56 protein-coding genes (2 of these 56 running past the window's edge) are annotated in these 55,524 nt (G+C 64.9%); 32 read left to right on the top strand and 24 right to left on the bottom strand.

Translation table 11 applies throughout. The features are described from left to right. Positions 1-849: the 5' portion of an ABC transporter permease gene (locus GR303_RS08000; RefSeq protein WP_161722619.1), read on the bottom strand. It extends 261 nt beyond the left edge of the window; the window shows 849 of its 1,110 coding nt (coding positions 1-849); it begins with the start codon at positions 847-849; its stop codon lies beyond the left edge, outside the window. A 119-nt stretch (positions 850-968) separates the two neighbouring features. Here GR303_RS08000 and dgcA point away from each other — a divergent pair, with 119 nt between their 5' ends. After that, positions 969-1,952, top strand: a complete 984-nt coding sequence (gene dgcA / locus GR303_RS07995; protein ID WP_161722464.1) for an N-acetyl-D-Glu racemase DgcA — start codon at positions 969-971, stop codon at positions 1,950-1,952. Here the strand turns inward: dgcA and GR303_RS07990 are convergent. Beyond that, positions 1,922-3,103 carry an MFS transporter gene (locus tag GR303_RS07990; RefSeq protein WP_161722465.1) on the bottom strand — a complete coding sequence of 394 codons (1,182 nt, stop codon included), beginning with the start codon at positions 3,101-3,103 and terminating at the stop codon, positions 1,922-1,924. The two genes, dgcA and GR303_RS07990, sit on opposite strands and share 31 nt — an antisense overlap. A gap of 161 nt (positions 3,104-3,264) precedes the next feature. Here GR303_RS07990 and GR303_RS07985 point away from each other — a divergent pair, with 161 nt between their 5' ends. Continuing rightward, positions 3,265-3,765: a hypothetical protein gene (locus GR303_RS07985; RefSeq protein ID WP_161722466.1), complete on the top strand. Its 501-nt coding sequence runs from the start codon at positions 3,265-3,267 to the stop codon at positions 3,763-3,765. A gap of 7 nt (positions 3,766-3,772) precedes the next feature. On the opposite strand, the gene GR303_RS07980 is transcribed toward GR303_RS07985, so the two are convergent. Further along, entirely contained in the window at positions 3,773-4,780 is a 1,008-nt protein-coding gene (locus tag GR303_RS07980) for a glycosyltransferase family 4 protein (protein ID WP_161722467.1), read from the bottom strand. Then, positions 4,780-5,592, bottom strand: a complete 813-nt coding sequence (locus GR303_RS07975) for a UDP-2,3-diacylglucosamine diphosphatase (RefSeq protein WP_161722468.1) — start codon at positions 5,590-5,592, stop codon at positions 4,780-4,782. The genes GR303_RS07980 and GR303_RS07975 overlap by 1 nt, the downstream gene beginning before the upstream one ends. A gap of 210 nt (positions 5,593-5,802) precedes the next feature. On the opposite strand from GR303_RS07975, the gene GR303_RS07970 reads away from it, so the two are divergent. The 3 genes from GR303_RS07970 (at position 5,803) to GR303_RS07960 (ending at position 7,843) form a co-directional block, all read left to right on the top strand. Then, a complete protein-coding gene (locus tag GR303_RS07970; protein WP_161722469.1) occupies positions 5,803-6,060 on the top strand; it encodes a CBU_0592 family membrane protein in 258 nt (85 codons plus the stop codon). Positions 6,061-6,175: 115 nt separating this feature from the next. Beyond that, entirely contained in the window at positions 6,176-7,108 is a 933-nt protein-coding gene (locus GR303_RS07965; RefSeq protein ID WP_161722470.1) for an EamA family transporter, read from the top strand. Positions 7,109-7,225: 117 nt separating this feature from the next. After that, positions 7,226-7,843: a helix-turn-helix domain-containing protein gene (locus tag GR303_RS07960; protein WP_161722471.1), complete on the top strand. Its 618-nt coding sequence runs from the start codon at positions 7,226-7,228 to the stop codon at positions 7,841-7,843. 34 nt (positions 7,844-7,877) lie between these two features. Here GR303_RS07960 and GR303_RS07955 read toward each other — a convergent pair whose 3' ends face one another. From GR303_RS07955 to uraH, 6 genes are all read right to left on the bottom strand, one after another. Next, complete coding sequence (locus GR303_RS07955) at positions 7,878-8,810, bottom strand: c-type cytochrome (RefSeq protein WP_161722472.1); 933 nt, start codon at positions 8,808-8,810, stop codon at positions 7,878-7,880. A 60-nt stretch (positions 8,811-8,870) separates the two neighbouring features. Then, the gene (locus GR303_RS07950; RefSeq protein WP_161722473.1) at positions 8,871-9,308 is read right to left on the bottom strand and encodes a c-type cytochrome; all 438 of its coding nucleotides are present in this window, start codon (positions 9,306-9,308) and stop codon (positions 8,871-8,873) included. Between the two features lie 134 nt (positions 9,309-9,442). Continuing rightward, positions 9,443-9,760: a rhodanese-like domain-containing protein gene (locus tag GR303_RS07945; RefSeq protein WP_161722474.1), complete on the bottom strand. Its 318-nt coding sequence runs from the start codon at positions 9,758-9,760 to the stop codon at positions 9,443-9,445. A 67-nt stretch (positions 9,761-9,827) separates the two neighbouring features. After that, on the bottom strand, positions 9,828-10,274 hold the full coding sequence (gene lysM / locus GR303_RS07940) for a peptidoglycan-binding protein LysM (protein ID WP_161722475.1): 447 nt from the start codon (positions 10,272-10,274) through the stop codon (positions 9,828-9,830). A gap of 77 nt (positions 10,275-10,351) precedes the next feature. Next, positions 10,352-11,794, bottom strand: coding sequence for an allantoinase PuuE (gene puuE / locus GR303_RS07935; protein ID WP_161722476.1), 1,443 nt, complete (start codon positions 11,792-11,794; stop codon positions 10,352-10,354). Between the two features lie 3 nt (positions 11,795-11,797). Continuing rightward, the gene (gene uraH, locus GR303_RS07930; RefSeq protein ID WP_161722477.1) at positions 11,798-12,151 is read right to left on the bottom strand and encodes a hydroxyisourate hydrolase; all 354 of its coding nucleotides are present in this window, start codon (positions 12,149-12,151) and stop codon (positions 11,798-11,800) included. Between the two features lie 204 nt (positions 12,152-12,355). Between uraH and GR303_RS07925 the strand changes: the two genes are divergently transcribed. The 7 genes from GR303_RS07925 (at position 12,356) to ligD (ending at position 21,263) form a co-directional block, all read left to right on the top strand. Beyond that, entirely contained in the window at positions 12,356-13,582 is a 1,227-nt protein-coding gene (locus tag GR303_RS07925) for a urate hydroxylase PuuD (protein WP_161722478.1), read from the top strand. A 45-nt stretch (positions 13,583-13,627) separates the two neighbouring features. Beyond that, positions 13,628-14,062 (top strand): heme-binding protein, encoded by a 435-nt coding sequence (locus GR303_RS07920; RefSeq protein WP_161722479.1) that lies wholly within the window; start codon positions 13,628-13,630, stop codon positions 14,060-14,062. Between the two features lie 169 nt (positions 14,063-14,231). Next, the gene (locus GR303_RS07915; protein WP_161722480.1) at positions 14,232-15,824 is read left to right on the top strand and encodes a peptide ABC transporter substrate-binding protein; all 1,593 of its coding nucleotides are present in this window, start codon (positions 14,232-14,234) and stop codon (positions 15,822-15,824) included. Between the two features lie 109 nt (positions 15,825-15,933). Further along, positions 15,934-16,854, top strand: coding sequence for an ABC transporter permease subunit (locus GR303_RS07910; RefSeq protein ID WP_161722481.1), 921 nt, complete (start codon positions 15,934-15,936; stop codon positions 16,852-16,854). A gap of 9 nt (positions 16,855-16,863) precedes the next feature. Next, entirely contained in the window at positions 16,864-18,006 is a 1,143-nt protein-coding gene (locus tag GR303_RS07905; RefSeq protein ID WP_161722482.1) for an ABC transporter permease subunit, read from the top strand. Between the two features lie 2 nt (positions 18,007-18,008). Further along, positions 18,009-19,643 (top strand): ABC transporter ATP-binding protein, encoded by a 1,635-nt coding sequence (locus GR303_RS07900; protein ID WP_161722483.1) that lies wholly within the window; start codon positions 18,009-18,011, stop codon positions 19,641-19,643. A 42-nt stretch (positions 19,644-19,685) separates the two neighbouring features. Continuing rightward, the gene (ligD, locus tag GR303_RS07895; RefSeq protein ID WP_161722484.1) at positions 19,686-21,263 is read left to right on the top strand and encodes a non-homologous end-joining DNA ligase; all 1,578 of its coding nucleotides are present in this window, start codon (positions 19,686-19,688) and stop codon (positions 21,261-21,263) included. A 3-nt stretch (positions 21,264-21,266) separates the two neighbouring features. Here the strand turns inward: ligD and GR303_RS07890 are convergent, their stop codons facing one another. Continuing rightward, positions 21,267-21,902 (bottom strand): glutathione S-transferase family protein, encoded by a 636-nt coding sequence (locus GR303_RS07890; RefSeq protein ID WP_161722485.1) that lies wholly within the window; start codon positions 21,900-21,902, stop codon positions 21,267-21,269. Positions 21,903-22,042: 140 nt separating this feature from the next. Between GR303_RS07890 and GR303_RS07885 the strand changes: the two genes are divergently transcribed. The 3 genes from GR303_RS07885 to GR303_RS07875 all read left to right on the top strand — a co-directional run bounded on the left by GR303_RS07885 (position 22,043) and on the right by GR303_RS07875 (position 24,703). After that, entirely contained in the window at positions 22,043-22,867 is an 825-nt protein-coding gene (locus GR303_RS07885) for a polyphosphate kinase 2 family protein (protein ID WP_161722486.1), read from the top strand. Positions 22,868-22,935: 68 nt separating this feature from the next. After that, a complete protein-coding gene (locus GR303_RS07880) occupies positions 22,936-23,772 on the top strand; it encodes a universal stress protein (RefSeq protein WP_161722487.1) in 837 nt (278 codons plus the stop codon). 16 nt (positions 23,773-23,788) lie between these two features. After that, positions 23,789-24,703: an SMP-30/gluconolactonase/LRE family protein gene (locus tag GR303_RS07875; protein WP_161722488.1), complete on the top strand. Its 915-nt coding sequence runs from the start codon at positions 23,789-23,791 to the stop codon at positions 24,701-24,703. On the opposite strand, the gene GR303_RS07870 is transcribed toward GR303_RS07875, so the two are convergent. After that, the gene (locus GR303_RS07870) at positions 24,700-25,155 is read right to left on the bottom strand and encodes a PaaI family thioesterase (protein WP_161722489.1); all 456 of its coding nucleotides are present in this window, start codon (positions 25,153-25,155) and stop codon (positions 24,700-24,702) included. The two genes, GR303_RS07875 and GR303_RS07870, sit on opposite strands and share 4 nt — an antisense overlap. Before the next feature lie 84 nt (positions 25,156-25,239). Here GR303_RS07870 and GR303_RS07865 point away from each other — a divergent pair, with 84 nt between their 5' ends. The 7 genes from GR303_RS07865 (at position 25,240) to greA (ending at position 31,643) form a co-directional block, all read left to right on the top strand. Continuing rightward, positions 25,240-26,175 carry a DMT family transporter gene (locus tag GR303_RS07865; RefSeq protein ID WP_161722490.1) on the top strand — a complete coding sequence of 312 codons (936 nt, stop codon included), beginning with the start codon at positions 25,240-25,242 and terminating at the stop codon, positions 26,173-26,175. Positions 26,176-26,281: 106 nt separating this feature from the next. Then, positions 26,282-27,472: a substrate-binding domain-containing protein gene (locus GR303_RS07860; RefSeq protein ID WP_161722491.1), complete on the top strand. Its 1,191-nt coding sequence runs from the start codon at positions 26,282-26,284 to the stop codon at positions 27,470-27,472. Positions 27,473-27,498: 26 nt separating this feature from the next. Further along, complete coding sequence (locus tag GR303_RS07855) at positions 27,499-28,260, top strand: ABC transporter ATP-binding protein (protein WP_161722492.1); 762 nt, start codon at positions 27,499-27,501, stop codon at positions 28,258-28,260. Continuing rightward, positions 28,253-28,978, top strand: coding sequence for an ATP-binding cassette domain-containing protein (locus GR303_RS07850; RefSeq protein WP_161722493.1), 726 nt, complete (start codon positions 28,253-28,255; stop codon positions 28,976-28,978). The genes GR303_RS07855 and GR303_RS07850 overlap by 8 nt, the downstream gene beginning before the upstream one ends. Next, entirely contained in the window at positions 28,975-30,000 is a 1,026-nt protein-coding gene (locus tag GR303_RS07845) for a branched-chain amino acid ABC transporter permease (RefSeq protein WP_201751945.1), read from the top strand. Before GR303_RS07850 ends, GR303_RS07845 begins: the two co-directional genes overlap by 4 nt. Next, the gene (locus GR303_RS07840) at positions 29,997-31,115 is read left to right on the top strand and encodes a branched-chain amino acid ABC transporter permease (protein ID WP_425487098.1); all 1,119 of its coding nucleotides are present in this window, start codon (positions 29,997-29,999) and stop codon (positions 31,113-31,115) included. The genes GR303_RS07845 and GR303_RS07840 overlap by 4 nt, the downstream gene beginning before the upstream one ends. A gap of 60 nt (positions 31,116-31,175) precedes the next feature. After that, the gene (greA, locus tag GR303_RS07835) at positions 31,176-31,643 is read left to right on the top strand and encodes a transcription elongation factor GreA (protein WP_161722495.1); all 468 of its coding nucleotides are present in this window, start codon (positions 31,176-31,178) and stop codon (positions 31,641-31,643) included. A 9-nt stretch (positions 31,644-31,652) separates the two neighbouring features. Here greA and GR303_RS07830 read toward each other — a convergent pair whose 3' ends face one another. The 7 genes from GR303_RS07830 to GR303_RS07800 all read right to left on the bottom strand — a co-directional run bounded on the left by GR303_RS07830 (position 31,653) and on the right by GR303_RS07800 (position 39,466). Beyond that, the gene (locus tag GR303_RS07830) at positions 31,653-32,090 is read right to left on the bottom strand and encodes a RidA family protein (RefSeq protein ID WP_161722496.1); all 438 of its coding nucleotides are present in this window, start codon (positions 32,088-32,090) and stop codon (positions 31,653-31,655) included. Positions 32,091-32,093: 3 nt separating this feature from the next. Further along, on the bottom strand, positions 32,094-33,287 hold the full coding sequence (locus tag GR303_RS07825; RefSeq protein WP_161722497.1) for an acyl-CoA dehydrogenase family protein: 1,194 nt from the start codon (positions 33,285-33,287) through the stop codon (positions 32,094-32,096). Position 33,288: 1 nt separating this feature from the next. After that, entirely contained in the window at positions 33,289-34,122 is an 834-nt protein-coding gene (locus tag GR303_RS07820; protein ID WP_161722498.1) for an enoyl-CoA hydratase family protein, read from the bottom strand. Then, a complete protein-coding gene (locus GR303_RS07815) occupies positions 34,122-34,631 on the bottom strand; it encodes a MarR family winged helix-turn-helix transcriptional regulator (protein WP_161722499.1) in 510 nt (169 codons plus the stop codon). The genes GR303_RS07820 and GR303_RS07815 overlap by 1 nt, the downstream gene beginning before the upstream one ends. Before the next feature lie 2 nt (positions 34,632-34,633). Continuing rightward, the gene (locus GR303_RS07810; protein ID WP_425487099.1) at positions 34,634-35,398 is read right to left on the bottom strand and encodes an SDR family NAD(P)-dependent oxidoreductase; all 765 of its coding nucleotides are present in this window, start codon (positions 35,396-35,398) and stop codon (positions 34,634-34,636) included. 1 nt (position 35,399) lies between these two features. Beyond that, entirely contained in the window at positions 35,400-37,754 is a 2,355-nt protein-coding gene (locus GR303_RS07805) for a bifunctional salicylyl-CoA 5-hydroxylase/oxidoreductase (protein WP_161722500.1), read from the bottom strand. Between the two features lie 62 nt (positions 37,755-37,816). After that, positions 37,817-39,466 (bottom strand): benzoate-CoA ligase family protein, encoded by a 1,650-nt coding sequence (locus GR303_RS07800; RefSeq protein ID WP_161722501.1) that lies wholly within the window; start codon positions 39,464-39,466, stop codon positions 37,817-37,819. Positions 39,467-39,834: 368 nt separating this feature from the next. Between GR303_RS07800 and GR303_RS07795 the strand changes: the two genes are divergently transcribed. The 7 genes from GR303_RS07795 to GR303_RS07765 all read left to right on the top strand — a co-directional run bounded on the left by GR303_RS07795 (position 39,835) and on the right by GR303_RS07765 (position 46,002). Next, on the top strand, positions 39,835-41,010 hold the full coding sequence (locus GR303_RS07795) for an ABC transporter substrate-binding protein (protein WP_161722622.1): 1,176 nt from the start codon (positions 39,835-39,837) through the stop codon (positions 41,008-41,010). Between the two features lie 132 nt (positions 41,011-41,142). After that, the gene (locus GR303_RS07790; RefSeq protein WP_161722502.1) at positions 41,143-42,063 is read left to right on the top strand and encodes a branched-chain amino acid ABC transporter permease; all 921 of its coding nucleotides are present in this window, start codon (positions 41,143-41,145) and stop codon (positions 42,061-42,063) included. A 9-nt stretch (positions 42,064-42,072) separates the two neighbouring features. Then, positions 42,073-43,104, top strand: coding sequence for a branched-chain amino acid ABC transporter permease (locus GR303_RS07785; protein WP_343038418.1), 1,032 nt, complete (start codon positions 42,073-42,075; stop codon positions 43,102-43,104). Continuing rightward, positions 43,097-43,852 (top strand): ABC transporter ATP-binding protein, encoded by a 756-nt coding sequence (locus GR303_RS07780; protein WP_161722503.1) that lies wholly within the window; start codon positions 43,097-43,099, stop codon positions 43,850-43,852. The genes GR303_RS07785 and GR303_RS07780 overlap by 8 nt, the downstream gene beginning before the upstream one ends. Then, complete coding sequence (locus GR303_RS07775; RefSeq protein ID WP_161722504.1) at positions 43,852-44,550, top strand: ABC transporter ATP-binding protein; 699 nt, start codon at positions 43,852-43,854, stop codon at positions 44,548-44,550. The genes GR303_RS07780 and GR303_RS07775 overlap by 1 nt, the downstream gene beginning before the upstream one ends. A gap of 10 nt (positions 44,551-44,560) precedes the next feature. Further along, positions 44,561-45,382, top strand: coding sequence for an alpha/beta hydrolase (locus GR303_RS07770; RefSeq protein WP_161722505.1), 822 nt, complete (start codon positions 44,561-44,563; stop codon positions 45,380-45,382). 62 nt (positions 45,383-45,444) lie between these two features. Next, complete coding sequence (locus GR303_RS07765; RefSeq protein ID WP_161722506.1) at positions 45,445-46,002, top strand: histidine phosphatase family protein; 558 nt, start codon at positions 45,445-45,447, stop codon at positions 46,000-46,002. A gap of 5 nt (positions 46,003-46,007) precedes the next feature. Here GR303_RS07765 and GR303_RS07760 read toward each other — a convergent pair whose 3' ends face one another. Then, complete coding sequence (locus GR303_RS07760) at positions 46,008-46,235, bottom strand: hypothetical protein (RefSeq protein WP_161722507.1); 228 nt, start codon at positions 46,233-46,235, stop codon at positions 46,008-46,010. Positions 46,236-46,301: 66 nt separating this feature from the next. After that, positions 46,302-49,634 (bottom strand): transcription-repair coupling factor, encoded by a 3,333-nt coding sequence (locus GR303_RS07755; protein WP_161722508.1) that lies wholly within the window; start codon positions 49,632-49,634, stop codon positions 46,302-46,304. A gap of 122 nt (positions 49,635-49,756) precedes the next feature. On the opposite strand from GR303_RS07755, the gene GR303_RS07750 reads away from it, so the two are divergent. Continuing rightward, positions 49,757-51,127 (top strand): L,D-transpeptidase family protein, encoded by a 1,371-nt coding sequence (locus GR303_RS07750; protein ID WP_161722509.1) that lies wholly within the window; start codon positions 49,757-49,759, stop codon positions 51,125-51,127. A 1-nt stretch (position 51,128) separates the two neighbouring features. Here GR303_RS07750 and GR303_RS07745 read toward each other — a convergent pair whose 3' ends face one another. Both GR303_RS07745 and GR303_RS07740 read right to left on the bottom strand, forming a co-directional pair. Next, complete coding sequence (locus GR303_RS07745) at positions 51,129-51,503, bottom strand: hypothetical protein (RefSeq protein ID WP_161722510.1); 375 nt, start codon at positions 51,501-51,503, stop codon at positions 51,129-51,131. Between the two features lie 79 nt (positions 51,504-51,582). After that, positions 51,583-51,777 carry a hypothetical protein gene (locus GR303_RS07740; protein WP_161722511.1) on the bottom strand — a complete coding sequence of 65 codons (195 nt, stop codon included), beginning with the start codon at positions 51,775-51,777 and terminating at the stop codon, positions 51,583-51,585. A gap of 353 nt (positions 51,778-52,130) precedes the next feature. On the opposite strand from GR303_RS07740, the gene GR303_RS07735 reads away from it, so the two are divergent. Both GR303_RS07735 and GR303_RS07730 read left to right on the top strand, forming a co-directional pair. Continuing rightward, a complete protein-coding gene (locus GR303_RS07735; protein ID WP_161722512.1) occupies positions 52,131-53,561 on the top strand; it encodes a protein adenylyltransferase SelO in 1,431 nt (476 codons plus the stop codon). Between the two features lie 243 nt (positions 53,562-53,804). After that, positions 53,805-54,506: a hypothetical protein gene (locus tag GR303_RS07730; protein WP_161722513.1), complete on the top strand. Its 702-nt coding sequence runs from the start codon at positions 53,805-53,807 to the stop codon at positions 54,504-54,506. A 115-nt stretch (positions 54,507-54,621) separates the two neighbouring features. On the opposite strand, the gene glgA is transcribed toward GR303_RS07730, so the two are convergent. Further along, a protein-coding gene (glgA, locus tag GR303_RS07725; protein WP_246205475.1) for a glycogen synthase GlgA crosses the window boundary here: on the bottom strand, positions 54,622-55,524 show its 3' portion. It continues 579 nt past the right edge of the window; the window shows 903 of its 1,482 coding nt (coding positions 580-1,482); its start codon lies off the right edge, out of view; the stop codon is at positions 54,622-54,624.

Below are 55,524 nucleotides of genomic sequence, written 5' to 3'. Positions count from 1 at the left end.
CCAGGTGGTCAGGCCGCCGCCCACGAGCGCCGCGATGGAGGAGATGAAGGTCAGGAGCGGCAGGCCGATGATGAGCGCCAGGATGCGCGGGACGATCAGAACCTCGATGGGGTCGAGCCCCATGACCCGCAGGGCGTCGATCTCCTCCCGCATCTTCATGGAACCGATCTCGGCGGTGAAGGCCGAGCCGGACCGGCCTGCGACCATGATCGAGGTGAGCAGGACCCCGAGCTCCCGCAGAACCAGGATGCCGATGAGGTCGATCACGAAGGGGGTCGCCCCGAACTTAACCAGCTGGAAGATGCCCTGCTGCGAGACGATGCAGCCCACCAGGAACGAGATGAGGACGATGATCGGCACGCCCCGGTAGGCGATCTGCTCGAGCTGGTTGATCACCGCCGAGCCCCGGAAGCGGCGGGGGTGGGTGACCACCCGCACGAGGGCGGCGACCAGCTCGCCCAGGAACCCGACTCCGCCGACGAGGTCCTTGCCGGCGCCGGCCACGCTCTGCCCCACATCGACCAGGAAATCCATCGCGCGGGACTGGCGCGGCTTGGGCTCCTCCCGGAAATCCCGATAGGCGGCCTCCTCGAGGAGGATCTTCTGTTCCGGCGAGGCATGGGCGAACGCCGCCTGCCCCCTCGCCGACAGCTCGTGCCGCGCCCGGTCCAGGGTCCAGGCCCCGAGGGTGTCGAGCCGCTCGACCCCGCTCAGATCGAGATAGAGCGGAAAGCGGTCGGCCTCGGCCGCGATCTCGCCGGCGAGGATCTCCACTTGCTCGGCATGCGGCGCCGTCCAGGGACCCGACAGACGAACGATCGTCTGCTCCCCGGTGCGCTCGATTGCCATGTGCGGCCCTTGAGTCAGGGTGCCCTGCGCCACGATGATCCCTTCGGCACTGATTCCGCTTGGTGATAGCGTGTCATTGCGCCACAAGTCGAGCCGAAGTTCAGCAGAGAAGCCCAAGAATGCGCCAGCTCACCGTTTCCATCGACCGGTTTCCCATTGCCGGAAAGTTCACCATCGCCCGCGGCTCCCGAACCGAAGCCGTGGTGGTCACGGCCACGATCAGGGAAGGCGAAGCCGTCGGCCATGGGGAATGCGTGCCCTATCCCCGCTACGGCGAGACGGTGGAAGGCGTGGCGGCGGCCGTCGAGGCCGTCCGGCCGCAGATCGAGGCGGGACTGACCCGCGAGGCGCTCCAGGCGCTGATGCCCGCAGGCGCTGCCCGCAACGCGGTGGACTGCGCCCTGTGGGACCTGGACGCCAAGCGCTCGGGCATCCGCGCCCATGTGACCGCCGGCCTCACCCGCTGGCCGCCGGCAACCACCGCCTACACGATCAGCCTCGACACGCCGGAAGGCATGGCGGAGGCGGCGGCCAAGGCCTCCGAGAGGCCGATCCTCAAGGTGAAGTTCGGCGCGCCCGACGGCGACATCGAGCGGATCAGGGCCGTGCGCCGCGCGGCTCCGCAGGCCACCCTGATCGCGGACGCCAACGAGGGCTGGACCGAGGAGAACATCGAGCGGCACCTCGCCGCCTGCGCCGAGGAGGGCTATGCCCTGGTGGAGCAGCCCCTGCCCGCCAAGACGGATGGTGCTTTAAGCCGGGTTTCGCGTCCCATTCCCATCCTCGCCGACGAAAGCGTGCATGACCGTGCAAGCCTCGACCGGCTGGTGGGCCTCTACGACGTCGTCAACATCAAGCTCGACAAGACCGGCGGCCTGACCGAAGCCCTCGCCTTGGCCGATGCGGCGGAGGCCAGGGGCTTCTCCCTCATGATCGGCTGCATGGTGGGAACGTCGCTCGCCATGGCGCCGGCCCTGGTGCTCGCGCCCCGCGCCCGCTTCGTGGACCTCGACGGCCCCCTCCTTCTGGCCAGGGACCGGGAACCGGGCCTTCGCTATGAGGGCAGCCTGGTCTATCCGCCGGAGCCCGCCCTCTGGGGCTGATCCTTCTGCAGGCGGAGCACCAGCAGGGCCAGGACGACGCCGACGGCTCCGAGGGGAGCCATCGCCGCGAAGACCCCTGCCCCCGCCTCGCTGTAGATGAGGCCGCTCAGCATGGTGGAGACGGCGGTGGTCAGGGCTGCGAGGGAGCCATAGATGCCCTGGGCCCTGCCCCTCGCCTGCATCGGCGCGAGAGCGGTGAGCGCCGCAATGGTGCCGATATGGGTGGCGGCGAAGGACAGGGCGTGCATGGCCTGCAGCGCGAGCATCACGCCCGTGCCCGGCTGAAGGGACATGAGGCTGAAGCGGATCACCGCTGCCGCCGAGCCGATCAGGATCAGGTCCACGCCCGATCCGCGCCCGACCGCCCGGCCGAGCACGATGAAGATCAGGATCTCCGCGATGACGCCGATGGCCCAGAAATAGCCGATCACCTCGTCCGAGAAGCCGATGGAACGCCAGTGGATGCTGGCAAAGGCATTGAGCGCACCGTGGCTGCCCTGGGTCACGGCCCCGGCGATCAGCACGAGCCACAGGATCCTCGACAGCTTCGGAGCGGCGGATCCTTCCGTCGATGCCGTAGGGGCCGAGGGCTCGGGCACCTCGTGCGGGACGACGATCAGCGTCGCCGCTATCCCGAGAAGCGGGATGAGCGTGAGGGCCAGGATCACCACATCGGCCCCGAAGGCGCCGACCAGATAGCCGCCGACGATGTTGGTGACGAAGAACGCCACCGAGCCCGCACCCCTGATCCGCCCGTAGTTCAGGCCGGGATCGCGCTGGATCGCATTGGTCGAGACGAGATCGTTGCCGGGGATGATGCAGGATTGCGCCACGGCGACGAGAGCCACCAGGACGATGATGGCGAGGCTGCTGTCCGTGAGCAGGAAGAGCGGGAACCCGACGAGCTGGCCCAGATGGCTCGCGAGCAGCAGGCGCCGTGCGCCGAAGGAGCGGTCGGCGAGGCTCAGGAGCGGGGCGGTGGCCAGGATCCGCACGACGATGGGAATGGCGACCACGAACCCGATCAGCGTCGGCGACAAGGCCTTGCTCTGCAGCCAGAGCGGAAAGAAGGGCAGATACATTCCGTGGCTGGTGAAGCTTGCGGCCTGCAGGGCACCGAGCCGGAATTCGAGAGCTTTGATGGGACGCATCGGGAATGGGGGCTTCCGGGATCCAAAAACGAGGCGGGAGCGCAAGAACGCAGTGCAAGACTCCCTCTCCAAAGGGTAAGAGGGGTTGAGCGAGCACCGGCTTTGCACACATCTGATGAAGGAGCGGAATCGCACCCCTGGCATCGATGGACACCGGCACCATGCCCGATGAAGAGACAAAGGTCACCTTCGGCGATCTGGACTTCGACACGATCGAAGCCGCGGTGATGGAAACCGCGCGGGGCCGCTGGTTCCTGAAGGAATACGCCCGGCGCAACCGCAATGCCGACACGCAGCTCGTCCTCGAAGCCCTCGAGCGCCTCAGGCGCGAGCCCCCGGATGCCAGGGACGTCGTTCCGTTCCGCACGGTTCTGGAAGGCATGGCCGCCGCGATCCGGCACACCAGGGAAGAGGTCCGCTCCTTTCCCGGCGTGAGCGCCGGCGCTTCCTCGACCACCCTGTCCGAGGAGGAGATGCAGGCGGCAGCCGAGCAGCGGATCCGGCTCATGATCGCCACGCTGCAGGGCCTCGAGCGGCAAATCCACGAGATGCTGGCCCTGTGCAGGGACGAGGCGCCCTCGGCGCAGCCTGCCGATGGGGCAAGCCCTTTCGAGGGTGAGAAGGCCAGGCCTCTCCACCGGCATCCTGCCTTCCTGATGTAGAGCCGGCCTAGGAGCCGGAATGCGCAGACGCGATGTTGGAAAAGAACTGCCTGGCGCTCTCCCGCCAGGTGAAGGTCTCGCCATAAGCCCGGCATCTGCCCTTCGGGATCTCCAAGGCTTCGAGGGCCGCCTCCCGCAGGTCGGATCCCAGCACGCCGCAGCCCGAGGTCCCGATCACGTCCATCGGGCCTGTCACCGGAAAGGCTGCGACCGGAAGGCCGGAGGCGAGCGCCTCGATCAGCACGATCCCGAACGTGTCCGTGAGGCTCGGGAAGACGAACACGTCCGCCGAGGCATAGACCCGCGCCAGATCCTCACCTGCCAGGGTGCCGAGGAAGCGGACCTCGGGATATCGGCCCTCGAGCTCTCCTCGCAAGGGACCGTCCCCCACGACGACCTTCGTGCCCGGAAGGTCGAGTTGCAGAAAGGCCTCCAGATTCTTCTCCACCGCAATGCGCCCCACATAGAGAAAGACCGGCGCGGCCGCATCCAGGATGCGCTCGTTCCTCGGCCGGAAGAGAGCGGTGTCGACGCCCCGTGTCCAGCGCATGATGTTCCGGAAGCCGCGACCGGCCAGTTCCCGCTCGAGGGAGGGCGTGCTGACCATCATGGCTCGTGCCTTCCCGTGGAAGCGCCTCAGCGCCGCATAGGACCAGGCCTCGGGGATGGCTGCTCGGGCCGCGACATATTCGGGAAAGCGCGTGTGGTAGCTCGTGGTGAAGGCCCTGCCCTGACGTGTGCAGGCCGCGCGCGTGGCGAGCCCGATGGGGCCTTCCGTCGCGATGTGGACATGGGTGGGCGCGACGTCATCGAGGATCCGCGCGACGGCGCCCGGTCCCGCCAGGGCCAGCCGGATCTCCGGATAGGTGGGCATCGGAAAGGAGCGGAACCGCTCCGGCGTGAGAAAGGTCACCTCGGCTCCGAAGCCCGGCGCCTCCCCGGCCATGTGCTCCAGCGAGCGCACGACCCCGTTCACCTGAGGACGCCAGGCATCCGTTGCGATGAGCAGGCGCATCAGGCGGCCCTTTCGCTGGCGTGAGGCTCATCGAAAGCCGGGCCGATGACCCAATCCCGCTGAACCTCCGTCCAGCGAACCAGCTGAAGGGAGCCGTCGTAATGCTCCACCACCGCGGTGCAGGATTCCACCCAGTCGCCCGTGTTCACGTAGGCCACGCCGAACCCGTCATGGATGGCGGCATGGTGAATGTGCCCGCAGATCACGCCGTCGGCCTCCTGGCGCCGGGCCTCGGCGGCGAGAAGCTCCTCGAACCGGCTGATGTAGTTCACCGCGTTCTTCACCCTCAGCTTCGCCCAGGCCGAAAGCGACCAGTAGGTGAGCCCGAGGCGCCGCCGCACGATGTTGAGATAGGTGTTGACGAAGAGGGCTGCGCTGTAGGCCCCGTCCCCGAGCAGGGCGAGCCAGCGGGCGTGCCGCACCACGAGGTCGAACTGATCGCCGTGGATCACGAGGTAGCGCCGTCCGTCGGCCGCCTCGTGCAGGGCATGATCCGCCAGTTCGATCCCACCGAGATTCACGCCGATGTAGTCGCGCAGGAACTCGTCGTGGTTCCCGGGCAGATAGACGAGGCGCGCGCCCTTGCGGACCTTGCGCAGGAGCTTCTGCACCACGTCGTTGTGGGCCTGGGGCCAGTACCAGCCAGATCTCAGCTTCCATCCATCGACGATGTCGCCCACCAGATAGATCGTGTCGGCCTCATAGGCCCTGAGGAAGTCCAGCAGGGCTCCGGCCTGACACCCCTTCGTTCCGAGGTGGAGATCGGAGAGAAACAGGGTGCGCACCCGAATTGCGTTCATGTCCTGGGCCATGGGTCCCCCCGGAGAGCTGTCGGCACTCAGCCATCCGGGATTCGCGTCTCGCTCTCATGACGCTCTTCTTGCAGATTTGTGACGCCGGGCCGCAGCGGGCAGGGCGATGTCCCCCTTCACCCCTCGACATCCGTGGGTTAGGCAGAGATCCGGTTCCATGACGGATCGATTTCCCATTCAGGCCCAGTTCGACTCGGGCGGAGATCACTGATGAATGTATCTGATCTGGTCGGACTGATCGGGGTTGCGGCCTATCTTTCGGCATACGGGCTGTTGCAGCTCGGCCTTCTGAGCGTAGAGGACGGCCGCTATGCGCTTCTCAATGCGCTCGGCGCGCTCCTTATTCTCTATTCACTGCTCTTCGACTTCAATTTGGCCTCCTTCATCACTCAGGCGGCCTGGCTCGCACTCACTGCCATCGGTTATGTTCGTTCGCACGTGAAACGCTCGCGGACGGCGCGATCCTGAACCCATGCATCCGGCGCAGGGGCTTCCGCGCCGATTGGGCCTTCACGCGGGAGCGTCATCGTGATTGTCTTTCCTCCCCTCCCGCCGCGATCCCGCTCCTGACGATGCGCCTCCTGTGAAACCTCTCCTGGGGATCTCCCTCAAAGTCCTGTCCGCCCTCGTTTTCACGATGATGTCGGCGACGCTCAAGACGCTCATGACCCGCTATCCCGTGGGAGAGGTCGTGTTCTTCCGCTCGTCCTTCGCCCTCCTGCCGCTCCTGATCTGGCTCAGGTGGCAGGGCGACCTCGTCAACGCGGTCAGAACGCGGAACGTGGCCGGGCATTTCAAGCGCGGCCTGATCGGCACGAGCGGCATGTATCTGGGCTTCGCCGCCCTTTCGTACCTGCCCCTGCACGATGCCATCGCCATCGGCTACGCCTCGCCCCTGATCGTCGTGATCCTGGCGGCCCTTCTCCTCAACGAGAAGGTCCGGGCCTATCGCTGGACGGCCGTGGCCATCGGCTTCGTGGGCGTTCTGATCATGCTCTCGCCCTATCTGAGGGTCGAGACGTTCTCCGGAGGCTTGAGCGCCGGGCCGACGCTAGGGGCACTCTGCGCCTTCGCCGGGGCCTTCTGCTCCGCAGGCGCCATGATCCAGGTGCGCCGCCTCACCGCGACCGAGAAGACGGGCGCCATCGTCTTCTACTTCTTCATCCTGGCCTCGCTCCTCTCCCTCCTGACCATGATCTTCGGGTGGCGCATGCCCGATGCCATGGACTGGGGCCTGTTCGTGATCGGCGGCATCCTCGGCGGGATCGGCCAGATCCTGCTGACCCAGAGCTACCGGTTTGCGGACACGTCGGTGATCGCGCCCTTCGAATACACCACTATGATCTGGGCGCTCCTGTTCGGCTGGTTCATGTTCGGGGACCTGCCCACGCCGACCGTTCTCACCGGCGGCGCCATCGTGGCAGCGACCGGCCTGTTCATCGTCTGGCGGGAGCACCGGATCGGCTTGCTGCGCACCAAGGAATTCCAGGCTTCGCCCCAGCGCCCGGGTGTCTGAAAAGGCGTCCGCAGGGAAAAGGGCGACCGTGGCCGCGCCGGTGCTTGACCCGGTCTGCCGATTACCCCACAACCGTTTTGAGAAACGGGCGTACGGTTTTTCAGAACAGAGGCAGCGATGGGCGTCGAGGGCAAAGAACGGAACCGGGACCTGGAATCGGGCGCGCATGTCATCTCGGGCAACATGGGCAAGACGATCCAGCGCCTGCGCAAGGCCTACAACCTGTCCCTGTCCGAACTTGCCGAGCAGTCCGGCGTCGCCAAGTCGATCATCAGCCAGATCGAGCGCAACGAGACCAATCCGACGCTGGCCACCATCTGGCGCCTGAGCCAGGCCCTCGACGTCTCCATCGAGCGCGTCCTCGCCTCCGGCGACGAGGAGCCCTTCATCGAGAAGTCGTCCAAGGCGGACACGCCGATCCTCGTCTCCGAGGACGGCAAGATGCGGCTCGCCATCATCGGCTGGCTCAAGACCATCGAATGGCTGCAATGGTACGACGTGCAGTCGGAGCCGGGCGGCGTGCTCGATTCCGACAGCCACCAGCGCGGCTCCGTCGAGTGCCTTTCGGTGCTCGAGGGCGAGTTCGAGGTCGAGGTCGGCGGCGTCGTCCAGCAGGCGAAAGCCGGGGAGAGCCTGCGCTATCGCTGCGACCGGCCCCACTCCGTGCGCTGCATCGGCGACAGGCCCGGCCGCGCCACGATGGTGTGCATCCTCAAAGCCGCGGTGATGGACTGAGCGATCCCCAGCCCGTCCACAGCCGCTCCACAGCTTATTCCGGCCTCTTGAAGCCCGGCCTCGGCGGCAGGGACAGCAGGTATTCCGCCATGGCCCGGCGGTCGGCCTCGGGCAGTTGGGCCGTGTTGGCGACGACGGCGCCCATGGGCCCGCCGACCGTGTCGAAGAGGGGCGTCTCGCCGGTCTTCAGCAGCGTCGCCACCTCGTCGGGGCTCCAGCCGCCGATCCCGGTCTGATGCGGCGTGATGTTCGGCACGATCCCCCTGCCCTCCGGATCGGGACCGCCCGCGAGGCGGCGCTCCTCGATGATGGCGCCGGCGAGGTTGCGCTCGCTGTGGCACTCGGCGCAATGACCAGGTCCGTTCACCAGGTAGTCTCCCCGGTTCAGGCTCGCCGACTTGGACGGATCGGGCGCGAAAACCCGTCCATCGAGGAAAGCGAGCTTCCAGAGGCCGACGCCTCGACGGATGTTGAACGGGAACGGCAGGTCGTGATCCCGCGTGCGGCCTTCGACGGCGGGAAGGGTCAGCATGAAGGCGAAGAGATCCGAGAGGTCCTCGGGGCTCATGCGCTGGTAGCTCGTGTATGGAAAGGCCGGGTAGTAGTGCCGCCCATCGGGGGACACTCCTTCGCGCATGGCGCGGACGAAATCCGCCGTCGTCCAGGAGCCGATCCCGTCCTGTTTATGAGGGGAGATGTTCGGGACGTAGAAGGTTCCGAAGGGGGACTTCAGGGCGTAGCCCCCGCCGAGCCTCAGCTTGTCGCTCTGCTCGGGCACGGCATGGCACGAGGTGCACCCCCCCGCGAAGAACAGGACCCGGCCGTTCTCGACGTTCGGGGGCCGGCTGCTGTCGGGAAGCGGCGTCTGCGCGCGGACGAGGCGATAGGCCGATGGCGAGGTCAGGGCCAGGAAGCCGAGTACACCGATGATCGCCAGGGCGAACAGCCCCAAGAGCGCCTTGCGCATTGCCGCGTCTCCAAATGAAACGGGCGGCCCGATGGGCCGCCCGTCATGAGCTTCGTGAAATCAGGAGGTCTTCTTGCGGAACTCGTTGTGGCAGGCGCCGCAGTTCTGCAGGACCTTCGGCATCTCCGCCTTGAAGGAGGCCTCGTCCTTGATCGCCGTCATGGCGGCCTGGGCGTCCTGACTCATCTTGTTCCCGAGCGACTCGAACTTCGCCTTGCTCTCCCAGATGGCCGGCAGGGCTTCGGTCTTCTCCGCGGTCTTGGAACTTTCCGGGAAGAGGGTCACGAACTTCTTGGGGTTCTCGGCAAACACCTTCAGGCCGGCCTGGACCTTGGCGAGATCGAAGGGCTCCTGCCCGCGCATCATGGCGCCGATCGGACGCGTCTGGGCTCCCATCTCCTTCATGAGAGCCTGGCGCTGCTCGACGACATTGCTCTGCGCGATGGCGGCAGTCACTCCCAGCGCCAGCAGGCCGGCAACGAAAACACTACGCTTCATCTATTGTTCCCCCATGGGTGCGACGGGCGGTCTCCCTACGAACCACCCTCGTCTGGCCGGCATTAGGGCACATCCTGGAAAGCTTGAGCACTCTACTTTAGAACACATCTATGTGAACTGACCCTGCGCCAGCATCATTCCACAGGCTCTCCGGCCGCGGCCCAGTCCTTGAAGCCGCCCTTGTAGTGCTCGCGGATGTCGCGACCGGCGGCCTGCGCGAACTCGATCGCCCTTACCGACCGGACGCCGGCGGCGCAGGAGAAGACGATTCGCTTGCCTTCCGGCAGAGCCGCCGGGTCGAAGGACGAGAGCGGGTGAGAGACCGCGCCGGGAATGTGCCCGGCGGCGAACTCGTGCGGCTCGCGGACGTCGATCAGGACGAGGGTGCCGCTGTGCAGCCCCTCCTTGACCGCCTCGCGGTCGAGATCGACGACTTTCGGCTCTTGGCTCATCAGATATCCTCCTTGGGTCACAAGTCTCATACCGGCACCGCAGGGAGGAGCGCAATCGGCAGAAGTCCTACGGGAGAGGCGGGATCCGCAGCACCCAGCCGGGCTGGATCATGTCCGGGTCCTTGACCGGCGGCGAATTGGCCTTGACGATCTCCGTGTACTTCGCGCCCTTGCCCTTGCCGTAATGCTTCTCGGCGATCTCCCAGAGGGTGTCGCCCTTCTGGACCGTGTACATGGTCGAGGGTGCCGACGGCTGCTGAACCTGAAGATCCGACGTGTCCACTTCGGCGACGCCGTAGGTGTTGCCGAGGGACAGGATGATCTTCTCGGCCTCCTCCTGGTTCGTCGCCTGCCCCGAGAGCTTCACCCGGTCGCCCTCGACCTGAATCCCGAGCTTGCTGGCGTCGAAGCCATGGCCCTGGACCTCCTGCTGCAGCTTCTCCGGGGTGGCGGCGGCAGCGCTGCCGCCAAAGATCTTTGCGCCCGCATCCTTGATGAACTTGAACAGACCCATGTCGTCCTCCTCTCGTCTGGCCGGTTGGCGATGGCCAAGCTGAGACGAAGACGCACGATTGCCTGGAACGGTTCCGCTTAAGCCAGGCTCGAGAAGACATCCGCGAGCGAGGGCAGCCGGTCCTTGAGCCGCAGAAGCGCGATCAGCTCGATCTGGACCACCGCAGCATCGAACTCGCGTTCGGGATCGTGCTCCAGCCGCTCCTCGAAGGCGGCCAGGATCTCGTCCTTCGAGCGTCCCTTGACCGCCATGATGAAGGGGAAGCCGAATTTCTCCTTGTAGAGGTCGTTGAGGGCGAGGAAGCGGTCGCGCTCCTCCTCCGTCAGGCTGTCGAGCCCCGCCGAGGATTGCTCGTTTCGGGAATCCGCGGTGAGGTCGGCAAGCTTCAGGCGCCCGGCGAGATCGGGATGCGCGTTGATGAGTGCGAGCTTCTGCCCGCGGCTCACCTCGGACAGCACGTGAACCATGGCGGCATGCAGCCCCTCCGCCGTGTCCTGCCCGGAGGTCAGGCCGGCATCGTAGGCACGCTCGGCAATCCAGGGCGAATGCTCGAAGATGTCGCCGAAGAGTTCCACGAACATCGCGCGGCTCATGGCGCTGGGCTTCAGGCTCGCCGAGCGGTGATGGCGGATCCAGTGCCGGGCGATGTCGATGCGCTTGGCCACCCAGACATGGTCGTGGGAGGCCACGTAGTCCAGGAACCGCGCGAGCGCCGCGGCCCGTCCGGGGCGGCCGACGAGACGGCAATGGAGGCCGATCGAGAGCATCTTCGGCACCGTCTCGCCCTCCGCATAGAGGGTGTCGAACGAATCCTTGAGATAGGCGAAGAACTGGTCGCCTGCGTTGAAGCCCTGCGGGGTCGCAAAGCGCATGTCGTTGGCATCGAGCGTATAGGGCACGATGAGCTGATGCCGGTCGCCGTGCTGCTCCCAATAGGGCAGCTCGTCGGCATAGGAATCGGCGCTGTAGAGGAAGCCGCCCTCCTCCGCCACAAGGCGGTTGGTGTGCTCCGAGGTGCGTCCCGTATACCAGCCGAGCGGCCGCTCGCCCGTCACTTCGGTGTGGATCCGGATCGCCTCCTTCATGTGCGCCCGCTCCTCCTCGGAGGAGAAATCCCGGTAATCGATCCACTTGAGCCCGTGGCTCGCGATTTCCCACCCGGCCTCCTTCATGGCCGCGACCGCCTCGGGATTGCGCATCAGGGCGGTGGCGACGCCATAGACCGTGACCGGCATCCTGCGCTCGGTGAACATCCGCCAGAGGCGCCAGAAGCCGGCGCGGGAGCCGTACTCGTAGATCGACTCCATGCTCATGTGCCGCTGCCCGGGCCAGGGCTGCGCACCCACGATCTCGGACAGGAAGGCCTCGGAGGCGCGGTCGCCGTGGAGGATATTGTTCTCACCGCCCTCCTCGTAATTGATTACGAACTGGACGCAGATGCGGGCGCCGTTCGGCCACCGCGGATGGGGCGGATTGCGGCCATAGCCGACGAGGTCGCGGGGATAGGAGGTCTGCGGCACTTTTTAGCTTCCTCGATAGGTGGAGTAGCTCCAGGGCGAGACGAGGAGCGGAACGTGGTAATGCCCGTCGGGCTCGGCGATGGTGAAGCGGATCGGAACGACATCCAGGAACGGCGGATCGGCCGTGGCCGTGCCGAGGGCCTTGAAGTAGGCGCCGACCTCGAAGACGAGCTCGTAGGTGCCCGTCCGGAAGGCGTCGCCGATCATCAGGGGCGAGTCCGTGCGCCCGTCCGCATTGGTGAGGGTGCGCACGACGGAGCGGCGCTGTGCGCCTTCAATGGCGAAAAGCTCGACGGCGATGCCGCGCGCCGGCTTGCCGTTGGCGGTGTCGAGAACGTGAGTGGACAGGCGCCCCATGGGACCTCGCGGGTGGAGAACGGTGTCTTTCAGCCTGAATCTTTTGAGGCCGAGCCTTCGGCGTCAAGCCGCAGTGCACGCCCCTTCTGCGGAAAAGGCCAGATTCGGGGACAGGGTTCCTGTTGAAAAAGCCGGAGCCTCGGCCTATCGCAAACGGGGATGCCGCCCTAGGCTATGCCTTTCTCCCACTCTTCAAGTGACTGCATGATCGACCCGCAAATCTCCGAATGGATCAGCCAGATCATCCGCTGGGTTCACGTGATTACGGCCATCGCATGGATCGGCTCGTCCTTCTACTTCATCCACTTGGACCTCAGCTTGAAGAAGCGGGAGGGTCTGCCGGAGGGTGTCGGCGGCGAGGCTTGGCAGGTCCATGGCGGCGGGTTCTACAACATGCGCAAGTATCTGGTTGCGCCGCCGGAACTGCCGAAGGAGCTGACCTGGTTCAAGTGGGAGAGCTACTCGACCTGGATCAGCGGGTTCTTCCTGATCGTGTGGGTCTATTATCTTCAGGCCGACATCTACACCATCGATCCGGCCGTGCGCGCCCTGACCCCCTGGCAGGCCGCCGCCATCGGCATCGGCGGCCTCGCCCTGAGCTGGCTCGTCTATGAAGGCCTGTGCCGCTCCCCTCTCGGCGGGAACGGGGTGGCGCTTGGTGTGGTGCTCTTCCTCTACATCCTCCTGGCCGCCTTCGCCTTCACGCAGGTCTTCAACGGCCGCGCCGCCTTCCTGCATACGGGCGCGATGATCGCCACCTGGATGTCGGCCAGTGTGTTCTTCGTGATCATCCCGAACCAGAAGAAGGTGGTAGCCACCCTGCTGGCCGGGGGCTCGCCCGATCCCAAGCTCGGCAAGGAAGCCAAGCTGCGCTCGACCCACAACAACTACCTGACGCTGCCTGTCATCTTCCTGATGCTGTCGAACCACTACCCCCTGGCGTGGTCCTCGGCTTATTCGGTCGGCATTGTCGGGCTGATCGTGATCGCTGGGGCCGCGATCCGGCATTTCTTCAACTCCCAGCATGCCGGGAAGGGCTCGCCCTGGTGGACCTGGGGGGTGGCCGCGGCCTCCATCGCGCTGGCGATCTGGCTGTCCATCCTCGGCAAGCCCGGCAACGCCAACATGGCCCAGGCGCCGGCCAACCCAACGGCCGAGACGGTCTCGGCCTCCTTCGACGAGGCCGTTCTGGCCATTCAGTCCCGCTGCTCCATGTGCCACGCGGCCGAGCCCGTCTGGGACGGCATTCCCGCCGCCCCGAAGGGGGTGCGCCTCGACACGCCCGAGGAGATCGCCCGCCATGCGGAGATCATCCGCGTGCAGAGCGTGCTCACCCACGCCATGCCGCCCAACAACATCACGGAAATGACCGTGGACGAGCGCAGGGCTGTGGCAACCTGGCTGGCAACACGGGATGTTGCAGCCCGCTGATTTTGTGCTACCGCACCGTCAACCTTGATCGAGTGGAGCAGCCGCGTGACCGATCTCACCCTTGAAGCCGCCCAGACCATCGCCACCGCCACCCTCAAGACCGCGCGCGAGCAGTCCTTCAAGCCGCTCGCGGTGGTGGTCTACGATGCGCGCGGCGCCCTCAAGGCCCTTCTCGCGGAGGATGGCACCAGCCTCAAGCGCGCGGAGATCGCCATGGGCAAGGCCTACGGCGCCCTGGCGCTCGGCGTCGGCTCCCGCGCTCTTCACAAGATGGCGGTGGACCGCCCCTACTTCATCGCCTCGGCCACCGAAGCGGTGGGCGGGCAGCTCGTTCCCGTGCCGGGCGGCGTGCTGATCAAGGACGGCCAGGGCCGGATTCTGGGCGCCGTCGGCGTCTCCGGCGACACCTCCGACAACGACGAAATCGCCGCGGCGGGCGGCATCAAAGCGGCCGGACTGGTGTTCGACACGGGCGCCTGAAGTTTCTCCACAAAGCTAAGCCTTTGCGATTTCAGAAAATTCTTAATTTTTTGGATAGTACTGGACATAAACAGTTGATTGATCAACAAATAGGGCAAGGTTACTGCCCTACCGGCTCTGACCGAAGACATTCAAAAACCCTGAGATAATCAGAAAGGGAACGCGTCCAATGTCATCATGGCTGAAACGTACCGCTCTGGCGGCTGCCGCAACGGTAGCTTTCTCGAGCTTCGCCGTCGCGCAGGTGGTCTACCATCGCGGCAATGACGGCGAGCCGGAAACGCTCGACGTCCACAAGACCTCTACCGTGGGCGAGTCCCACGTTCTGCGCGACCTCTACGAAGGTCTCGTGATCAAGAACAACAAGGGCGAAGTGGTGCCCGGCGTTGCCGAGAAGTGGGAGATGTCCGACGACGGCAAGACCTACCGCTTCACCCTGCGGGCGAACGCCAAGTGGTCCAACGGCGACCCCTTGAAGGCATCGGACTTCGTGTTCGCCTATCGCCGGATCATGAATCCGGAAACCGGCGCCAAGTACGCCAACATTCTCTACCCGATCCTGAACGCCGAAAAGGTCAACAAGGGCCAGGCCAAGCCTGAGGAGCTCGGCGTGAAGGCGGTGGACGACCGCACCCTCGAGATCCGCCTCGAGCAGCCGACCCCCTACTTCATCGAGCAGCTGACCCACCAGACGGGCCTCCCCGTCCATCAGGCCTCGGTCGAGAAGTTCGGCAAGGACTACGTGAAGCCCGGCAACCTGGTGTCCAACGGCGCCTACACGCTGGCCGAGTTCGTTCCGAACTCCCACATCAAGGTGGTGAAGAACCCCCACTTCCATGACGCCGCGAACGTCAAGATCGACCAGGTGATGTTCTACCCGATCTCCGACCTCGCCGCGGCCGTCCGCCGCTTCCAGGCCGGCGAGCTCCATTCCACCCCGGACATTCCGGCCGACCAGGTGAAGGCTCTCAAGGAGCGCTTCGGCAAGCAGGTCGTGATCGGCCCTTATCTCGGTGTGTACGCTCTGCCGGTGAACAGCTCCAAGCCGCCGTTCGATGACGTGCGCGTCCGCAAGGCGCTCTCCATGGCGATCGACCGCGAGTTCATTGCGGAGCGCATCTGGGGCGGCACCATGATCCCGGCCTATTCCTTCGTGCCCCCGGGCATCGGCAACTACGGCAAGCCGGCCCAGGCCGAATACGCCACCATGTCGCCGATCGACCGCGAGGATAAGGCGAAGGCTCTGCTCAAGGAAGCCGGCTACGGCCCCGGCGGCAAGCCGCTGAAGGTCGAGATCCGCTACAACACCACGGACAACAACCGCAACACGGTGGTGGCCGTTGCCGATCAGTGGAAGGCGCTCGGCGTCGAGACCTCCTTCATCAACACCGACTCCAAGACCCACTTCGCGCATCTGCGCGACGGCGGCGACTTCGACGTTGCCCGCTACGGCTGGATCGGCGACTACTCGGATCCGCAGAACTTCCTCTTCCTGCTCGAGAGCGACAACAAGGGCTTCAACTACGGCAAGTGGAAGAACGCCCAGTACGACGACCTCATGAAGAACAAGGCCGCCAAGGAGACCGATCTCAAGAAGCGCGCCGAGTACCTGCTCCAGGCCGAGCAGATCTTCATGAAGGAGGAGCCGTGGATCCCGCTGCTCCACTACAGCACGAAGAACCTGATCTCGGACAAGCTCGTCGGCTTCCACCAGAACATCTCTGGCGTGTATCCGAGCCGCTTCCTGTCCATCAAGCAGTAAGCTTCCTCGCATCGCCGGGCGGCCCTCCAGCCGCCCGGCTCACGAATCAAGACGACAGCCGGCAAGGCTGCCCCCTCTCCGAGGGCATATTCAGAGCGGAGTCGTTCCCGTGCTCTCCTTCGTTTTCCGCCGGCTCCTCTCGGCGATCCCGACCCTCTTCATCATCATCACGATCTCGTTTTTCCTGATCCGGCTTGCACCCGGCGGTCCGTTCGACCTGGAGCGCCCGCTCGAGGCGAAGGTCATGGAGAACCTGCAGAAGATCTACGGCCTCGACCGGCCGCTCTTCGAGCAATACCTGCGCTATCTCGCTGCCGTGGTTCAGGGCGATTTCGGCCCCTCCTTCATCATGCGCGACTTCAGCGTCGGCGAGCTCTTCGCCAACGGCCTGCCCGTCTCCATGCGGATCGGCGCCCTGGCGCTCGGCCTCGCCATCATCGTGGGCGGCACGCTCGGCACCATCGCGGCCTTCCGCCAGAACAGCACCATCGACTACATGGTGAGCGGGCTCGGCACCTTCGGCCTGACGATCCCAACCTTCGTGATCGCGCCGGTGCTGCAGATCGTCTTCGGCCTCATGCTGGCCCTGCTGCCAGTGGCAGGCTGGGCAGGGGGCGCGCCGCGCAACCTGATCCTGCCGGTCATCACCCTCTCCCTGCCGCAGATCGCGATCATCGCCCGCATGACCCGCGCGGCCATGATCGAGAACCTGCGCTCGAACCACATCCGCACCCTCCGCTCGCTCGGGCTGCCGCGGTGGGTGATCGTGCGCCACGCCCTGCGCGGCGCCGCCCTGCCGGTGGTGTCCTATCTCGGCCCCGCCGCCGCTGCCCTGCTTACAGGTTCCGTAGTGGTAGAGACGATCTTCGCCCTGCCCGGCGTCGGCCGCTACTTCGTCGAGGCAGCGCTGAACCGCGACTACACCCTTGTCATGGGCACGGTCGTCGTGGTGGCGGTGTTCGTGCTAATTTTCAACCTGATCGTCGACATTCTCTATGCGGTGATCGATCCCCGCGTCCGTTACGACTGAGGCTCAGCCATGGCCGAAGGCGCCGTCATCTCCGATATCCCTGTCAACGAACCCGTAGTCGGCCGCTCGCTCTGGGCGGATGCCCGGGCCCGTCTGCTGCGCAACAAAGCCTCCGTTGCGAGCATGATCATCTTAGGCCTGATCGCGCTCGCCTGCATCTTCGGCCCGTTCTTCACCGGTCATCCCTTCGATCGCGTGTACCCGGATTATGTGCGCACGCCGGCGAGCCTGACCGCCTACCCGAAGCCGGATCAGATCGTGCCTCAAGTCGAGCGCATCGGATCCCGCGTCAGGGCCACACCCGAGAACATCGAGATCAAGGACGACGTCGTACGCATGACCCTCGTCGGCACTGGCCAGAGGCCTGTCGATGAGCGGATGCTCGCCTATTTCGAGCGCTCCGATCTCTTCGGCACCGCGCAGGTGGTGGAGCGCCAGGACGAGGGACGCCGTCTCGTGGTCGACGTGCCGATCGAGAAGAAGTACTTTTTCTTCGGTACCGAGGCGAACGGACGAGATCTTCTCACCCGCACCATGAAGGCGGGACAGGTCTCCCTCGCCATCGGTCTTCTGGCGACTCTCGTCGCCATCGTCATCGGCGTCGTCTACGGCGCGACTTCGGGCTATCTCGGCGGGCGTGTCGACCTCGTGATGATGCGCATCGTCGACATTCTCTACTCGCTGCCCTTCATCTTCTTCGTGATTATGCTGGTCGTGTTCTTCGGCCGCAACTTCGTGCTGGTGTTCCTGGCCGTCGGTGCCGTCGAGTGGCTCGACATGGCGCGCATCGTCCGCGGTCAGACGCTCTCGATCAAGCGGCAGGAATACGTGCAGGCCGCCGAGGCGCTTGGCGTCGAGACCAAGGGCATCATCCGCCGCCACGTGATCCCGAACACCCTCGGGCCCGTGGTGGTCTACATGACCCTCATGGTGCCGCGCGTGATCCTGCTCGAAAGCTTCCTGTCCTTCCTCGGCCTCGGCGTTCAGGAGCCCTATACCAGCCTGGGCGTGCTGATCTCCGAAGGCGCCAAGAGCATCCAGGACTCCACATGGATGCTGGTCTATCCCGCCCTCACGCTTGTCGCGATCCTCTTCTGCCTGAACTTCATCGGTGACGGCTTGCGCGACGCCCTCGACCCGAAGGATCGCTGAGCATGGCCGAACCTGTACTCTCCGTTCGCAACCTTCACGTCCGCTTCCGCACCGGCGACGGCATCCTCCATGCCGTGAAGGGTATCGACCTCGACATCAATCCGGGCGAGACCGTCGCCATCGTCGGCGAGTCCGGTTCCGGCAAGAGCCAGACCATGATGTCCGTCATGGGCCTGCTTGCCTCGAACGGCTGGGCCGAGGGCTCGGTCAAGTATCGTGGTGAGGAACTCGTAGGCCTCTCCCCCGACCGGCTCAACCATTACCGCGGCTCCAAGCTCACCATGATCTTCCAGGAGCCGATGACCTCCCTCGATCCGCTCTACCGGATCGGGGATCAGCTCGCCCTGCCCCTCACGACCCATGGAGGCTTAGGCAAGGCCGCGGCGCGCAAGCGCGCCATCGAGCTCCTCGAGTTGGTTCGCATCCCGGATCCCGCCCGGCGTATCGATGCCTATCCGCACGAGCTCTCCGGAGGCCAGCGCCAGCGCGTGATGATCGCCATGGCGCTCGCCAACAACCCGGACGTGCTGATCGCCGACGAGCCCACGACGGCCCTCGACGTGACGGTGCAGGCACGCATCCTCGAGCTGCTTGCGGATCTGCAGAAGCGGCTCGGCATGTCGATCGTGTTCATCACCCACGACCTCGGGGTGGTGCGTCGCTTCGCCGACCGCACCTACGTGATGAAGCGCGGCGAGGTGGTGGAAAGCGGCCAGACCGCCGACCTGTTTGCCGCGCCCAAGCATCCCTACACCCGTATGCTCATCGATGCCGAGCCGGCCGGCCGCAAGGAGCCCGTCGCGGCCGATGCTCCCGTGATCCTCGATGCGCGAAACATCAAGGTCGAGTTCGCCCTGCAGAAGACCCTTTTCGGCAAGACCACCCATGTGCTGCGCGCCGTGGACGACGTGAGCCTGCGGGTTCGTGCCGGCGAGACGGTGGGTGTCGTCGGCGAGTCCGGATCCGGCAAATCGACCCTCGGCCGCGCCATCCTGCGCCTGCAGCCCGCCTCCGGCCTCGTGCGCTTCGAGGATCGCAACCTCATGCCCCTCGACCGGAGAGGAATGCGCCCGCTGAGGCGTCACCTGCAGCTCGTCTTCCAGGACCCCTTCGGTTCCCTCTCGCCGCGCATGACGGCGGGCGAGATCGTGACCGAGGGCCTGCTCGTCCATGAGCCGAGCATCTCCCGCAAGGAGCGCGACCGGCGCGCGGCCCAGGCCTTCGAGGAGGTGCAGCTCGATCCCGCCTGGCGCAACCGCTTCCCGCACGAGTTCTCGGGCGGCCAGCGCCAGCGCATCGCCATCGCCCGCGCCATGATCCTGCATCCGAAGCTCGTCGTTCTCGACGAGCCGACCTCTGCCCTCGATCGCTCGGTGCAGAAGGAAATCGTCGAGCTGCTGCGCAGCCTGCAGAAGGCCCATGGCCTCGCCTATGTCTTCATCAGCCACGATCTCGCCGTCGTGCGCGCCCTCTCGGACGAGATCATGGTGATGAAGAGCGGTCAGGTGGTGGAGCGCGGCACCGCCGAGGAGATCTTCGATCGCCCGCGCGAGGAGTACACCCGCGACCTGATCGCCGCCGCCTTCCTCAGCGAACGCGGCACGGCCGAGGCGGCCGTCCAGCCCCTGGCCTCCTGAAGGTTGGAACCGGAGCGCATGGCGCGGATTTGACTCCGCGCCATGGCAAAGCTCGCAGCCTATCGCGCCAAGCGCGACTTCACCAAAACCTCGGAGCCGAAGGGTACGGCCTCCCGGCGCCGGGGAGCCGCATTCGTCGTGCAGAAGCACGATGCCTCCCGCCTGCATTACGATTTCCGCCTTGAGCTCGATGGGGTCCTGAGAAGCTGGGCGGTGGCCAAGGGGCCGAGCCTCGTCAGGGGCGAAAAGCGCCTGGCGGTTCAGGTGGAGGATCACCCGCTCGAATACGGCGATTATGAAGGCACCATTCCCGAGGGCCAGTATGGCGGCGGCACCGTGCTGCTGTGGGACCAGGGCACCTGGGAGCCTGAGGGCGACCCTCAGGAGGGCCTGGACAAAGGCCGCCTCACCTTCCGGCTGAACGGTGAGAAGCTGAAAGGCGCATGGCACCTGGTGCGCATGGCGAAACGCCCGCGAGAGCACCAGGAATCCTGGCTCCTGATCAAGGCCGATGATGCCTATGCACGGAGCGAGGACGAGCCGGACATCCTCGAGGAGGCGCCTCTCTCGGTGAAGACCGAGCGCTCGCTTGAGGAGATCGCGCCACGCCGGGCTGCCGAAAGCCGATCAAAACCCAGGGCCGCCTCCAAGAAAGCTGCACCGGCGAAGGCAGAACAGCCTGCAAGGCGAAGTGCACGCAACAAGGCTCCGACGGCCGGGGAGGTCGAGGTCGCCGGCGTGCGCCTCACCCATCCGGACCGCGTGCTGTGGGAGGACCAGGGCCTCACCAAACAGGAATTGGCGGAGTTCTATCTCACCATCGCCGATAGGCTCCTGCCGCACCTCGTGGACCGCCCCCTCACCCTCGTCCGCTGCCCCGGGGGCGCGCAGAAGAAGTGCTTTGTGCAGCGCCATTCCTGGGCCGGCATGAGCGATGCCATCCATCGCACCATGATCCCTGACAACAGCGGCAAGCAGGAGGCGCTGACGGTCCGGGACATTCAGGGCGTCATCGCCCTCGTGCAGTCCGGCGTTCTCGAAATGCATGTCTGGGGGGCGACCCTCGCGGATCTCGAGCGCCCGGATCGCCTCATCTTCGATTTCGATCCCGGCGAGGGCGTCGAATGGCCCCGCGTGATCGAGGGAGCCTTTTCGGTTCGAGAGCGCCTGAAGAGGCTGGAACTCGAGAGCTTCGTGAAGACCACGGGCGGCAAGGGCCTGCACGTAGTCGTGCCGCTCAAGCCGAGAGCCCCATGGTCGGAGGCGCTCGCCTTTACGCGGGAAATCGCCGAGGCGATGGCCGCCGACGAGCCGGACCGCTACACCACCACCTCCGTGAAGCAGGAGCGTGAGGGCCGCATCTTCATCGACTACCTGCGCAACAACCGCGAGGCCTCGGCCGTCGCACCCTACTCCACGCGCTCCCGACCGGGTGCCCCCGTAGCGACACCCGTCACCTGGGAAGAACTCTCGCCCGATCTGAAGCCCAACGGCTTTACGGTCGAGAACCTGGGCAGCCGCCTGCATTCGCTCAAGCGCGACCCCTGGGCCGAGATCCGGGCCGTCGACCAGGTGCTCCCCGGCCAGAGCCGGAAGAAACGGAAATCCCGCAAAACCTGAGGATTAGAAGATCGGGGCTTTGAGACCCTCGACGTCGAGCGCCTTCTGCACGGCAGGCCGCGCCAGAACCCGCTCGGCCAGGGCGTGCAGGTTCGGGATGCTGCGCGGCGGGCGCGGCATGCCCCGGCCCCAGCGGATCAGCATGAACAGGAACAGGTCTGCGGCCGAGAAACGCTCGCCCAGAAGCCAGGTCTTCTCGCCGAGTTGCTCGGAGATCACGTCGAACATGCGGTTGAGGCGCTCTCCCGCCGCCTGCTTCACCGCAGGCGCAGCTGCCTCGTCGCTCACATGCTCGTGCGGGTAGAACCAGGCACGGTACTCGGCCTGCGGCGTGTTCGTCAGATGGACCATCCACTTGTAGAACTCGGCCCGTTCCGCCGTGCCGTGAGCCGGCGCGAGGCCTGCCTGGGGGAAGCGGTCGGTCAGGTGCAGGGCGATGGCGGCGGCCTCGAAGAGCACCAGGTCGCCGTCGACCAGGACCGGGATACGCCCATTGGGGTTGAGCCTGAGATACTCGGCGCTCTTCTGGGCGTTCTGCCCCCGATCCACGAGGCGCAGGTCGAACTCGACTCCGATCTCGCGCAGCATCATGTGCGGCAAAAGGCTGGCGTTGCCGGGATAGTAATAGAGAGCGAGCATCGTGGGTCCCCTGCGGATCGTGATCGTCGGTTCTTCGTAAGGTGCGCCCGGCAGGCGGTAAAGGGCGCACCTGCAACGATCCAAGCCTTCCTTTCGCATCGCCTCGCCCTATCGTTCTGGAATCGACGGGAGAGACGACCATGACGGATCGGGACAACGCCTTGATCGAGGCACTTCGGGTCAAGCCTGGGGAGAAGGTCAGGCTTCGGGACCGCGACCCGCGCGACAAGTCGCTGTTCGGCGACGAGCAGGAAACCAAGGCCAACACGGCATCCCTTGCCAAGGACATCGATGCCCTGCAGGACAGGCTCTACGCGGAAGGCTCCCGTGCCCTGCTCGTGATCCTCCAAGGGACGGACACCTCGGGGAAGGACGGCACCATCCGCAGCGTCTTCAACGCGACGGGCCCCCTCGGTGTCTCCGTTCACGCCTTCGGCCCACCCTCGAAGCTGGAACTGGCTCACGATTACCTCTGGCGCGTCCATGCCGTGTGCCCTCGCCGCGGCACCATCGGAATCTTCAACCGCTCGCACTACGAGGATGTGCTGATCGCGAAGGTCCGGAAGTTCGCATCCGAGGAGACGATCGAGCAGCGCTACGAGCAGATCAACGCCTTCGAGAAGATGCTGGTCGAGAACGGAACCACGATCCTCAAGTTCATGCTGCACATCTCCAAGGACGAGCAGAAGGAACGTCTGCAGGCCCGTCTGGACGACCCGACGAAGCATTGGAAGTTCAACCCAGGCGACCTCGAAGACAGGGAGCACTGGGACGACTATCAAGAAGCCTACGAGACCATGCTCCATCGCTGCTCGACCCCCTGGGCGCCCTGGCACATCATCCCGGCCGACCGCAAATGGGTCCGCAATGCCGCCATCGCGAACATCGTGAAGGCAACCCTGGAGAGGATGGATCCGCAATACCCAGCGGTCTCCTGGAATCCCGGGGACTTCGAGGTACGCTAGGGCCTCATCCGAAAGGCTCGGATCGATTGCTCTTGCCGAGGGGGGCGTTCGGCGCGACAATAATCCTCATGAAGAGCATTCTTGTTCCGATCGAAGACCATGGCGTCGTCGAGCCCCAGCTAGAGGCTGCGCTGCAGCTCGGCCGGTTGTTCGACAGCTACATCGAAGGGATTGCCATCACCCCCGATTATCCGGTGGTTCTGCCGGTGGACATCGCTATCGGCGTGCCCTCCCCCATCACCCCCGAGAACCGCCTCGAAATGGCCCGGGCCTGCCGCGAGCGCTTCGAGGCCTTCATGACCAGCAAGCAGATTTCACGCGCCGCCGCCGGAGTATCGGGTCTGAGCTCGGGCTGGCGCCAGGACGGGCTCATGGAGGATGCCTTCCTGGGCGCCTATGGCCGCGTCTTCGACCTGATCGTCGTGGGTCGGCCCGACGGATCGAACGGCCAGACCCGCCTGTCCACGGCGGAGGCCGCCCTGTTCGAGACCGGCCGCCCGATCCTGATCGCGCCTCCCACGGCGGCCCGCACCATCGGCGAGACTGCCGTCATAGCGTGGAATCGCAGCACGGAAACCGCCCGTGCGATCCTGGGGTCCATGCCCCTGCTCAGGAAGGCGCGCCGCATCGTCGTTCTCGAACTCGACGACTGGGGGGTTCCCGGGCCTTCGGGCTCCGAGCTTGCCCGGCACCTGCGGATGCACGACCTGCCGGCGGAGGCGATCATGGCGGCCGATCCGTCCAACAGGCCGGGCGAGACAATCCTGAAGGAGGCGGAGGCTCTCGGCTGCGACCTCCTGGTGAAGGGCGCCTATACCCAGAGCCGCCTGCGGCAGATGTTCTTCGGCGGCGCCACCAGCCATATCCTCAGCAACACGACCATGCCCGTCCTGATGGCTCACTGACGGAGGACCAAGCCTGATGTTCAGGGATGTGGCCGTGGTTCTCGACGACCGCTTTCAGCGCCTCTTCATCGGATCGGCGCGTCTGGAAAAGCTCGCGGATGGATGCCGCTGGGCGGAGGGCCCGGCCTACTTTCCGGCCGGGCGCTACCTGATCTGGAGCGACGTGCCGAATGATCGGATGATGCGCTTTGACGAGACGTCGGGCGCGGTCAGTATCTTCCGCGCTCCTTCCGGCTATTCCAACGGCAACACGGTGGACCGGCAGGGACGCCTCGTCACCTGCGAGCACGGGAACCGGCGCGTGACCCGCACCGAGCATGACGGCTCGATCACCGTTCTGGCGAGCCACTACCAGGGCAAGCGCTTCAACAGCCCCAACGACGTGGCGGTGAAGTCCGACGGGTCGATCTGGTTCACGGATCCCGCCTATGGGATCGATTCCGACTATGAGGGCCACAAGGCAGAAAGCGAGATCGGCGCCTGCCACGTCTACCGCATCGATCCGCACAATGGCGAGGTGCGCATTGTCGCCGAGGATTTTGTCCGCCCGAACGGCATCGCCTTCTCCCCGGACGAGAAGCGTCTTTACGTCGCCGACACCGGCGCCACCCATGTCAAGGACGGTCCCCGCCACATCCGTGTGTTCGAGGTAGACGACAGGGGCGGCCTCTCGGGCGGCAAGGTATTCGCCACCTGCACGCATGGCTTGTTCGACGGCTTCAGACTGGACGAAGCAGGGAGAATCTGGACTAGCGCCGGCGATGGGGTTCACTGCTACGAAAGCGACGGCACCCTGATCGGCAAGATCCTGGTGCCCGAGGCCGTCGCCAATCTCGTCTTCGGGGGCCCGAAACGGAACCGGCTCTACATCTGCGCGACGACCTCGCTCTATGCGATCATGCTGCCGGTGAACGGAGCCAAGACCTTCTAATCTTTCACCCCTTCGCGCCCGGCCACTGCCATGAGGGTAGCGGTGAGGAGGGCGATCTGCTTCTCGCTTCCGTCGTTCAGGGCGAACACCTCGGCCTGCGCGAGCGTAAGGGTTCTGCCTGCCTTGATGACCTGGCCCCGCGCTGTCATCCGTTCGCCCAGGCCCGGTGCCATCAGGTTGATCTTGAACTCGGCCGTCAGAACTCCGGCGCCGGGCGGCATCAGGGTGAGGGCCGCATAGCCGGCTGCGGAATCCGCGATGCTCGCCAACGCTCCCGCATGCACGTAGCCGTGCTGCTGCGACACGGCCGCAGAGGGGAACAGTGCGATCTCCACCTGACCCGGAGCGACACGGATCAGAGATGCGCCTAGCGTTGCCATCAATCCCTGGCGCGCAAAGCTCTCCCGCACTCGCGCCTCGTAGTTGGGATCCTTCGGCGATGAATCGTTCATGGGGGGTGTCTCCGGCGTGTTCGACCTCAGTCAGTGCTGAAAAGCCTTGTGAATCAAGCCCGCTTTCCCTCATGTATCCGTCCCATGAGCCACTCCACCCTCTCTCCGGCGCACAAGGTGCGCTCGGGAACTCTCGTCGGCATCGGCCTGATGCTGCTCGGCGTGTTCCTCTTCGCCATGAACGACGTCATGGGAAAGTGGCTCGTCGCCACCTATTCGGTCGGTCAGGTCCTGCTCCTGCGCAGCATTGCGGCGCTGGCGGTTCTCCTGCCCCTCATGCGTCGGCAGAAGGTCCCCTTCGCCATTCCGCCGCAGCCGGGGCTTCATGCGGTGCGCATCACCCTCTCCACCCTCGAAGTCGCCTGCTTCTATTGGGCCGTCACCTACCTGCCGCTCGCCGACGTGATGACCTATTATCTCGCCGGCCCAATCTACGTGGCGGCCTTTGCGGCGTTCTGGCTCGGCGAAAAGATCGACAAGCCCCGCATGCTCGCCATCGCCTGCGGCTTCGTCGGCGTGCTGATCGCCCTGCGCCCGTCGAGCGCCACCCTGTCCCTGCCCGCGCTCATCGCGCTCGCCGGAAGCCTGTTCTACTCTCTGCTCATGATCACCACCCGCAAGCTGCGGGAAACACATGATGCCACCCTCGTGCTCGGACAGATCCTCGGCACGCTCATCTTCGGCCTCGTCGCGGCACCACTTGCCTGGGTCACGCCCGGACCGCTCGACCTTATCGGACTGTTCCTGCTCGGCATCGTCTCCATGACCGCTCACGTCTGCGTGAACCGGTCCCTGAAGATCGCCCCCGCTTCGGTGGTTGCGCCCTACCAGTACACACTCATCGTCTGGGCCATCGTGCTCGGATATCTCGCCTTTGGCGATGTGGTCGGGTTCTGGACTCTGGTGGGCGCTGCGGTGATTTGCGGCGCGGGATTGGCACTGCTGCTCCTGGAGCGGGAGGCCGCCCGGCGCGGACGTGAAGCCAAGGATATCGAGACTCCCGTCCTTCCGGAGGCTTGAGAGCCCCAGGCCGCTCATCCTTTCTGATAAGGGACGGTTTCCCAGCCGATCTTGACATGCTGCACTGCAGAGACGTCAATGGTGAAATAACAAAACGGGGAGACCTATGCGCCTGGGACTTAAAATCGCTGCCGCTACGGCAGGAATTTTCTTCGCGTCTGCCGCTTTCGCGCAGGACATCAAGATCGCCTTGATCGCCGGCAAGACCGGTCCGCTCGAGGCCTATGCCAAGCAGACCGAGGCCGGGTTCATGATGGGCCTGGAATATCTGACCAAGGGCACCATGGCCGTGAACGGCCGCAAGATCAGCGTCATCGTCAAGGACGACCAGCTCAAGGCCGACCTCGCCAAGACGCTGCTGGAGCAGGCCTATAACGACGACAAGGTCGATCTCGCCGTCGGCACCACCTCGTCGGCGGCGGCACTCGCCATGCTGCCGGTAGCCGAGGAGAACGGGAAGATCCTGATCGTGGAGCCCGCCGTCGCCGACGCGATCACCGGTGAGAAGTGGAACCGCTTCATCTTCCGCACCGCCCGCAACTCCACGCAGGACGCCTACGGCGCCGCGGCCGCCGTTCCGGCGAGCGGCGACGTGTCGATTGCAACCCTGGCGCAGGACTACGCCTTCGGACGCGACGGCGTTGCCGCGCTCAAGAACGCGCTTGCCCAGATCCGCCCCAATGCGAAGGTTGTGTTCGAGGAATATGCTCCGCAGAACGCCACCGACTTCACCGCTTCGGCGCAGCGCATCTTCGATGCGCTCAAGGACAAGCCGGGCAAGAAGATCATCAACATCATCTGGGCCGGCCAGCATCCGCTGCCGAAGATTGCCGACCTGAAGCCCGAGCGCTTCGGTATCGAGATCGCACCCGGCGGCAACATCCTGCCCGCCATGCAGATCTACAAGAACTATCCCGGCATGGAAGGGGCGGTGTATTACTATTACGCCTTCCCGAAGAATGCCATGAACGACTGGCTCGTGGCCGAGCACCAGAAGCGCTTCAACTCGCCGCCGGACTTCTTCACCGCGGGCGGCTTCGCCGCGGCCTCCGCCGTCGTCACCGCCATCCAGAAGGCAGGCGGCACCGACACCGAAAAGCTGATCACGGCCATGGAAGGCATGACCTTCGAGACGCCGAAGGGCGCCATGACATTCCGCAAGGAAGATCACCAGGCCCTGCAGGACATGTATCACTTCAAGGTCAAGGCCAACGGCAAGGATGCGAACGACCTGCTCGATCTCGTCGCCACGATTCAGGCCGACAAGATGCCGATCCCGGTTCGGAACAAGCGCTGATCCGACCTGTGGAAACCTCAACGACAATGACGCCCGCGCTTGAAACGCGCGGGCTGACCATTCGCTTCGGCGGGCATGTGGCCGTCAACGACGTGTCGTGCCGGTTCACCCCCGGCACGCTCACCGCCATCGTCGGTCCGAATGGCGCCGGCAAGACCACTTACTTCAACCTCATCTCCGGACAGCTCCGTGCCACATCGGGCCAGGTGATCGTCGGAGGCGAGGATATTACGGGTTTGGCTCCTTCCGCTCGGACGCGGCGGGGACTGGGCCGGGCCTTCCAGCTCACGAACCTCTTTCCACAGCTCACCGCGCTCGAGAACGTCCGCCTTGCCGTGCAGAGCCGCGCCGATGCAGGCTGGTCGCTCTTCAGAGTGTGGAACACTCGCCGCGACCTGATCGAGAAGGCGGAGGCTGTCCTGGAGCGGGTGCGCCTTGCCGACAAAAGGCACATCGCGCCGAAAGCGCTCTCGCACGGAGATCAACGCAAGCTCGAGGTCGCGCTGCTGATCGCCATGGAGCCCAAGATCTTCATGTTCGACGAGCCGACCGCCGGCATGAGCGTCGACGAGGTGCCGACCGTGCTGGAGCTCATCCACGACATCAAGCAGCGGAGCGACGCCACCGTGCTCCTCGTGGAGCATAAGATGGACGTGGTTCGCTCGCTGTCCGACCGCATCATCGTTCTGCACAACGGCGCCCTCGTGGCCGATGGCGAGCCTGCAGAGGTCATCGCCTCGCCCGTGGTGCAGGAAGCCTATCTCGGCGTGGAGGTCTCCCGTGACTGAGCCCCTCCTGCAGCTCTCCGGGGTGCATACGCATATCGGGCCCTACCACATCCTGCACGGGGTGGACTTCTCCGTTCCCGCCGGCGAGCTGACCATGCTGCTCGGCCGCAACGGCGCCGGCAAAACGACGACGCTGCGCACCATCATGGGCTTGTGGCAGGCCTCCTCGGGCCGCATCCGCTTCGACGGCAGCGACATCACGGAGCGTTCGACGCCGGACATCGCCCGTGCCGGCATCGCCTATGTGCCTGAATCCATGGGCATCTTCACGGACCTCACCGTGCGCGAGAACATCGTGCTCGCCGCGCGCAGCGGTCCCGTGGACAAGAACAGGCTCGACTGGATCCTGGGGCTCTTTCCGGCGCTCAAGCGCTTCTGGAACCTGCCGGCTGGCAATCTTTCCGGCGGTCAGAAGCAGATGCTCGCCATCGCCCGCGCCATTGCCGAGCCCCGCCGCCTGCTGCTGATCGACGAGCCGACCAAGGGCCTTGCTCCGGTGATGGTGCGCAGCATGATCGAGGCTTTCAAATCCCTGAAGGCCGCCGGCGAGACGATCCTCCTCGTGGAGCAGAACTTCTATGCGGCTTCGGCTCTCGGCGACAGCGTGGTGGTCATGGACGACGGGCGCATCGTGCATTCCGGTCCCATGAGCGAGCTGGTGGCGGACCAAGCCCTGCAGCAGCGCCTGCTCGGCCTTTCCCTGGATGCCCATCAATGAGCGACATGGCTGCTGAACCCACCGCCGCGACAGCGGAGCTACCCCGTGCCAAGACGGATTGGCTGCCGCTCCTGCTCGTGCCGGCCCTTGCCCTCCTGGCGCTGCCCTTCGTCGGCAGTCCCTCGACCTGGGTGACGCTCACGGTCGCAGGTCTCGCCATGGGCATGATGATCTTCCTCATGGCCTCGGGCCTCACCCTCGTCTTCGGATTGATGGACATCATCAATTTCGGGCATGGGGTGTTCATCTCCCTCGGCGCCTACGCCACGCTCCTCGTGCTGGGCCCTCTCGCCGGATGGGCCCTTTCCGACTCGATTGGATTGAACCTGGCGCTCCTGGGGCTGTGCATCCTGGTGGCCATGGGCGTCACCGCACTTGCCGGCGCAGTCTTCGAGCGGGTGATCGTCCGCCCGGTCTATGGCAGCCATCTGAAGCAGATCCTCGTCACCATGGGCGGGCTCATCGTCACGGAGCAACTCATCCATGCCATCTGGGGTGCATCCCCCATTCCGATCCCGCTGCCGCAATCCCTGCGCGGTGCCTTCGTGTTCGGCGACATCGTGATGGAGCGCTACCGTGTGGTCGCCGTCGTCATCGGCCTGGCGGTTTTTCTCGGCATGGAACTGCTGCTCAACCGCACCCGCATCGGCCTGCTCATTCGGGCCGGCGTCGAGAACCCCGAGATGGTCGAGGCGCTGGGCTACCGCATTCGCCGCCTCTTCGTGAGCGTGTTCATCGCGGGCTCGGCTCTCGCGGGCCTCGGGGGCGTCATGTGGGCCTTCTACCGCCAGACGCTGACCGCCGGCATGGGCATGGAGGTGATGGTGCTGGTCTTCATCGTCATCATCATCGGCGGCCTCGGCTCCATCACCGGCTGCTTCGTGGGCTCGCTCCTCGTCGCTCTCGTGGCCAATTATGTCGGCTTCATCGAGCCGAAGCTGGCGCTGATCTCCAACATCCTCGTCATGGCCCTCGTCCTGATCTGGCGTCCGCAGGGCCTCTTTCCGGTAGCCCGCCGATGAGTTCATCCTCCACCCTCACCCTTCCCTTCGACGAGACCCGCAGGCGAGGCGGTGCCTTGAGCGAGCTCCTGTCTTCCGACATGCCGCGCTCGCGGGCCTTGAGCCTGATCCTGCTCGCGATCCTGGTGGTGCTCGCCGCGACGCCGTTCCTCTTCCCCGGCAGCCAGCCCATCGGCACGGCGGCGAAGATCTGCGTCTTCATCGTTCTCGTGGCGAGCTACGATCTGCTGCTCGGTTACTCGGGCATCGTCTCCTTCGCCCATACGATGTTCTTCGGCATCGGCGGCTACGGCATCGCCATCGCGCTCGAGCGCCTGGGTCCTACCTGGAGCTCGGTTGCCGTCGGGTTGCTGGCAGCCCTTGCCCTCTCCGCCGTGCTGGCCGTCGCCATCGGTCTCCTGTCGCTGCGGGTGCGGGCGATCTTCTTCTCCATGATCACCCTTGCGGTGGCCTCCGCTGCCGCCGTTCTCGCCTCGCAGCTCTCGAACATCACCGGGGGAGAGGACGGCCTGTCGTTCCAGTTGCCTCCAGCCCTCCGTCCGGCCTTCCGGCTTCTCTCCGAGCCTCTTTTCGGCACTGCCGTCAACGGGCGGCTGGTTGCTTATTACCTCGTTTTCTTTGTCGCGCTGCTGGTCTTCCTGATGCTTCTGCGCATCGTGAACTCGCCCTTCGGCCGCGTGCTGCAGGCGATCCGCGAAAACGAGTTCCGCGCCGAGGCGCTCGGCTATCGGGTCGTGGCCTATCGTACCGCAGCCTCCGTGATCTCGGCGCTGGCAGCCACGGTGGCCGGAGCCCTGATGGCTCTGTGGCTTCGTTATAACGGACCTGACACCACCCTCTCCTTCTCGATCATGATCGACATCCTGCTCATGGTCGTGATCGGCGGCATGGGGACGATGTATGGAGCCGTCATCGGCGCCGCGCTCTTCGTCCTGGCGCAGAGCTATCTGCAGGTGCTGATGGAGGCCGGGAGCACGGCCTTGGCGGGGGTTCCGCTCCTGCCCAACCTCATCCACCCGGATCGCTGGCTGCTCTGGCTCGGCGCCCTCTTCGTCATCAGCGTCTATGCCTTCCCGGGCGGCATCGTCGGCCGTCTGAGGCAAGCGAGGCAATAAAGACCGCGCCGGGAAACTTGGCAGCCCTGAAGCGTTTTCCTCTCAGGCGGAGGAAGCGCCATGAGTCGTGCCTTTGTTCGTGAATCAGAGGGTGGAGAAGCCTTCGAGGACCTGCCCGACCGGCCGATCAGCCCACATCATCTGGTGACGCCGGAGGGCTTGGCCCAAATGGATGCGGAGATTGAGGCGGCGGAGCGGCGTCTGGCCGAAGCCCAGACCGCGGACGACAAGGCCGAGATCGCCCGACTCTCCCGCGATCTGCGCTACTGGTCGGCACGCCGCATGTCGGCCGAGGTCGTGCCGCCACCCACGGACATGTCCCATGTGCGCTTCGGCGCCCGCGTCACCTTCGAGCGGGAGGACGGGCGGCGGCAAACCTACCGCATCGTCGGAGAGGACGAGGCCGACCCGGCCAAGGGCAACCTTTCCTATGTCTCGCCCCTGGCCCAGGCTCTCATGGGCAAGGAGGTGGGCGATACGGTGCCCATCGGCCAGTCGACCGCTGAGATCGTGCGGATCGAGGTTTAGCGGATCCGGTCAGCGAGGCACGACCGCCGTCGCCTCGATTTCGAGGCGGGCTGCCTTCTCGACGAGGCGCACGACCTGGACGAGGGCCATGGCCGGATAATGGGAGCCGAACACCTCCCGGTAGGCCCGGCCCAGTTCGCGAAGATTGGCGAGATATTCCTCGATATCCACCACGTACCAGGTGAGGCGCACGAGATGCCGGGGTTCGGCCCCGCCCTCGGCGAGAATGGCACGGATGTTCTCGAAGATCTGCCGGGCCTGTGCCACGAAACCGTCGGCGAAGATCTCATTCTCGTCCCAGCCGACGATGCCGCCGGTCACCACGATTCGGCCTTCGGCCATCATGCCGTTGGCATAGCCCTTCGGCGTCGGCCAGTGCTTCGGGTTCAGGACTTCGGGTCCGTCCTCCATCGCGGGCCTGGGCGAACTTCCAACAGCAGCCGTCATTGGTCATCCTCCCTCATGGTTGGCATTGGAGCCGAGCGAGCGCAGGAGGTCGCGGGCAATCACGATCTTCTGGACCTCGGTGGCTCCCTCGTAGATCCGCAGGGCCCGGATCTCCCTGTAGAGTTCCTCGACCTTCACGCCCCGGGTCACGCCCAGGCCGCCGAAGATCTGCACGGCCTTGTCGATCACGCCTTGCGCCTGCTCCGTCGCATACATCTTCGCCATGGCGGCCTCGCGGGTGACGCGGGCCGCTCCCCCGTCCTTCGTCCAAGCTGCGCGATAGACGAGAAGGGCGGCGCTGTCCACGCTCGTTGCCATGTCGGCAAGAGCCGCCTGCGTCATCTGCAGGTCGCCGAGCGGGGCGCCGAAGAGCTTGCGGGAGGAAGCATGCCGCAGGGCTTCAGACAAGGCACGGCGCGCCAGCCCGAGCGCGGCTGCGCCTACGGTCGAGCGGAACACGTCGAGGGTGGCCATGGCGACCTTGAAGCCTTCACCCGGAGCGCCGATCCGATTCGCGAGCGGCACCCGGCAGCCCTCGAACCGCAGCGTCGCCAGCGGGTGAGGCGCGATCACCTCGATGCGGCTCTCGATCGTCAATCCGGGCGTCTGGGCATCGACGACATAGGCCGACAATCCCTTTGCTCCGGGAGCCTCTCCCGAGCGCGCGAACACCACGTAGTGATCGGCGATGCCGCCGTTCGAAATCCACGTCTTCACCCCGTCGATCCGGACATGGTCCGGCCCGTCGGGCTTCGCCGTCGTGGTCATGGCGGCAACGTCGGATCCGGCCTCCGGCTCCGAGAGCGCGAAGGCAGCAATGGCTTCGCCCCGGGCCACGGCCGGCAGGTAGCGTGCCTTCATCGCCTCCGATCCGAACAGGGTGATCGGGCCCGTGCCGAGGCCCTGCATCGCGAACGCGAAATCGGCCAGGCCATCGTGATAGGCCAGGGTCTCGCGCGCCAGGCAGAGCGTGCGCACGTCGAAGGCTTCCAGCATTCCGCCATAGGCCTGCGGCACCACGGCCCTGAGCCAGCCGCCCTCCCCCAGACGCCGCACGAGACGGCGGCAGGAGGCATCGACGTCGTGATGGTCGACCAGAGGATGGACTTCCCGTCGGGCCCACTCCCGCAGCTCTTCGGCAAAGCGCCTGTGCCGCTCCTCGAAGAACGGCCAGGAGAGAAAGCTTGCATCGATCACGTCAGTCTCCCCTGAAGACCGGCTTTTCCTTCGCTGCGAAGGCGCGGTACGCCCGGGCGAAGTCCTCTGTCGTCATGCAAAGGGCTTGAGCCACAGCCTCCGCTTCTATGGCCTCCTCCACCGACATGGCCCATTCCATGGCAAGCATGCGCTTCGTCATGGTGTTGGCATAGGTGGGACCCGTGCCGATCATGCGCGCCAGATTGCAGGCCTCGCCCAGCAGTTCTCCGGAATCGACGAGCCGGCTGAAGAAGCCCCATCGCTCGCCCTCCTCCGCGCTCATGAAGCGGCCGGTATAGAGCAGCTCCGATGCGCGCCCCTGGCCGATGATGCGGGGAAGAATGGCACAGGCACCCATGTCGCAGCCGGCAAGCCCAACCTTGTTGAACAGAAAGGCGACCTTCGCACTGGGCGCGGCAAGGCGGATGTCGGACGCCATGGCGATAATGGCGCCTGCTCCCGCGCAAATGCCTTCCACCGCGGCGACGATGGGCTGCGGCGCGGCCCGCATGGCCTTCACGAGTTCCCCGGTCATCCGCGTGAAGGCGGTGAGCCCCTTCGTGTCCATTTCGACGAGCGGGCCGATGATCTCGAACACGTCCCCGCCGGACGAGAAGTTGCCGCCGGCGCCTGTCACCACGACGGTTTTCACCTCGTCGTCCTTGGTGCAGGCATGGAAGAAATCCGTCAGCTCGCGATAGCTCTCGAAGGTGAGCGGATTCTTCCTCTCGGGCCTGTTGAGTGTGACGATCGCCACAGGCCCGTCGACCGACAGCAGGAAATGGTGCGGCTCATAGGTGCGAAGCGGCAGGGTTACGGAATTGGCTGGCTTCATTACGGTCCTCCCCCTGCGATGGCGCGCCGTGCGGAGAGCTTGGCCTTCGCGAGCAGGCGCATCAATTCGTTGCGGTCCTTGGGCGTCAGGTCGCCGAAGAGGTCCGCGATCCAATGCTCATGCTCGGATGCCATAGCGCGGAACTCAGCCCTCCCCGTATCGGTCAGGCTGATCACCATCGCGCGCCGGTCCGTCGGCGAGACGGTTCGCGCAATGTGCCCGGACGCGACGAGCCGCTCCACGAGGCCGGTGAGATTGCCGTTCGAGACCATCATGCGCTTCGAGAGATCGGACAGCATCATGCCGTCGGGTGCTTTCTCGAGCTGCGCCATCAGGTCGAAGCGCGGCAGCGTGACGTCGAACCGCTCGCGCAGGCGGCGGCGCACCTCCCCCTCGATCAGGGTGGTGCAGGTGAGAAGCCGCAGCCACAGGCGCAACTCCTCCCTGTGATCCTCCGGCATCTCGACAGCCTTCGTCTCGGCGTCGAGCGGAATGGCCTGGTCGTCCATGGTCAAATTTCTCCTCCGGCCACGGCAATGGCTTGTCCCGTCACAGACCGCGCACCCTCGCCGCAGAGCCAGAGCACGGCATCGGCCACCTCTGCCGCCTGGATGAGTCTTCCCTGCGGATTGTGCTTCACGAGTTCGGCCATCGCCTCGTCGCGGCTGCGGCCTGTCTTCGCCATGATCTTCTCGAGGCTCTCCGCCACGAGATCGGTATCGGTGAAACCCGGGCAGACCGCGTTCACGGTCACTCCGACGCGTGCGGTTTCCAGCGCCAGGGAACGCACGAACCCGACGACGGCATGCTTGGCGGCACAATAGGCGCTCACGTAAGGATAGCCCTTGAGGCCTGCCGTGGACGCCACCGCGACGATGCGGCCGAAGCCGCGCTCCATCATGGAACCGAGGACAGCCTGGGCCATGTTGGTGACCCCCAGAAGGTTCACGTCCATCATCTGGCGGAAGACCTCTGGGCCTGATTTCAAGAAAGGCATGGAGACGGCTGCACCCGCATTGGCGATCAGGACGTCGACGGGTCCGTAGCGGGCGACTGCATCATGAACGGCGGCCTCCACCGCCTGCGCATTCGTGACGTCGGCCACAGCCGCCGCATGGGCGTCGCCATGCATGATCGCATGCTCAAGCGTCGCGGGGCTGCGCCCTACCACGGTGACGGTCGCGCCTGCCCTCACGAGCGATGATGCGATCGCACGGCCGATTCCGCGGCCGCCGCCCGTGACCAATGCATGCCGGCCCTTGAGAGGTGTCATCATTTCATTCCGCGGCGAGGGGCTTCTCACCGGCCTCCATCTTCAGCTCGGCGCGAGTCTTCGGCTTGGCCTTGATCTTCAGCTCCTCCAGATCCTGCCGGTCGCGCACGGAATTGCGGAAGATCTGATCCCTGCCGGCGTAATATTGCGGCGGGCAGTGAATGTCGGCCGCGCCGTACCAGGCGGCAGCCTTCATGGTGAAGAACGGATCGACGAGATGCGGCCGACCGAGCGCGACCAAGTCCGCGCGGCCTGCGGCGAGGATCGTGTTCACCTGATCGGCGGTGGTGATGTTGCCGACGCACATGGTGGCGACATGCGCCTCGTTACGCACCTGATCGGAGAACGGCGTCTGGAACATGCGCCCGTAGACGGGCCGCGCCTCGCGCACGGTCTGCCCCGTCGAAACGTCGACAAGGTCCACGCCGTGTTCTGCAAAGGCGCGGGCGATCTCGACCGCATCCTCGCCAGCGACGCCGCCCTCGGCCCAGTCGGTGGCCGAGATGCGCACAGACATGGGTTTGTGAGCCGGCCAGACCTCGCGCATGGCATCGAACACCTCCAGCGGATAGCGCAGGCGGTTCTCGAGGGAACCGCCATACTCGTCCGTGCGGCGGTTGGTAAGGGGCGAGATGAAGCTCGCCAGAAGGTAGCCATGGGCGCAGTGGAGTTCGAGCATGTCGAAGCCCGCCCGCTCGCCACGGATGGCAGCCTCCACGAACCGTTGCTTGATCCGGTCCATGTCGGCGCGCGTTGCCTCGCGCGGCACCTGGCTGTCCGGAAAGTAAGGGATGGGCGATGCGGAGCAGATGTCCCAGGCGCCCTCCTCCAACGGACGGTCGATGCCTTCCCACATGAGCTTGGTGGCGCCCTTGCGACCGGCATGGCCGAGCTGCAGGCAGATCTTCGTCGCCGAGTTCGCATGAACGAAGTCGACGATCCGCCTCCAGGCCTCCTCCTGCTCGTCGTTCCACAGGCCCGTGCAGCCGAGCGTGATGCGCGCCTCGGGCGATACGCAGGTCATTTCCGTGAAGACCAGCCCCGCCCCGCCCATGGCGCGCGAGCCGTAATGGACGAGATGAAAGTCGCCCGGCACCCCATCCTTCGCCGAGTACATGTCCATCGGCGACACCACGACCCGGTTGGGAACGATCATATCGCGGAGGCGGAAGGGTTGGAACATGGGTACGGCCGGTCTGTCGACCGGGACGTCGAAGCCTTTGCGGCGCACCTGCTTGGCGAAGGTCTTGTCCACCGCGGCCACGAAGTCCGGGGCGCGCAGGCGCAGGTTGTCGTAGGTGATCGCCTTCGCGCGGGTCATCACGCCGAAGGCGAACTGGACAGGATCGAAGTCCCAGAAGCGCGCCACATGCTCGAACCAGACGAGCGAGACGTCGGCGGCGTGCTGGGTCTTCTCCACCTCCTCGCGCCGCCCCGTTTCGTAGAGGGCAAGCGCCCCTTCGACGCTGGGCTCGCGCCGAAACGCCTCGTAGAGAGCGATCGCGTCCTCCATGGCGAGCTTCGTGCCGGAGCCGATGGAGAAATGCGCCGAAGCCTTGGCGTCGCCGAGCAGCACCTTGTTGCCCATGACCCAGCGCTTGTTGCGGATCATCGGGAAATTGCGCCAGATGGAGCGGTTCGTCAGGACGCGGTGCCCGTCGAGGAACCAGCCGAAGATCTGCTCCATGAGCGCAGCGGATTCCGCTTCGCTCTTGTCCTTCAGACCGGCCCGCTCGAAGGTTTCCGGATCGGTTTCGAACACCCAGGTGGAGCGGTTCGCCTCATACTGGTAGGCATGGGCGATGAAAGGCCCCCATTCCGTCTCCTGGAAGATGAAGGTGAAGGCATCGAGCGGTCTGGTCGAGCCCATCCAGGCGAACTTGTTGGGCCGCAGGTCCACCTCGGGCTGGAAATGATCCGCGTAGCGGTCGCGGAAGCGGCTGTTGATGCCGTCGGCCACCACGACGAGATCGGCATCCGCGAACAGACTCTCATCGTCGACATCCACCTCATAGCGCAGCTTGACGCCGAGCTCCTCGGCGCGGTCCTGCAGGATGAGGAGGAGCGTGCGGCGCGAGCAGCCGCAGAAGCCGTTGCCACCGATCCGGTGAACGGTTCCCTTGAAATGGATGGCGATGTCGTCCCAGTAGGCGAACTCGCGGGTGATGCGCTGATAGCTCGGGAGGTCATACTTCTCGAAATTGTCCAGGGTCGCGTCGGAGAACACGACGCCGAAACCGAAGGTCTCATCGGCGCGGTTTCTCTCATAGACCGTGATGTCGGAATCAGGCCGTAGCTTCTTCAGCAGGATCGCGAAATACAGCCCTGCCGGGCCACCGCCGATGATCGCCGTCTTCATGATTTCCCTACCCGATCCAACCGCATCGCCTTCATTCGCAGCACTTTTCATTCCTGCGCAGCCTAGGCGCTCAAGGCTTCCCTCGGCCGCACCTCGGCTTGAGCCATGCGCCGGAGCTCGAAACGCTGCAGCTTCCCGGTCTGCGTCCGCGGCAGGGAATCCACATACTCGATGATGCGCGGATACTTGTAAGGCGCGATCTCCGCCTTCACGTGATCCTGCAGCGCCTTGGTCAACTCCGCACTCGGGTTCTGGTCCCGGTGCAGGACCACGTAGGCCTTCACCACCGCGCCACGATCCTCGTCGGGCACGCCCACAACGCCGCATTCCGCCACCGCCGGGTGGGTAAGGAGCGCCGCCTCCACCTCGGGGCCGGCGATGTTGTAGCCCGCGGAGATGATCATGTCGTCGGAGCGGGCCTGGTACCAGAAGTATCCGTCCTCATCCATGAGGTAGGTATCGCCCGTGACGTTCCAGCCGTCCTGCACGTATTTGCGCTGGCGCTCGTCGGCGAGATAGCGGCATCCGGTCGGCCCGCGCACGGCGAGGCGGCCGATGCTGCCGGGCGGCAGATCGCGTCCTTCCTCGTCGATCACCTTCGCCTCATAGCCGGGGACCGGCTTGCCGGTGGCGCCGGGGCGGATCTCCTCCTCCCTCGCGGCGATGAAAATGTGCAGCATTTCGGTGGCGCCGATCCCATCCATCAGACGGATGTTCGTGGCGCTGCGCCAGGCCTCGAAAGTGCCCTTCGGCAGGGGTTCGCCCGCCGAGACGCACTTGCGCAAGGATGAGATATCGTAGCCGTCCAGCTTCGACAGCATCGCCCGGTAGGCGGTCGGGGCCGTGAAGCAGATCGTGGCCTTGTACTGCATGATGGCCGGCAGCAGGTCGTCCGGACCCGCCTTCTCCAGCAGCACGGTCGAGGCACCGACCCTCATCGGGAAGAGTACGATGCCGCCGAGCCCGAAGGTAAAGGCGAGCGGAGGCGAGCCGATGAAGCGGTCGCTGGGCTCGGGCCGGAGCACGTTGCGGGAGTAAGCGTCGCAGATCGCGAGCATGTCGCGGTGGAAGTGCATGGTGCCTTTCGGCTCGCCCGTCGTACCCGAGGTGAAGCCGATCAGGCAGACATCGTCGGCTGCCGTGTCCACGGCACGGAAGTCGGGGGAGGCCTCCGCCATCAGGGTCTCGAGGCTGTCATGCCTTCCGGCGCCCCAGTACACCACGTGCTTCAGATCCGGAGCCATGGCCTTTGCCCGCTCCATCTCCTCCGCGAGGCGGTGGTCGCAGAGCGCAATGCCGATCTTCGCCTTGTTGAGCGGATAGGCGATTTCCCGGGCCCGCAGCAGGGGCATGGTGGCGACAACGACGCCGCCGGCCTTCAGCACGGCGAGGTAGGCTGCAACCATCATCGGGTTGTTGGCGGAGCGCAGGAGAACCCGGTTGCCGGGAACGAAGCCGAGCCGTTGAACGAGCACGTTGCAGATCCGGTTCACCCGCTCCTGGAGCTCGCGGTAGGTGAGCGTCTCGGCAGGGCTGATGAGGCAGAGCTCGTCGCCCCTGCCCTCCTCGACCCACCGGTCGAGGAACGCCACGGCGCAGTTGAGCCGCTCCGGATACTGCAGCTCGGGGCGGTTGAAGACGAAGGCCGGCCACTGATCCTGCGGCGGAAGGTTATTCCTTGCGAAGGTATCCACATGAGCCGTGTGCGCCATGGTCCGTTCCTCCCAACCGGTTGTGGAGCAGGAGAGCAGCGTCGCGTGAGCCGTCTTTCTCCAGGGTCGGGGAATGCCGCGATCGCGCATCCACCCCGCCTGCCGCTCACGCACCTGTCATCCCGCCGGCTTTCCTCTGCGAAACAATCCGCTTGAAGAACTCCCAAATTATTTTAAACTTAAAACAATACTTGGCAATCCCAAAGTTTGGGGATGCCCGTGGAACGGCTCCAACAAAGGGAGTGTTCGGCAGGATCGTTTTGCGGCAGATTAGCGCCGCCCCTTCCGTCGAGGCGCCTCACGTCCCGCCGGGAACAATCATGCAGCACGAGAAACGTGCGCAGGGAACAGCCACTCGGGAGACCATGATGAACGTGACGATCAAAACCCTTGGCCTTGCAGCGGCCGTGTCCCTGGCCGGTCTGCCGGCCATGGCGCAGGAGAAGCTGAAGGTCGGCCTGCTCCTCACCCTCTCCGGCCCCTCGGCGGTGCTCGGCCAGCACGCCCGCGACGGCTTCCAGCTCGCGGTGAAGGATCTCGGCGGCAAGCTGGGAGGACGGGACGTCGAGGTCATCGTCGTCGACGACGAGCTCAAGCCCGATGTGGCCGTGACCAAGGTCAAGGGTCTCATCGAGCGCGACAAGGTGGATTTCGTCGTCGGCCCGATCTTCTCCAACGTGGCGGTCGCCACCCATAAGCCGATCGTCGACAGCAAGACCTTCTATATCAGCGTGAATGCCGGCCCCTCGAATCTCGCCGGCAAGAGCTGCAGCCCCTACTTCTTCGCTACCTCCTACCAGAACGACCAGAACCATGAGGTCCTCGGCAAGGTGGCTCAGAACCGGGGTTACAAGAAGGTATATCTGCTGGCCCCGAACTACCAGGCCGGCAAGGATGCGCTCGCGGGCTTCAAGCGTCACTACAAGGGCGAGATCGTGGAGGAATCCTACGTTCCGCTCAATACTCTCGACTTCCAGTCGGAGCTTGCGAAGATCGCCTCCATGCAGCCCGATGCGATCTTCACCTTCATGCCGGGCGGAATGGGCGTGAACCTCGTCAAGCAGTACCGCGCCGCGGGACTTGCCGACCGTATTCCCTTCCTCTCCGCCTTCACGGTGGACGAGACGAACCTGCCGGCCCAGCAGGATGCCGCCATCGGCATGCTCAGCGGGTCGAACTGGGCTCCGAACCTGGACACCCCGGAGAACAAGAAGTTCGTCTCTGCGTATGAGGCCGCCTACAACGCGGTGCCGGCATCCTATGCGATGCACTCCTACGACGCGGCTCTTCTGATCGATGCGGCCCTGAAGGCCACCGGCGGCAAGACCGATGACAAGGACGCCGTGCGTGCGGCCATTCAGAAGGCGCAGTTCAAATCCCTGCGGGGCGACTTCAAGTTCGGCGCCAACGGCTTTCCGGTTCAGGACTTCTACCTCGTGAAGGCGGCCAAGCGCCCGGACGGCAAGCTTCAGACCGAAATCGTCGAAAAGGTCTTCGACGACTACACGGACGCCTACGCCAAGGAATGCACGCCGACGAACTGAGGCGCGTTCCACGGGCCGGCCTGCTCGGATCGCCTTGTCCGGGCAGGCCTGCTCTCCCTTGCCGCGACGCTCCTCGAACAGAGGCGTCCGCGCAGGGCCGAATGATCGAAGCCAGCCGCCAGTGACGTGCCGATGACAGCGACCCTTCTCTTCGTCCAGGTTCTGAACGGCCTTCAGTTCGGCCTTATCCTTTTCCTCATCGCCGCCGGCCTGACCCTGGTGTTCGGGGTCATGGATTTCATCAATCTGGCCCATGGCGTGCAGTACATGGTGGGAGCCTATCTCGTCGCGGCGTTCAGCGCCTGGACGGGAAGCTTCGGCTGGGCCCTTCTGCTGGCGCTTCCGACAGCTCTCGCCTTCGGGCTTCTCCTGGAGGCGCTGATCTTCCGGCACCTCTATGACCGGGATCATCTCGATCAAGTGCTCGCCACCTTCGGCGTCATCCTTTTCCTGAACCAGGGCGTGAAGTTCGTCTGGGGCGCGGCTCCGTTGAGCGTTCCCGTTCCCGAACTGCTCGCGGGCTCGGTCGAGATCGCCAGCGGCCTGCTCTACCCGGTCTACCGCCTCGCCATCATCGCAGCAGGCCTTGCGGTCGCTGCCGTCCTCTACGTCCTCGTCAACCACACCCGGGTCGGCATGCTGGTGCGGGCGGGAGCCAGCAACGCCCCGATGGTCTCGGCGCTGGGAGTCAACATCCAGAGATTGTTCATGGTGGTGTTCGGCTTCGGCGCCATGCTCGCGGGCTTTGCCGGCGCCATGGTGGCGCCGATCCTGTCCGTCGAGCCCGGAATGGGCGACAACATCCTGATCCTCGCCTTCGTGGTCATCGTGATCGGCGGGATCGGCTCCATTCGCGGCGCCTTCCTTGCCGCCCTTCTGATCGGGCTGGTGGATACGGTCGGGCGAACCTTCGCGCCCAACCTCCTGCGCCTCGTTCTCGACCCTGCCGCCGCGAGCCAGACGGGCCGCGCCGTCGCCCCCATGCTGATCTACATCTTCATGGCCGCGGTGCTGTTCTTCCGCCCCTCCGGATTGTTTCCCGTGAAACGTTAGGGCGTGACCGTGACCGAACTGGTTGAAACCTCCTCCGCACCCGCCCTGTCCCTCGGCAGACGTCTCGAGATCGTTCCCATTGTCCTCTTCGCCGCCTTTGCGGCCGCGCCTCTGCTCGCGATGCTCTCCGGCGCGGAGGGCTATGTGCTCTCCCTCCTGACCCGGGTCATGATCTTCGGGATCGCCGCCATGTCGCTGGATCTCATCCTCGGCTACGGCGCTCTCGTCAGCTTCGGCCACGCCGCGTTCTTCGGCCTCGGCGGCTATGCAGTTGGCATCCTGGCGAGCCACGGCATCGAGGAGGCGCTGATCCAGGTGCCCGTCGCGCTCGCCGCCTCCGCCCTCTTCGCCCTCGTTACGGGGGCCATATCCTTGAGGACGAAGGGCGTGTACTTCATCATGATCACGCTCGCGTTCGGGCAGATGCTCTACTTCCTGGCCACGTCGCTTGCAGCCTATGGCGGCGATGACGGCATGACCCTGGCCTCGAGGAGCCTCCTCGCAGGCTCCACGGCTCTGGAAAACGACTTCGCCCTCTACGGATTCTGCCTGCTCTGCCTCTTCGGGGTCTATGCCTTCTCCCGGTCCTTGGTGGTATCCCGCTTCGGACGTGTCCTGCGGGGCACGCGCGAGAATGCGCTTCGCATGGAAGCCATCGGCTTCGAGCCCTTCCGCTATCAGCTCACCGCCTATGTGATCAGCGGCATGATGGCGGGGCTGGCCGGGTGCCTCCTGGCCAACCAGGCCGAGTTCGTGAGCCCGGCCTTCATGACCTGGCAGCGCTCTGGCGAGCTGATCTTCATGGTGGTGCTCGGCGGGCTGGGCTCTCTCCACGGCGCCATCATCGGAGCGGCCGCCTTCCTGCTGCTCGAAGAGTTCCTGCCCGAGATCCTGCACATGACGAGCTTCTTCCTCGCCGAGGAGACGCGGTCGCATCTTGCCGAGAACTGGAAGATGGTGTTCGGCCCCCTGCTCATCCTGATCGTGCTGTTCGTTCGGGGCGGCATCATGGGATTGCTGCGGAGGCCCCGCCATGGCTGAGCCGATGCTCGAACTTCGCAATCTGCGGAAGAACTATGGTGCGCTTGTCGTCACCGACGACGTGAGCCTTGCCGTCAATTCCGGCGAATTGCATGCGGTCATTGGCCCCAACGGTGCCGGCAAGACGACGCTGATCCACCAGATCTCCGGCATGCTGCCGTCCAACTCGGGCAAGATCCTGTTTGCCGGCGAGGACATCACGCAGCTTTCCATGCCTCAGCGGGTCGCGAAGGGTCTTGCACGCTCATTCCAGATCACTTCGATCCTTCCCGGCTTCTCCGCGCTTGAGAACGTGAGCCTCGCCATCCAGGCGCGCTCCGGCTCCAGCTTCCGTTTCTTCGGCAACGCCGCGCAGGAGCGCGCCCTGAACGAACCTGCCATGGATTGCCTCACCCATGTGGGCCTGAGCGCACGCGCTCACATCCCGGCGGGGCTTCTCTCCCATGGCGAGAAGCGCCAGCTCGAACTTGCCATCGGCCTTGCGACAGAGCCGAAGCTGCTCCTTCTCGACGAGCCCCTGGCCGGAACCGGCCACGACGAATCCCAGCGCGTCGTCGAAACCCTGCGACGCCTGAAAGGAAGGCTCACCATCGTGCTGATCGAGCATGACATGGAGGCGGTCTTTTCCCTGGCGGATCGGGTTTCGGTGCTCGTCTACGGGCGCCTGATCGCGACCGACACGCCGGAACGGGTCAGGGCCAATCCAGAGGTCCGCGCGGCCTATCTCGGCGAGGAGGAGATGGTCTGATGCTCTCGGTCCGGCACCTCCAGGCCTCCTACGGCGCGGCCCAGGTTCTCTTCGACGTCTCGCTTGACGTCGGGCCCGGCGAGGTCGTCACCCTGCTCGGGCGCAACGGCATGGGAAAGACCACAACCGTGCGCTCGATCATGGGCCTTCTGCGCCCCCGCGCCGGCGAGGTGCGCTTTGATGGTGTTGCGGTTGCGGGGCTTGCGCCCTATCGCATCGCCCAGACCGGCATCGGCCTCGTTCCCGAGGGACGACAAGTCTTCCCGACCCTGACCGTGGAGGAGAACCTCGTCGCCACCGCATCCACGCGGACGGGCTCCCGCCGCTGGACGCTCGATGCGGTCTACGAGCTGTTTCCCCGACTCAAGGAGCGGAGGGCCAATCTCGGCACGCAGCTTTCCGGCGGCGAGCAGCAGATGCTGGCCATCGGCCGCGCGCTCATGACCAACCCGAAGCTGCTCATCCTCGACGAGGCAACGGAGGGGCTGGCGCCATTGATCCGGGCGGAGATCTGGTCCTGCCTCAAGCGCCTGAAAGGCGAGCGCCAGTCGATTCTCGTCATCGACAAGAACATCGGCGCCCTGACTACCTTCGCCGACCGCCACGTGATCATCGAGAAAGGCCGCTCCGTCTGGACCGGGACGAGCGAGGAACTCCTGGGCGATCCAACCTTGAAGGATCGTTATCTCCACGTCTGAGGATAGTGCCATGGCATCCGGAAGACTCGACTATGAGGCCGAGTACAACAATCGGGCACGAGTGCCGGATCACTTGATCCATCTCGATGGTTGGGAGCAGGACGCCGCTGCCTATCGTGCAACAGCACGCTGCGAACTCAGCCTCAGCTACGGAGCAGGTGAGCGTAACCAAGTTGATCTTTTCTATCCAGAGAATGGCGACAGCGGCGGCCCTGTCGTTTTGTTCATTCATGGAGGATACTGGCAATCACGTGATAGAACATCTGTCAGTCATGTGGCTCGTGGTGCCAACATGCGGGGTCTGACAGTAGCCGTACCAAGCTACTCGCTCGCCCCCGCTGCCAATCTTGCCGGTATCATCGCCGAGATCGAAGCCGCAGCGGATTTCATCATGCGGCGCATGGACCGGCCGATCGTTGCGACGGGACACTCGGCAGGCGGCCACCTCGCGGCCTGCCTCATGGCCCGTACCTCACCATCTCTTCGCCCCGTTCGGGCAGCCATGCCAATCTCCGGCCTGTTCGATCTTCCGCCGCTCGTCGAAACGTCGATCAACAAAGCCCTCGGCCTCACGCTCGAGGAGGCGCATCGTCTCAGCCCGCTCGAATGGACGCCCCCGGGCAGCGGAAAGCTTGTTGCCGTCGTCGGGGGGGCCGAAAGCGGCGAGTTCCTGCGCCAGTCCCGCGCCATCGTCGACACCTGGGGCCGGGCTGGCGTCACGACGCGCTATCACGAGGTTCCGGAAGCTCACCATTTCAATGTCATCGCCGGACTTGCAAACCCAGCGGACCCGCTGGTGGACATCCTTGTGGAGCTTACCGAGGGAGCGTGAGCCCCTCAGACTGACGCTGTCGGCTTGGACATCAAGCGCGACGTGAAACCGGGGAGTTCAGGATGGCCCCTTTGCCCGCTCTTCTGAGCCTGATGCTCTTGAGCTGGATGCTGCCGGCCCAGGCGTCCGATGAAGCGTGGCAGGCTCTGCGGCAGGGAGGAACCGTCGCAATCCTGCGGCATGCCCGCGCTCCGGGAACTGGCGACCCGGCCGGGTTCCGGCTTGATGATTGCGCGACCCAGCGCAACCTCTCGGCCGAGGGCCGGCAGCAGGCGCAGACCATCGGCGAGCAGTTCAGAACGCGCGGGATCCCGGTGGAGCGCGTGCTCTCCAGCCGCTGGTGCCGGGCCCTCGATACCGCCCGCTTGGCATTTGGCGCCGTCACCGAGCCTTTCCCGCCGCTCGACTCCTTCTTCGGAGGACGCGAGCGGGAGGAGAGCCAGACGCAGGCCCTGCGCCAGACCGTTCAGGAATGGCGCTCGCGCGGCGTGCTCGTGCTGGTTACCCATCAGGTCAACATCACAGCCTTGACCGGTGTCTTCCCGAGCGAAGGCGAGGCGCTCGTGCTGAGGCCGAGGCCTGGAGCTGGATTCGACCTGATCGGGCGCATCAGGTTCTGAGAGTCTCAGACATCCGCGCGAAGCTGCTCGGCCACGCCCTGGCTCATGTAGGGGTGGCCTGCCTCGTTAAGGGCGCGATCCAGGGCCTCGACGGCCACAAGGATCTTTGTGAGCTCCTCCGCCATCTCGACGGAGGGAAGCGGCGCCTCGGAAATCTGGCGCGCCATTTCCCGGCGCCGCTTCACAAGGCTCTCGCGCGCAGCGATCAGTTCCTGGATCTCCTCGGACGTCATTGGCTCCTCATGATCAGAATGGCTTTCTGGGATAAGTCCTTTTCATTCGGATCGGTTCACATCGGGTCACCGCTCCAGGCGATCCAGCAACCCGAGGATGAGCCGGTAGCGCTCATCGGGATCATCATCGGAGGCGTCATGGATAAGCCTCTCGCCGCTCCATCGGAGATTGCCCTGCGCTTCCTCGATCATGGCTTGTAGGGGCAGATCCTCCGCCGCACCAGGCCGGAAGCTCAGGGCTATGGCTTGCGGACCGGCATCGATGCGCGCGATCCTCAGGCGCAGGCATCGATGCTTCAGGCCAGCGAGCCTCACGAGATTTTGCACCTCGTCGGGCATGGGACCGAGGCGGTCCTCGATTTCCGACTCGAGGTCGTCGGCGGTTTCCGACGAGTCGATCCGCGCAAGGCGGGCATAAAGGTTGATCCGGACCTCCGGCTCGCTGACATACTCCTCCGGGATCCTGCCGACGAGGCCGATGTTGATCTCCGGCGTCCAGTCGGGCTCTGCCTCACCACGCAGGGCACGCCTGAGCATGTGCTGATAGAGATCCGCACCGATCAGCTTGACATGGCCGCTCTGCTCCTCCCCGAGAAGCGTCCCCGCTCCTCGCTGGTCGAGGTCGCGCGCGCTGATGGCGAAGCCGGCGCCTAACCTGTCGAGCGTTTCCAGAGTCCGCAGCCGCTTCTCCGTGGCTTGAGACAAGGCCTCGCCGGGTTCCGTCAGGAGATAGGCTGCTCCTCGAACGCGACCGCGCCCCACACGTCCGCGGAGCTGATGCAACTGCGAGAGCCCGAAACGGTCTGCGCGCCAGACCAGCATGGTATTGGCGCGCGGAACATCGAGCCCGCTTTCGATGATGTTGGTTGCCAGCAGCACGTCACCCTCGCCGTCGGCAAAGCGGACCATCGCCTCGTCCGCCTCGGCCGGAAGCATCTGGCCATGGGCGATCAGGATGTCGAGCTCCGGGACAAGTTGGGCGAGCCTGGCGCGCATGGGCTCGATGTCCTCCACCCGCGAGCAGACGACGAAGCTCTGCCCTCGCCTGCGCCGTTCCCGCATGAGCGCCTCGCGGACGCTGACGGGATCGAAAGGCATGAGGAAGGTGCGGATGGGCTGTCGCCTGGCCGGAGGCGTCGCGATGACGCTCAGATCCTGCAATCCGACGAGCGCAGCCTGCAGGGTCCGAGGGATCGGCGTCGCGGTCAGGGTGAGAACATGTCCTTCAGAGGCCATGTTCTGCAGCTTCGCCTTGTGCGCGGCTCCGAACTTCTGCTCCTCGTCGATGATGACGAGGCCGAGATCCTTGAATGCGACACCTTTGGCCGCTAGGGCATGGGTGCCGATGACGATCCGGATGGACCCGTCCCTCAGCCCTTTCTTGACGGCTCTCGCTTCCGCCGGGCTCACCAGACGCGAGAGATGTGCGACCTCAATCTCAAGTCCGGCGAAACGGCGCTGAAAGCTTCTGACGTGCTGTCGGACCAGTACCGTGGTCGGGGCAATCACTGCCACCTGCTTGCCTGCCAATGCGGCGGCTGCGGCTGCACGCAGCGCGACCTCCGTCTTGCCGAATCCGACATCGCCGCAGACCAGCCGATCCATCGGATGTCCCGAGGCGAGATCGTCGAGCACATCCTCGATGGCGCGCTGCTGATCCGGCGTCTCAGAATAGGGAAACCGGGCTACGAAACGCTCGTACGCGCCACTTGGCGGCACGAGCGGCTGAAGCCTCTTGGACCGGCGAGCCTCGACAAGGTGCTTCAGCCGCTCGGCAGTGTCGCGAATCTCCGCCTCGATCCTCTCGCGGCGCGCCGTCCAGGCATCGCTCTTCAGCCTGTCCAGGGAGATGGAGGACGACATCGCTCCATAGCGCCAGACGCGATCCATCTCCATTGCCGGAACCATCAGGGTCGTATTGCCGGCGTAACCGAGCCTGATCGCATCACCTGTGCCTGCTGCGCCTGCCGTTATCGTCTCGATGCCGTCAAGGGAGCCGATGCCGTGCTCGGTGTGAATGACCGCATCGCCGATCTGAAAGGCGATGTCGTGCAATGGGGAGGTGCCCGAGCCGTTCTCCTGCTCCAGCCCTGTCTCGGCGCGGCTTCCAAGGACGGAGGCTGCGGTGATGACGGCGATTTCCCCACGCTCATCGACGAAGCCGTCCTTCAGGTTCGACACGAGTGCGAACCAGCCATTCTCCCGTCCATGGACGACATCGCTCCACCGCTCGACTGCCGCAACGCTCGCCTGCAGCCGCTGGACCCTTCGCCTCAATCTGTTCAGGTCGCCTCTCGTCGCGGCGGACAGCACGATCTTCCGTCCGGCCTCCTGCTGGGTGCGCAGGAACTCCGTCAGGGCGCGAGTCGGATTGGAGGTCGTCGCAAATCGCGGCACGGTCATCTGCGCTGCATCGGCCTGTTCAGCCCGGTGGATGAGGACGAGGCGCCGCTGGGACAGAAGCCTTGTCCATTCCGAGTCCTGGACGAAGAGCCGTTCAGGAGCAACTCCCGAGCCCGGAGCCGCTCCATCCGGGCGAGCGCTCCTGCGAGCCTCATAGGCCTCTCCGACCTGCTCCAGGATGAGCTGGCGGCGCCCTTCCGCTCCTGCTTCGACCACCATTGCAGCGTCCGGCCAGTAGTCGAAGACGGTATCGAGGTGGGAGTAGTAATCCGGCAGCCGGTGTTCCATGCCATCGAAGCGATCAAAGGATGCGTCGGGATCGCCGCTATTCGGCACGATCACCTCGGAGGCAGGCTCCAGCAGCAGGCTGTCGACGTTGGACTCCGTGCGCTGGGAAACGGGATCGTAGGTGCGGATGGCAAGGATGGTCTGGCCATCATGTTCGACGCGACAAGGCGTGGCGCCGCTGGCCGGATACAGGTCGACCACCTGACCGCGGATCGCCGCTTCTCCGGGCTCGTCCACCCGCTCGTCGAGAATGTATCCCGTGCGGGACAGGAAGAGCTGAATGCTCTCAGGCGAGAACGCTTCCCCCGTTCGAAGACAATAGGCAGAGGCCTCGACGATGTCGCGGGGCGGCACCCGCTGGAGGATGGCGGCGGCGCTCGTCACGAGCAGACGTGGGCCCTTTTGGGCCCGCAGCATGTGCCGAAGCACCGACAGGCGCTGCCCCATCGCTTCGCGCGAAGGCGACACGCGGTCATAGGGAAGACAATCCCATGGCGGGAGAAGATGGAGTTCAAGATCCGGCGCGAGGCTCTTCAAGGCGAGTGCCAGCTGCCCGGCACGGCGCTCCCCTTCGGCGACATAGATGAAGCTTCCCGAGCCGGCAGCGGCAATCTGCTCAAGCAGCCTGACGGCATGAAGGCCGATGGACGGAGGCAGGCTGAGATCGATCCGCCGGATGTCCTGCGGGGGAGCGGGCGTCACCTGCATGGGCAACTCGCATGAAGAGAGAAGGTTGGGACAGGGTACAACGCCCCTCAGCCCTCCCAGTTGCAGCGCCAGGCGGGTTGCGCGCAGCACTTTGTAAACCAAGATCGCCCATAGTCTGGGGCATGACCTACCGGCATGCCAACTCCCTCCGCCTCAGCCTTGTCCTTCTCGCTGGCCTATGGTTTGCGGGGATCGCTGAGGCACAGCAGATCACCCCGGAGATCCCGCCTCCGGCTGCGCCGGCGCCTGCATCGACAAACGCCACCCTGCGGCACAAGGCTGCAGCCTCGCCTGCGACCAAGGTATCGGAGCAGCCGAGCCGCCCTGCGGTACTGCCAGTGAACATCTCGCAGGATACCCGGCCCACGCTTGACCCTGCCACCTTCATCAACACCATGCGGGCGGCATGGACCTACAAGCGCATTGCCGAGGCGGGCGGTTGGCCGACCCTGCCGCCGGGGACGGTGCTGAAGGCCGGGGACAAGAGCCCCCTCGTCGCCGTCCTCCGGCAGCGCCTTGCACTCGAAGGCGACCTGCCTGCGGGCTCGACGGCAAACACGGTTTTCGACGGCGAGTTGTCGGAAGCCGTCAAACGATTCCAAGCGAGGCACGGATTGCCGGAAACCGGAGCCGTGCGGGCCAGGACGTTGCAGGCAATCAATGTGCCCGCCCTCACCCGTCATCGTCAGCTCACCGCATCGGCCCAGCGGCTCGCAGGCTCGACCTTTGCTTTCGGCGACCGCTATGTCGTGGTGAACATTCCTTCCGCGGCAGTGGAAGCGGTAGAGCGCGGTGAGGTGGTGAGGCGCTATGTGGCCGTCGTCGGAAAGACGGACCGCCCCTCGCCCACGGTGGAAACGCGCATCACCGCCGTCAATCTCAACCCGACCTGGACGGTCCCGGTGTCGCTGATCAGGAAAGACATCATCCCCCATGTGCGCAAGGATCCGGCCTATCTCGAGAAGATGAAGATCCGCATTCTCGATGCGAAGGGGCAGGAGGTCGATCCGAAGACCCTCGACTGGTCGACGGAGAGCGCCGTGAACTACACGCTGCGCCAAGACTCGGGTGCGATCAACTCGCTCGGGCAGATCCGTATCGACATGCCGAACAAGCACGCCGTCTACATGCACGACACACCAAAGAAGCAGCTTTTTGCGCAAGATGCGCGTTTTCACTCGTCGGGTTGCGTGCGTGTTGCGGATGTGGTCGGTTTTGCCGAATGGCTGCTGCGTGACACCGGCGGCGCATCCGGAAAGTGGACCAAGTCCAGCATCGACGCCGCCATCGCCAGCACGGAACGTCAAGACATTCGCCTGAGCAAGCCGGTTCCCGTAGCGTGGGTTTACCTGACGGGCTACGCTACCCCGGACGGCATGGTTCATTTCCGTGACGACGTCTACGGCCTCGACGAGCCGAAGGCCGACCCGAGCCTCGACCTGCAAGCCGTCGACGTGCCGGCAACGGCATCGATCAAATCCAAACGTCTTTGATTCAGAGACTTTTCCTGCGCAGGAGCCGGCCGGAAGAAGGGACTGGCATGCGGGACTTGCGGCACTCGAAGATCGCATCCTGCAGCAGGTCGACGGCGGCATCGGCTCGAGCGCGGGCAATCGCGATGAAGGCGGGATCGCGCTGCGAAAAGCGGTCCGCAGCCTGCGCCAAATGCCTGCAGCGCTCGGCGACGATGCGGCGGGCCTCCTTCAAGCGCGGGCTCGACGCCTCTCGGCCGGCCATCTCGTCGCAGTACCGCAGAACATCCGCAGCCAGATCCTCACCCGCATAGAGACCGGAATAGTTGCGGATGAGACCGCGGATCAAAGCGAAGGAGCAGCGGATCTCCTGCCGTATCATCGTGTCGTTGCTCATCGCGTCCTTCCGAAAGGCACCAGGGTCCTGCCTGCATCGGCGATGATCTGGATATGACCGAAGGATGTCTAAGAAGTCGTTAGCCCCTCTTTTCGGATGCCAGCACGACTGAAGCCTTCGGCGGCGCAGCTTCTGTCTCGCGCTCCGTGACACTGGTCGGAGAAGTCCAGACCTTCTCCAGGAGCGGACCTGCGACGATCCCTGCGACGAATGCGAATGCCGCAAGGATCAGGCCGACACGTCCGCAAAGGGCCAGCGCATCTTTGACTGCCATCTGCAAGCCTCCCGTCTGTCACGATTCGAAAGACTTTATGAAACTGTCTCAGCCCGACCAATAGAGGGACGCATCGGCTTTGGGATGCAAGGCGCAGTCGAACGTCAGCATCATCTGAGAAGCTTCGGAACAAACAGCGTTTTTGGAGATATCCTCAGGCTGGAAATATTTTTGTTGCGCGCCAGACGATTGCCATGATTGCCTGCGTCGCAACACTATACGATGGCGGAACAGCAGTTCGGCCTGCTCTTGACAAAGACTTCCGACCTCAAGTCGCACCTTTTCGGCAGCGGAGCGTGCCTGAACATTTCGCTTCCGCAGGATTTGACCATGACACGCCAGGAGTTGTCGCGATGCCCGTCTCCGCTGCCTACTCGCCTTCAGCCAAGCACCAGGATCTCGGCCCCGACTTCTACGATATCGTCCAGGCGGCACGCTTTCCGCAGCACGTCCTGCGTTACAGGAACCAGCGCTGGGCTGCCCGGGTAGGGCTCGATTCCCTCACTGACGAGGAGTGGATCGACCATTTCGGCCGGTTCACTCCCCTTCCCGGCAGCCTGGAGCAGCCGCTCGCCCTGCGATATCACGGGCATCAGTTTCGCACCTACAACCCCTACCTGGGCGATGGACGCGGCTTCTTGTTCGCGCAGCTCCGCGATGCAAAGGATGGCAGGCTGCTCGACCTCGGCACGAAGGGAAGCGGGCAGACGCCCTGGTCGCGGCACGCGGACGGACGTCTCACCTTGAAAGGCGGCGTGCGGGAGATCCTGGCAACCGAAATGCTGGAAGCGCTCGGCGTCGAGACATCCAAGTCCTTCAGCCTGATCGAAACCGGGGAGGAGCTCGAGCGCGGCGACGAACCTTCCCCTACCCGCTCGTCGGTTCTGGTCCGCCTCAGCCACTCGCACGTCCGGATCGGGACGTTCCAGCGCTTCCTCTATCTCAGCGAAAGCCACAACATCAGCAGGCTACTCGACTACACGATTCAAACCTACATGCCCGAGGCCTGGCGCGAGGAAGAGCCAGCCCGTGCAGCCGCCTTTCTCGAAGAGGTCTGCCGCCGCGTGGCGTGCATGGGCGCGCAATGGATGGCGGCCGGGTTCGTGCACGGCGTTCTCAACACCGACAACATCAACGTGACGGGCGAGAGCTTCGACTACGGTCCATGGCGCTTCCTGCCCTACTATGAGCCCGGCTTCACCGCGGCCTACTTCGACGAAACCGGGCTCTATGCTTTCGGCAGGCAGCCGGACACCCTGCTGTGGAACCTGTTTCGCCTCGCGGAATGCCTGCTGCCCTTGGCGGAGCAGAGCGCCCTGGAGCAGGCGCTGTCCGCCTTCGAGCCGGCGCTCCACCGCGCCTTCGCAGACGCCATCCTGCGCCGTCTTGGACTCCAGTCCGAGAGCTTCGAACGGGACGGAGCCCTCGCCAAAGCCCTCTGGACCTTCCTTCATGAGACGAAGGCGCCTTTCGAGCAGGTTTTCTTCGATTGGTATGGCGGTGAGGCGAGCGCCGGGCGGGCGGCGCATAGCCCCGCGGCGGATCACTATGCTCAGACCCCCTTCCAAGCCGTTCGCGCTGCCTTCCAGAGCTTCGCTCCTGCGCCCGGGATCAAGCTCGACCATCCTTACTTCGCACGTCCAGTGCCCTGCACGATGCTGATCGACGAGGTCGAGGCTGTTTGGTCTCCGATCGCCATGGACGACGATTGGTCGTCCTTCCAGAGTAAGATCATGGAGATCCGAGTCATGGCTGAAGCTTATGAGACCGGGCCGGAGATATGAGGCTAAGCGCTCATGGTTTAGCTTGACGATCGGCACGAAAGCCGAAGTACTACCCAGTATAGCTCCTCCAGTATCTTCATATATAGCCACGTTAACAGCAAACTTGGCAATAGGTTCCCAAACTGCCAAGTCCTAAATTTCGACATACGGAGGGAACGTTATTCCTATACCTGCGTCTATTAGCCAACCGAGCCGTCATGAGGCGGCTTATTTTCAGTATTGGCTCCAACGTAGGTGAACACCATGAAGCGTTCGCATGCTCTCTCTTTGTCTAGCGCCGCCCTGCTCCTTGCCATGGCGGCTCCGGCCTATGCTCAAAGCTTCGGTCCCGGGCAGCAATGCGTGCCTGCCGTGGCCGATCCTTCCATCTACCACAACTGCCGTCTTCGCATCGTCGCGGGGCAGGAGGTTTGCCGTTGCTCCATCAGACCGTTGGCCCAGCAAAGGCTTGAGCTACTGAGGAACCGAGGCGATGTCGATGCGACGGCGACCGGCTCCGTCAACGGCCGTCCGGTAATCGTCCCCGGCTCCGGAGGCTCCTCCGGTGGCGGCACGCTCGGAAGCTCCGGCAGCGGCGGCGGCACCCAGGGTCCGGGCCGCGGCGGCGCTGTCGCCGACAACGGCAATTCGGGCAAGGGCACCAATGGCGGCACCGGCACCTCGACGGATGACGGCGGCACGACCGGCAGCACCGGTGGAACCGGCGGCTCGACCGGCAACGGCAGCTCTGGCGGTAGCGGCAAGGGCTCCGGCAATGGCAATAACGGTCAGGGCAATGCGGGCGGCCACGGCAACAACGGGCACGGAAACGACGACGACGGCAACGACGCGTCCAACCCCGGCGGCTCGAACAACGGCGATGGCACCGACCAGGACGGGCCGGCCGGGAACGGCGGCGGCAACGGTGGTGGCAAAGGCGGTGGCAAGGGTGGCGACAAGCACTAAGACGCCCTAGCGACAGCCCAAAGCCCCTGACGATGGATATCGTCAGGGGCCTATTTTATCGGAGGTGACCGGCGAAGATAAGCTGGCGCAACGCAGCCCTGCCCCTCGCGAAGAATCAGGCAAAAGCCGCGTGGCAGGCCCGCTCGTAAACCTCTTGGTAGCGGGAGGCGGATCGATCCCAGCCATGGGGCCGCTTCATCGCCGCGCGACGCATGGCAATCAGGCGGGACCGAGAGCGGAAGGTATCGAGGCCCCGCTTGATGGCATCTTTGAACCGGTTGAGGGACGGCTCGCCGAACAGGAACCCGTTGACACCATCCTCGATCGTGTCGGCCAGACCGCCCGTGCGGTGCGCGATGGGCAGCGAGCCGAAGCGCTGCGCATACATCTGGCTCAGACCGCAGGGCTCGAAGCGCGATGGCATCAGAAGAAAATCGCTGCCGGCATACATGCGGCGGGCATCGCCCTCGTCGTAGCCGATCTTCACGCCGATGGAACCGGGATGGCGTCCTGCCAGGGCCTGCAGTTCGGCCTCGAAGCGCGGCTCGCCCTGGCCGATGAAGGCAATCTGCCCACCCTGCGATACGATGGTCTCGGCGGCGGAGATCGCCAGATCGACACCTTTCTGATGCACGAGCCGCGACACGACGGCGAAGAGCGGGCCCGTGTTGAGGGCAAGACCGAAACTCCTGCGAACGCTCTCCGCATTGGCGCGCTTGCCGCGGCAGTTCTCGGCCGAGAACCGGCTGACCAAGTAGGGGTCGGTACTCGGATCCCAGCTCTCGTCGATGCCATTGATGATGCCGTCGAGCCGCCCCTCCTCGGCGCGGGCGCGCAGGAGCCCATCGAGACCGCAGCCGAATTCGGGCCGCGTGATCTCCTGCGCATAGGTGGAACTCACCGTCGTGATATGGGACGAGTAGTAGATCCCTGCCTTCAGGAAGGACACCTTGCCGTAGAACTCCACACCCTCGATGTGGAAGGCCGCATCGGGAATGCCCAGATGCGAGAGGCGGCT

The sequence above is a fragment of the Microvirga arsenatis genome (assembly GCF_009910705.1).
GTDB classification, from domain to species: domain Bacteria; phylum Pseudomonadota; class Alphaproteobacteria; order Rhizobiales; family Beijerinckiaceae; genus Microvirga; species Microvirga arsenatis.
Note: the sequence above shows the minus strand (reverse complement) of the source record. Positions and strands in the feature narration are given on the sequence as shown.

Excerpts from the sequence above, each read along its gene's own strand:
- GR303_RS07840 (WP_425487098.1), top strand. The coding sequence starts at position 29,997 with ATGAGTTCATCCTCCACCCTCACCCTTCCCTTCGACGAGACCCGCAGG.
- GR303_RS07915 (WP_161722480.1), top strand. The coding sequence starts at position 14,232 with ATGTCATCATGGCTGAAACGTACCGCTCTGGCGGCTGCCGCAACGGTA.
- GR303_RS07985 (WP_161722466.1), top strand. The coding sequence starts at position 3,265 with ATGCCCGATGAAGAGACAAAGGTCACCTTCGGCGATCTGGACTTCGAC.
- GR303_RS07765 (WP_161722506.1), top strand. The coding sequence starts at position 45,445 with ATGGCCCCTTTGCCCGCTCTTCTGAGCCTGATGCTCTTGAGCTGGATG.
- GR303_RS07845 (WP_201751945.1), top strand. The coding sequence starts at position 28,975 with ATGAGCGACATGGCTGCTGAACCCACCGCCGCGACAGCGGAGCTACCC.
- GR303_RS07815 (WP_161722499.1), bottom strand. The coding sequence starts at position 34,631 with ATGGACGACCAGGCCATTCCGCTCGACGCCGAGACGAAGGCTGTCGAG.
- GR303_RS07755 (WP_161722508.1), bottom strand. The coding sequence starts at position 49,634 with ATGCAGGTGACGCCCGCTCCCCCGCAGGACATCCGGCGGATCGATCTC.
- GR303_RS07890 (WP_161722485.1), bottom strand. The coding sequence starts at position 21,902 with ATGCTCGCTCTCTATTACTATCCCGGCAACGCCAGCCTTTTGCCGCAC.
- GR303_RS07745 (WP_161722510.1), bottom strand. The coding sequence starts at position 51,503 with ATGAGCAACGACACGATGATACGGCAGGAGATCCGCTGCTCCTTCGCT.
- GR303_RS07780 (WP_161722503.1), top strand. The coding sequence starts at position 43,097 with ATGGCTGAGCCGATGCTCGAACTTCGCAATCTGCGGAAGAACTATGGT.
- GR303_RS07905 (WP_161722482.1), top strand. The coding sequence starts at position 16,864 with ATGGCCGAAGGCGCCGTCATCTCCGATATCCCTGTCAACGAACCCGTA.
- GR303_RS07925 (WP_161722478.1), top strand. The coding sequence starts at position 12,356 with ATGATCGACCCGCAAATCTCCGAATGGATCAGCCAGATCATCCGCTGG.
- GR303_RS07950 (WP_161722473.1), bottom strand. The coding sequence starts at position 9,308 with ATGAAGCGTAGTGTTTTCGTTGCCGGCCTGCTGGCGCTGGGAGTGACT.
- GR303_RS07750 (WP_161722509.1), top strand. The coding sequence starts at position 49,757 with ATGACCTACCGGCATGCCAACTCCCTCCGCCTCAGCCTTGTCCTTCTC.
- GR303_RS07955 (WP_161722472.1), bottom strand. The coding sequence starts at position 8,810 with ATGCGCAAGGCGCTCTTGGGGCTGTTCGCCCTGGCGATCATCGGTGTA.
- GR303_RS07760 (WP_161722507.1), bottom strand. The coding sequence starts at position 46,235 with ATGACGTCCGAGGAGATCCAGGAACTGATCGCTGCGCGCGAGAGCCTT.
- GR303_RS07820 (WP_161722498.1), bottom strand. The coding sequence starts at position 34,122 with ATGAAGCCAGCCAATTCCGTAACCCTGCCGCTTCGCACCTATGAGCCG.
- GR303_RS07875 (WP_161722488.1), top strand. The coding sequence starts at position 23,789 with ATGTTCAGGGATGTGGCCGTGGTTCTCGACGACCGCTTTCAGCGCCTC.
- GR303_RS07945 (WP_161722474.1), bottom strand. The coding sequence starts at position 9,760 with ATGAGCCAAGAGCCGAAAGTCGTCGATCTCGACCGCGAGGCGGTCAAG.
- uraH (WP_161722477.1), bottom strand. The coding sequence starts at position 12,151 with ATGGGGCGCCTGTCCACTCACGTTCTCGACACCGCCAACGGCAAGCCG.
- GR303_RS07735 (WP_161722512.1), top strand. The coding sequence starts at position 52,131 with ATGCCCGTCTCCGCTGCCTACTCGCCTTCAGCCAAGCACCAGGATCTC.
- GR303_RS07800 (WP_161722501.1), bottom strand. The coding sequence starts at position 39,466 with ATGGCGCACACGGCTCATGTGGATACCTTCGCAAGGAATAACCTTCCG.
- GR303_RS07990 (WP_161722465.1), bottom strand. The coding sequence starts at position 3,103 with ATGCGTCCCATCAAAGCTCTCGAATTCCGGCTCGGTGCCCTGCAGGCC.
- GR303_RS07870 (WP_161722489.1), bottom strand. The coding sequence starts at position 25,155 with ATGAACGATTCATCGCCGAAGGATCCCAACTACGAGGCGCGAGTGCGG.
- ligD (WP_161722484.1), top strand. The coding sequence starts at position 19,686 with ATGGCAAAGCTCGCAGCCTATCGCGCCAAGCGCGACTTCACCAAAACC.
- GR303_RS07775 (WP_161722504.1), top strand. The coding sequence starts at position 43,852 with ATGCTCTCGGTCCGGCACCTCCAGGCCTCCTACGGCGCGGCCCAGGTT.
- lysM (WP_161722475.1), bottom strand. The coding sequence starts at position 10,274 with ATGGGTCTGTTCAAGTTCATCAAGGATGCGGGCGCAAAGATCTTTGGC.
- GR303_RS07790 (WP_161722502.1), top strand. The coding sequence starts at position 41,143 with ATGACAGCGACCCTTCTCTTCGTCCAGGTTCTGAACGGCCTTCAGTTC.
- GR303_RS07865 (WP_161722490.1), top strand. The coding sequence starts at position 25,240 with ATGAGCCACTCCACCCTCTCTCCGGCGCACAAGGTGCGCTCGGGAACT.
- GR303_RS07795 (WP_161722622.1), top strand. The coding sequence starts at position 39,835 with ATGAACGTGACGATCAAAACCCTTGGCCTTGCAGCGGCCGTGTCCCTG.
- GR303_RS07730 (WP_161722513.1), top strand. The coding sequence starts at position 53,805 with ATGAAGCGTTCGCATGCTCTCTCTTTGTCTAGCGCCGCCCTGCTCCTT.
- GR303_RS07960 (WP_161722471.1), top strand. The coding sequence starts at position 7,226 with ATGGGCGTCGAGGGCAAAGAACGGAACCGGGACCTGGAATCGGGCGCG.
- GR303_RS07980 (WP_161722467.1), bottom strand. The coding sequence starts at position 4,780 with ATGCGCCTGCTCATCGCAACGGATGCCTGGCGTCCTCAGGTGAACGGG.
- GR303_RS07900 (WP_161722483.1), top strand. The coding sequence starts at position 18,009 with ATGGCCGAACCTGTACTCTCCGTTCGCAACCTTCACGTCCGCTTCCGC.
- GR303_RS07970 (WP_161722469.1), top strand. The coding sequence starts at position 5,803 with ATGAATGTATCTGATCTGGTCGGACTGATCGGGGTTGCGGCCTATCTT.
- GR303_RS07855 (WP_161722492.1), top strand. The coding sequence starts at position 27,499 with ATGACGCCCGCGCTTGAAACGCGCGGGCTGACCATTCGCTTCGGCGGG.
- GR303_RS07740 (WP_161722511.1), bottom strand. The coding sequence starts at position 51,777 with ATGGCAGTCAAAGATGCGCTGGCCCTTTGCGGACGTGTCGGCCTGATC.
- GR303_RS07810 (WP_425487099.1), bottom strand. The coding sequence starts at position 35,398 with ATGATGACACCTCTCAAGGGCCGGCATGCATTGGTCACGGGCGGCGGC.
- greA (WP_161722495.1), top strand. The coding sequence starts at position 31,176 with ATGAGTCGTGCCTTTGTTCGTGAATCAGAGGGTGGAGAAGCCTTCGAG.
- GR303_RS07885 (WP_161722486.1), top strand. The coding sequence starts at position 22,043 with ATGACGGATCGGGACAACGCCTTGATCGAGGCACTTCGGGTCAAGCCT.
- GR303_RS07830 (WP_161722496.1), bottom strand. The coding sequence starts at position 32,090 with ATGACGGCTGCTGTTGGAAGTTCGCCCAGGCCCGCGATGGAGGACGGA.
- GR303_RS07975 (WP_161722468.1), bottom strand. The coding sequence starts at position 5,592 with ATGGCCCAGGACATGAACGCAATTCGGGTGCGCACCCTGTTTCTCTCC.
- GR303_RS07860 (WP_161722491.1), top strand. The coding sequence starts at position 26,282 with ATGCGCCTGGGACTTAAAATCGCTGCCGCTACGGCAGGAATTTTCTTC.
- GR303_RS07805 (WP_161722500.1), bottom strand. The coding sequence starts at position 37,754 with ATGAAGACGGCGATCATCGGCGGTGGCCCGGCAGGGCTGTATTTCGCG.
- GR303_RS07770 (WP_161722505.1), top strand. The coding sequence starts at position 44,561 with ATGGCATCCGGAAGACTCGACTATGAGGCCGAGTACAACAATCGGGCA.
- GR303_RS07880 (WP_161722487.1), top strand. The coding sequence starts at position 22,936 with ATGAAGAGCATTCTTGTTCCGATCGAAGACCATGGCGTCGTCGAGCCC.
- dgcA (WP_161722464.1), top strand. The coding sequence starts at position 969 with ATGCGCCAGCTCACCGTTTCCATCGACCGGTTTCCCATTGCCGGAAAG.